Annotated in this window: 43 protein-coding genes (2 of these 43 running past the window's edge); 27 read left to right on the plus strand and 16 right to left on the minus strand. The window is 69.7% G+C overall.

Features of this window, described 5'->3' with window-relative positions:
• Positions 1-400: the beginning of a hypothetical protein gene (locus tag K8638_RS14160; protein WP_223755039.1), read on the minus strand. The gene continues 590 nt to the left of window position 1, outside the view; 400 of the gene's 990 nt are visible here — the first part of the coding sequence; it begins with the start codon at positions 398-400; its stop codon lies off the left edge, out of view.
• Positions 397-1,215 carry a hypothetical protein gene (locus K8638_RS14165; protein WP_223755040.1) on the minus strand — a complete coding sequence of 273 codons (819 nt, stop codon included), beginning with the start codon at positions 1,213-1,215 and terminating at the stop codon, positions 397-399. The genes K8638_RS14160 and K8638_RS14165 overlap by 4 nt, the downstream gene beginning before the upstream one ends.
• A 474-nt stretch (positions 1,216-1,689) precedes the next feature.
• Here K8638_RS14165 and K8638_RS14170 point away from each other — a divergent pair, with 474 nt between their 5' ends.
• The 4 genes from K8638_RS14170 (at position 1,690) to K8638_RS14185 (ending at position 7,202) form a co-directional block, all read left to right on the plus strand.
• Positions 1,690-3,342: a serine/threonine-protein kinase gene (locus K8638_RS14170; RefSeq protein WP_225937275.1), complete on the plus strand. Its 1,653-nt coding sequence runs from the start codon at positions 1,690-1,692 to the stop codon at positions 3,340-3,342.
• A 55-nt stretch (positions 3,343-3,397) separates the two neighbouring features.
• Complete coding sequence (gshB, locus tag K8638_RS14175) at positions 3,398-4,363, plus strand: glutathione synthase (RefSeq protein WP_223755042.1); 966 nt, start codon at positions 3,398-3,400, stop codon at positions 4,361-4,363.
• A 72-nt stretch (positions 4,364-4,435) separates the two neighbouring features.
• Positions 4,436-5,119 carry a nitroreductase family protein gene (locus K8638_RS14180; protein WP_223755043.1) on the plus strand — a complete coding sequence of 228 codons (684 nt, stop codon included), beginning with the start codon at positions 4,436-4,438 and terminating at the stop codon, positions 5,117-5,119.
• 193 nt (positions 5,120-5,312) lie between these two features.
• A complete protein-coding gene (locus tag K8638_RS14185; RefSeq protein ID WP_223755044.1) occupies positions 5,313-7,202 on the plus strand; it encodes a PHB depolymerase family esterase in 1,890 nt (629 codons plus the stop codon).
• A gap of 46 nt (positions 7,203-7,248) precedes the next feature.
• On the opposite strand, the gene K8638_RS14190 is transcribed toward K8638_RS14185, so the two are convergent.
• Together K8638_RS14190 and K8638_RS14195 are read right to left on the minus strand one after the other, a co-directional pair.
• Complete coding sequence (locus tag K8638_RS14190) at positions 7,249-8,496, minus strand: type II toxin-antitoxin system HipA family toxin (RefSeq protein WP_223755045.1); 1,248 nt, start codon at positions 8,494-8,496, stop codon at positions 7,249-7,251.
• Complete coding sequence (locus K8638_RS14195) at positions 8,483-8,824, minus strand: helix-turn-helix domain-containing protein (RefSeq protein WP_223755046.1); 342 nt, start codon at positions 8,822-8,824, stop codon at positions 8,483-8,485. The genes K8638_RS14190 and K8638_RS14195 overlap by 14 nt, the downstream gene beginning before the upstream one ends.
• Positions 8,825-8,988: 164 nt before the next feature.
• Here K8638_RS14195 and K8638_RS14200 point away from each other — a divergent pair, with 164 nt between their 5' ends.
• Positions 8,989-9,783 carry a tRNA1(Val) (adenine(37)-N6)-methyltransferase gene (locus K8638_RS14200; protein ID WP_223755047.1) on the plus strand — a complete coding sequence of 265 codons (795 nt, stop codon included), beginning with the start codon at positions 8,989-8,991 and terminating at the stop codon, positions 9,781-9,783.
• A 1-nt stretch (position 9,784) separates the two neighbouring features.
• Here K8638_RS14200 and K8638_RS14205 read toward each other — a convergent pair whose 3' ends face one another.
• Positions 9,785-10,717 (minus strand): hypothetical protein, encoded by a 933-nt coding sequence (locus tag K8638_RS14205; RefSeq protein WP_223755048.1) that lies wholly within the window; start codon positions 10,715-10,717, stop codon positions 9,785-9,787.
• Between the two features lie 222 nt (positions 10,718-10,939).
• Here K8638_RS14205 and K8638_RS14210 point away from each other — a divergent pair, with 222 nt between their 5' ends.
• Positions 10,940-11,446 (plus strand): DoxX family protein, encoded by a 507-nt coding sequence (locus K8638_RS14210; RefSeq protein ID WP_223755049.1) that lies wholly within the window; start codon positions 10,940-10,942, stop codon positions 11,444-11,446.
• Between the two features lie 142 nt (positions 11,447-11,588).
• A complete protein-coding gene (locus K8638_RS14215; protein ID WP_223755050.1) occupies positions 11,589-13,532 on the plus strand; it encodes a CapA family protein in 1,944 nt (647 codons plus the stop codon).
• A 7-nt stretch (positions 13,533-13,539) separates the two neighbouring features.
• On the opposite strand, the gene K8638_RS14220 is transcribed toward K8638_RS14215, so the two are convergent.
• A complete protein-coding gene (locus K8638_RS14220; RefSeq protein ID WP_223755051.1) occupies positions 13,540-14,757 on the minus strand; it encodes a DUF4325 domain-containing protein in 1,218 nt (405 codons plus the stop codon).
• Positions 14,758-15,058: 301 nt separating this feature from the next.
• On the opposite strand from K8638_RS14220, the gene K8638_RS14225 reads away from it, so the two are divergent.
• From K8638_RS14225 to K8638_RS14250, 6 genes are all read left to right on the plus strand, one after another.
• Positions 15,059-15,901, plus strand: a complete 843-nt coding sequence (locus K8638_RS14225; protein ID WP_223755052.1) for a hypothetical protein — start codon at positions 15,059-15,061, stop codon at positions 15,899-15,901.
• Positions 15,902-16,170: 269 nt separating this feature from the next.
• Complete coding sequence (locus tag K8638_RS14230) at positions 16,171-17,409, plus strand: MFS transporter (protein ID WP_223755053.1); 1,239 nt, start codon at positions 16,171-16,173, stop codon at positions 17,407-17,409.
• A 231-nt stretch (positions 17,410-17,640) separates the two neighbouring features.
• Positions 17,641-18,789: a peptidyl-prolyl cis-trans isomerase gene (locus K8638_RS14235; RefSeq protein WP_223755054.1), complete on the plus strand. Its 1,149-nt coding sequence runs from the start codon at positions 17,641-17,643 to the stop codon at positions 18,787-18,789.
• Positions 18,790-18,815: 26 nt separating this feature from the next.
• A complete protein-coding gene (locus K8638_RS14240) occupies positions 18,816-23,303 on the plus strand; it encodes an Ig-like domain-containing protein (protein WP_223755055.1) in 4,488 nt (1,495 codons plus the stop codon).
• Complete coding sequence (locus K8638_RS14245; protein ID WP_223755056.1) at positions 23,300-23,860, plus strand: hypothetical protein; 561 nt, start codon at positions 23,300-23,302, stop codon at positions 23,858-23,860. The genes K8638_RS14240 and K8638_RS14245 overlap by 4 nt, the downstream gene beginning before the upstream one ends.
• 21 nt (positions 23,861-23,881) lie before the next feature.
• On the plus strand, positions 23,882-27,787 hold the full coding sequence (locus K8638_RS14250) for a hypothetical protein (protein WP_223755057.1): 3,906 nt from the start codon (positions 23,882-23,884) through the stop codon (positions 27,785-27,787).
• A gap of 34 nt (positions 27,788-27,821) precedes the next feature.
• Here the strand turns inward: K8638_RS14250 and K8638_RS14255 are convergent, their stop codons facing one another.
• A complete protein-coding gene (locus tag K8638_RS14255; RefSeq protein WP_223755058.1) occupies positions 27,822-28,943 on the minus strand; it encodes an MBL fold metallo-hydrolase in 1,122 nt (373 codons plus the stop codon).
• Positions 28,940-31,021 carry a hypothetical protein gene (locus K8638_RS14260; RefSeq protein WP_223755059.1) on the minus strand — a complete coding sequence of 694 codons (2,082 nt, stop codon included), beginning with the start codon at positions 31,019-31,021 and terminating at the stop codon, positions 28,940-28,942. The genes K8638_RS14255 and K8638_RS14260 overlap by 4 nt, the downstream gene beginning before the upstream one ends.
• 205 nt (positions 31,022-31,226) lie before the next feature.
• Here K8638_RS14260 and K8638_RS14265 point away from each other — a divergent pair, with 205 nt between their 5' ends.
• A complete protein-coding gene (locus K8638_RS14265) occupies positions 31,227-32,237 on the plus strand; it encodes an alpha/beta fold hydrolase (protein WP_223755060.1) in 1,011 nt (336 codons plus the stop codon).
• A gap of 146 nt (positions 32,238-32,383) precedes the next feature.
• On the plus strand, positions 32,384-34,051 hold the full coding sequence (locus K8638_RS14270; protein WP_223755061.1) for a hypothetical protein: 1,668 nt from the start codon (positions 32,384-32,386) through the stop codon (positions 34,049-34,051).
• Between the two features lie 32 nt (positions 34,052-34,083).
• Here K8638_RS14270 and K8638_RS14275 read toward each other — a convergent pair whose 3' ends face one another.
• The gene (locus tag K8638_RS14275; protein ID WP_223755062.1) at positions 34,084-34,830 is read right to left on the minus strand and encodes a M23 family metallopeptidase; all 747 of its coding nucleotides are present in this window, start codon (positions 34,828-34,830) and stop codon (positions 34,084-34,086) included.
• A 336-nt stretch (positions 34,831-35,166) separates the two neighbouring features.
• On the opposite strand from K8638_RS14275, the gene K8638_RS14280 reads away from it, so the two are divergent.
• Complete coding sequence (locus K8638_RS14280; protein ID WP_223755063.1) at positions 35,167-35,457, plus strand: hypothetical protein; 291 nt, start codon at positions 35,167-35,169, stop codon at positions 35,455-35,457.
• Between the two features lie 151 nt (positions 35,458-35,608).
• Here the strand turns inward: K8638_RS14280 and K8638_RS14285 are convergent, their stop codons facing one another.
• The 5 genes from K8638_RS14285 to K8638_RS14305 all read right to left on the minus strand — a co-directional run bounded on the left by K8638_RS14285 (position 35,609) and on the right by K8638_RS14305 (position 44,057).
• Positions 35,609-37,132: a pitrilysin family protein gene (locus tag K8638_RS14285; protein WP_223755064.1), complete on the minus strand. Its 1,524-nt coding sequence runs from the start codon at positions 37,130-37,132 to the stop codon at positions 35,609-35,611.
• Entirely contained in the window at positions 37,132-38,538 is a 1,407-nt protein-coding gene (locus K8638_RS14290; protein WP_223755065.1) for a pitrilysin family protein, read from the minus strand. The genes K8638_RS14285 and K8638_RS14290 overlap by 1 nt, the downstream gene beginning before the upstream one ends.
• 85 nt (positions 38,539-38,623) lie before the next feature.
• On the minus strand, positions 38,624-42,001 hold the full coding sequence (locus K8638_RS14295) for an ATP-binding protein (protein ID WP_223755066.1): 3,378 nt from the start codon (positions 41,999-42,001) through the stop codon (positions 38,624-38,626).
• Positions 41,998-42,624, minus strand: coding sequence for a DUF4194 domain-containing protein (locus K8638_RS14300; protein ID WP_223755067.1), 627 nt, complete (start codon positions 42,622-42,624; stop codon positions 41,998-42,000). Before K8638_RS14300 ends, K8638_RS14295 begins: the two co-directional genes overlap by 4 nt.
• On the minus strand, positions 42,621-44,057 hold the full coding sequence (locus tag K8638_RS14305) for a DUF3375 domain-containing protein (protein WP_223755068.1): 1,437 nt from the start codon (positions 44,055-44,057) through the stop codon (positions 42,621-42,623). Before K8638_RS14305 ends, K8638_RS14300 begins: the two co-directional genes overlap by 4 nt.
• A 284-nt stretch (positions 44,058-44,341) precedes the next feature.
• Here K8638_RS14305 and K8638_RS14310 point away from each other — a divergent pair, with 284 nt between their 5' ends.
• From K8638_RS14310 to K8638_RS14335, 6 genes are all read left to right on the plus strand, one after another.
• A complete protein-coding gene (locus K8638_RS14310) occupies positions 44,342-45,121 on the plus strand; it encodes a DUF4190 domain-containing protein (RefSeq protein WP_223755069.1) in 780 nt (259 codons plus the stop codon).
• Between the two features lie 142 nt (positions 45,122-45,263).
• The gene (locus tag K8638_RS14315) at positions 45,264-46,052 is read left to right on the plus strand and encodes an outer membrane beta-barrel protein (protein ID WP_223755070.1); all 789 of its coding nucleotides are present in this window, start codon (positions 45,264-45,266) and stop codon (positions 46,050-46,052) included.
• 127 nt (positions 46,053-46,179) lie between these two features.
• Positions 46,180-48,885, plus strand: a complete 2,706-nt coding sequence (locus K8638_RS14320; RefSeq protein WP_223755071.1) for an alkaline phosphatase D family protein — start codon at positions 46,180-46,182, stop codon at positions 48,883-48,885.
• 236 nt (positions 48,886-49,121) lie between these two features.
• A complete protein-coding gene (locus tag K8638_RS14325) occupies positions 49,122-49,640 on the plus strand; it encodes a secretin and TonB N-terminal domain-containing protein (protein ID WP_223755072.1) in 519 nt (172 codons plus the stop codon).
• 176 nt (positions 49,641-49,816) lie between these two features.
• On the plus strand, positions 49,817-50,299 hold the full coding sequence (locus K8638_RS14330; protein WP_223755073.1) for a DUF2267 domain-containing protein: 483 nt from the start codon (positions 49,817-49,819) through the stop codon (positions 50,297-50,299).
• Positions 50,300-50,353: 54 nt separating this feature from the next.
• The gene (locus tag K8638_RS14335; protein WP_223755074.1) at positions 50,354-50,788 is read left to right on the plus strand and encodes a CBS domain-containing protein; all 435 of its coding nucleotides are present in this window, start codon (positions 50,354-50,356) and stop codon (positions 50,786-50,788) included.
• Positions 50,789-50,853: 65 nt separating this feature from the next.
• On the opposite strand, the gene K8638_RS44860 is transcribed toward K8638_RS14335, so the two are convergent.
• Together K8638_RS44860 and dnaA are read right to left on the minus strand one after the other, a co-directional pair.
• Positions 50,854-52,737, minus strand: a complete 1,884-nt coding sequence (locus tag K8638_RS44860) for a HEAT repeat domain-containing protein (RefSeq protein WP_370643977.1) — start codon at positions 52,735-52,737, stop codon at positions 50,854-50,856.
• Between the two features lie 118 nt (positions 52,738-52,855).
• Positions 52,856-54,208 (minus strand): chromosomal replication initiator protein DnaA, encoded by a 1,353-nt coding sequence (gene dnaA / locus K8638_RS14345; RefSeq protein ID WP_223755075.1) that lies wholly within the window; start codon positions 54,206-54,208, stop codon positions 52,856-52,858.
• 409 nt (positions 54,209-54,617) lie between these two features.
• Between dnaA and K8638_RS14350 the strand changes: the two genes are divergently transcribed.
• The 5 genes from K8638_RS14350 to K8638_RS14365 all read left to right on the plus strand — a co-directional run.
• Positions 54,618-55,847: a hypothetical protein gene (locus K8638_RS14350; protein ID WP_223755076.1), complete on the plus strand. Its 1,230-nt coding sequence runs from the start codon at positions 54,618-54,620 to the stop codon at positions 55,845-55,847.
• A gap of 348 nt (positions 55,848-56,195) precedes the next feature.
• A complete protein-coding gene (locus K8638_RS14355) occupies positions 56,196-56,855 on the plus strand; it encodes a TIGR02269 family lipoprotein (RefSeq protein WP_255662678.1) in 660 nt (219 codons plus the stop codon).
• On the plus strand, positions 56,852-57,058 hold the full coding sequence (locus tag K8638_RS45190; RefSeq protein ID WP_370643979.1) for a DUF2380 domain-containing protein: 207 nt from the start codon (positions 56,852-56,854) through the stop codon (positions 57,056-57,058). Before K8638_RS14355 ends, K8638_RS45190 begins: the two co-directional genes overlap by 4 nt.
• Positions 57,059-57,114: 56 nt before the next feature.
• Positions 57,115-57,666 carry a winged helix-turn-helix domain-containing protein gene (locus tag K8638_RS14360; RefSeq protein WP_223755077.1) on the plus strand — a complete coding sequence of 184 codons (552 nt, stop codon included), beginning with the start codon at positions 57,115-57,117 and terminating at the stop codon, positions 57,664-57,666.
• Positions 57,630-57,671, plus strand: partial view of a transposase gene (locus K8638_RS14365; RefSeq protein ID WP_223755078.1) — the start only. 489 nt of this gene lie beyond the right edge of the window; only the first 42 of its 531 coding nucleotides appear in the window; its start codon is at positions 57,630-57,632; its stop codon lies off the right edge, out of view. Before K8638_RS14360 ends, K8638_RS14365 begins: the two co-directional genes overlap by 37 nt.

Here is a 57,671-nt window from a genome sequence, read left to right on the forward strand (position 1 = left end):
CGGCCCCGCAGCCCACGCGGCCACACGTGCCCTGACGGCATCGCTCACCCGGCTGGCACGTCACGCCCAGGCACGCGAGCTCCACGCAGGCGTCCTGCTCGCAGACCTGTCCCGCGCCACAGGCCACGCCCGGGCAGGTGGTGGCGAGACACCGGCCCTCCACGCACGTCTGGCCTCCAGGGCATGCCACGCTCGCGCACAGGTCCGGCGCCACCAGCGGCGGTGTCTCCTCGCAGGCGGCCGCGAGGAGCAGCACGCCCAGCAGCGCGGCGAGGAAGGGCAGCCGTGAAACACATATAAAGGAAGGGGCCCGCGGGGACGTGCCGCTCACCCGTGCGCTCTCGCCGTCCATGCCCGTGCGCCTCCTGTCCTGGCTCCCCACGCCGGCACCCACGCTCATGGCAGCCGCTCCGTGCGGTCCGCCGGAGGCAGCGCCAGCGGCTCCGGCTGGCTCAGCACCAGCCCCAGCACCACGCCCGCCGCGGCCAGGCCCACTCCGCCCACCACGAAGGGCCACGGAGAGCGGCGTCCCTCCTCCCCGGAGGACTCCTCCACCACGGCGGGACGGGCCGCCTCGCGAGCCGAGGCCACCGCCGGTGGTGGCGGCTCCCTGGCATCGAAGCGCAGCGGCGCGCGCATGCTGCCCTGCTGGAAGAGGACGGCGCCACCGGCATCACGCGCCACCGCATACGCCTCCACCGCGCGCTCCGGAGCCGCCTTCACCGCCACCGGCCCGGGAGGCACCCCCACCGCCGCGGTGAAGCCGGCCGCGCCCGGCTGCCGCACCGCGACCAGCAGCTCCACCGCCACCGGCCGGGGCTGCTCCAGCGTGGCCACCACCCGCCCGTCCTCCGCGCGACTCACCGTCAGCACGGCACGCTGGCCCTGGAGCGCCTTGCGCGCCGCCTCGAACGGGGCGCGAATCTTCGGCCCCAGCGAGGACGGCACCCGCGCGTCCGGGTCCAGCACCAGCAGCACCTCGAAGGCCGCCTGGGCCGCCTGGGGCTGCCCCATGAAGGCCTGGGACAGCGCCAGCCCCTCCCATGCCCGAAGCCGCTCCTCGCGCGTCCCAGGGGCAGCCAGGGCCTCCTGGAAGGCCGCCGCCGCGGCGTCGAACTCCAGCGCGTCGAAGGCCTGCTCGGCGCGAGTCAGCGGCGGCTCCGCGCCCCAGGCGGAAGCCGCGCACAGCCAGGACAGGAAGAAGAGGGCGCGCACCGGCTCGGAACTCTACAGCCCTGTTACGCCGTCTCCACAGCGTTGCCGTCCCCAGCGGGTGCCGGCTTCTTCTATAGGTACATAGAGGTGTTGATCTAACGGTGGTAGAAGCAGGGAGCGCGGAGTTGGGGACAAGTCAGCAAGCCCGCGGGATGACTCGGGAATTCGCTACCTGCTACATGTGGGTAAATTGGAGGTTTCCCCCGGGCTCCCACAGGTGTTGATCCACGGCCCGGTTTCTCCACAACCCCACCCCCGCTGTCCACAGCCCATCCACAGGTTTCGGGTGAATGCGGGGGCCACGGGGGGTGAAGGCGGATACTCACGGGACGTCCGCCCCGCACAAGCCTGTTATCGTCCGTGCCGGCGACGGTCCCCCGGAGCGGGGCGCGGGCGGAGGATTTCCCCATCGACTTCTATCGGGGCGAGCGCATCGGGAAGTACGAGGTCGTCACCCAGCTCTCCGTGGGTGGCATGGCCGAATTGTTCCTCGGCTTCACCTCGGGGCCGGGAGGCTTCCGAAAGTACGTCGTCATCAAGCGCATCCTCCCGGACGTGCGCGACAACGCGCAGTTCGAGCGCATGTTCCTGGACGAGGCGCGCATCACCGCGGCCTTCAACCACCCCAACATCGCCCAGGTGTTCGACCTGGGGCAGGAGGACGACGGCCTCTACCTGGCCATGGAGTTCATCGCCGGGCAGAACCTGAATCAAATCACGAGCGCCTGCCTGCGCCGCAAGCAGCAGATTCCCATCGGCTTCACGCTGTCGGTGGCGCGCGACATCTGCATGGCGCTGCACTACGCGCACACCTTCACGTCGCCCTCGGGCGAGCCCAGCCCCGTCATCCACCGGGACGTCGCGCAGAAGAACGTCATGGTGACGTACGACGGCGTGGTGAAGCTGCTGGACTTCGGCATCGCCAAGGCGAAGGGCAGCCTGGAGCGCACCAGCGCGGGCACGGTGAAGGGCACCACCGGGTACATGTCCCCCGAGCAGGTGCGCGGCGAGAAGCTGGACGGCCGCAGTGACTTGTTCTCGGTGGGGGTGATGATGCACGAGCTCATCACCGGGGCGCGCCTGTTCGCGGGCAAGAACGAGCGCGACGAGATGGTGAAGATTCTGGAGGCGCCCATCCCCTGGCCGTCGCACGTGTCGCCGCACGTGCCGGAGGACGTGTCCAAGGTGGTGATGCAGGCGCTGGAGCGCAGCCGGGAGAAGCGCTTCGCCAGCGGCCGGGACATGGCGCGAGCCATCGAAGCGGCGGCGAGCCGGCTGCTGATGGACGCGGACCACCGGACCCAGCTCATGAAGGAGCTGTTCGCCGAGCGCATGGCGGCCACCCGCGCGCTGCTGGAGAGCGCGGAGGGCACCGCGAACAGCTCCATGGTGGACAAGGCGAAGAAGGCGCTGCGCGGCGATGAGGGGCCGTACCTCCCCGAGCGGGTGGACGACTCCACGCCGCAGGGCGGAGTGGCGGCGGTGCCGCGCAAGCCGTCGCGCCGGACGCCGGCGGCGGGGAAGCGGCCCGGGGTGGCGGACACGGCGGAGACGGACAGCGCGCCTTCCAGGCTGTCCAACGCGCTGTGGGGGCTGCTGCTGCTGTCCATCCTGGTGGGCGGAGGCTACGCGGCGTGGCGCCTGGCCGTGGTGCTGAACGCGACGGTGGAGCCCGTGCCGGAGGAGGACCCGGGCAAGCTGCGGGCCATGACGGGCCCTCGGCTCCCCGAGTTCCGCGAGCCGGGGACGCCGGTGCCGGATGCGGGCACCGCGGACGTGGAGGCGGGCACGGCGGTGCCGGATGCGAGCACGGCGGTCGTCCGGGCGAAGGCGGAGACGCCCCAGTCCACGCGGGAGAGCAGGAACCGGGTGGGGACGAAGAGGGAGCGGGCCTCCGAGCCTTCGGCGCGAGGCGAGGGGAAGCTCACCATCGTGGTGAAGGCGGAGAACGCGGACGTGTACGAGGGCGACAACAAGCTGGGACGGACGCCCCTGGTCAACAAGGTGATGCCCGCCGGCACGCACACGCTGTACATCGTGGGCTCGGACGGAAAGAGGCGGCCGCTGAAGGATGTACGAATCCGTGCGGGCCAGACGACCCGGTTCGTTCTGGAGGCGCTTCCCTGAGCGCATCCCGTCGCGCTCCGTTATCCTCGCGGCCCCAACCTTTCCCCCGGATTGCATGGCCGCGCTCACCATTGGCTTCCTGATGGACCCGCTCGAGATGGTGCGGGTGAACCACGACTCCACGTTCGAGCTGATGCGGGAGGCCCAGCGGCGTGGCCACCGGGTGCGCTACTTCGAGCAGGGCTGGCTGCGCTTCAACGGTACCCAGACGGAGGCGCGCATGCGCCACGTCACCGTGCGTCCCGAGCAGGGGCGGCACTTCGACATCCTCGACGAGGGCGTGCACCCCCTGTCCTCGCTGGACGTGCTCTTCATGCGCAAGGACCCGCCGGTGGACGTGGACTTCCTCCATGCCACGCAGCTGGTGGAGCTGTGCGGTGACAGGCCGCCCGCGTTCATCAACGACCCCGCGGGCATCCGCGGCGCCAACGAGAAGCTCTTCGCGCTGCGCTACCCGGACCTGATGCCGGACACGCGCATCTCCCGCGATGTGCCGATGCTGATGGACTACATCGCCCACAACCCCCGGGGCACCATCCTCAAGCCCGTGGATGGCTTTGGCGGGAGGGGCGTGCTCTTCGCGACGCCCACGGACCGGAACACGCGCTCGGCGGTGGAGCTGCTCACGCGGGAAGGCCGCGAGGCCATCATCGCGCAGGCGTACGTCCCTGAGAGCCGCCTGGGGGACAAGCGCATCATCCTCGTGGATGGCGAGCCGATGGGCGCGGTGCTCCGCGTGCCGCCCGAGGACGACCACCGGGGCAACATGGCCGCGGGAGGGGCACCCCAGAAGGCCGTGCTCACGCCGCGCGACCGGGAAATCTGCGAGCGGCTGAAGCCCGAGCTGCTCCGGCGCGGGCTGCTGCTGGTGGGCATCGACGTGCTCGGGGACTACCTCACCGAGGTGAACGTCACGAGCCCCACGGGCATCTACGAAGCCAACCAGCTGGACGGCGTGTGCATCGAGGCGAAGGTGCTGGACCTGGCGGAGCGGCTGGCGGCCGAGCGCAACGCCCGGTAGGCGCGAGGGGCTTCACGGCGCCGCGGCCGGGAGGGAGAGTCCCGGCCTCCCCTGTGAGCCCCGGAGCCCGCCATGGCCTCGAACGAGTACCCCTTCGTCCCCCTGCGGTGGACCCGCATGTCCCCCGCCGAGTCGCTGGAGCGCGCGAAGACGTTCCGCGAGTCCATGGCGTCGCGGCGCTCGGTGCGTGACTTCTCTCCGGAGCCCATTCCGGACGGGGTGCTGGAGGACGCGATTGCCTGCGCGGCGGGCGCGCCGAGCGGGGCCAACCAGCAGCCGTGGACCTTCGTCGTGGTGACGGACCCGGCGCTGAAGGCGAAGCTGCGCGAGGCGGCCGAGGCCGAGGAGCGCGAGTCCTATGCGCGCCGCATGAGCGAGGAGTGGCTGGAGGCGCTCGCGCCCCTGGGCACGGACTGGCACAAGCCGCACTTCACGGACGCGCCGGCCATCATCGTCGTCTTCGAGCAGGTATACGGCGTGAAGCCGCTGCCGGAAGGCGGCGTGAAGAAGGTGAAGCACTACTACGTGCAGGAGTCGGTGGGCATCGCGGTGGGGTTCCTCATCGCGGCGCTGACGCAGGCGGGGCTGGCGACGCTGACGCACACGCCCTCGCCCATGGGCTTTTTGCGCGAGGTGCTGGGCCGTCCGGAGAACGAGCGCGCCTTCGCCGTGCTGCCGGTGGGCTACCCCGCCCCGGGCGCCCGGGTGCCGGACATCGGCAAGAAGCCCCTGCACGAAGTGCTGGTCCGGCGCTAGCTGAATCGTGGTTCAACTTTCATCCATTCCATCGACGCGGTGCGCCATGGGTCCACAGGGCCTCAGTGGATTGAATGGTGGTTCATGTTTCATGCGGTTGGCGACGCATCGCGCCTTGAATGGGTGAGAGGCGCGGGAGTCTGGTGTTGCACCGTGGCCGCCGTTTTCCCCCCCAGGCGGCCAGGGAGGCACCATGTACACGCAGCATCCCCGCCGTTCGTGGTTGTGGTCGCGGTTCTCCGGAGCGAGCCTCACGGCGCTCCTGCTCGCAGGCGTCACGGGATGTGACCCGAGCGAGGAGGGCCCCGAGCTAGAGCCCGCGCCGGAAGTCAGCGAGGTGGAGAGCGCCCTCACGCAGGTGACGGGCTTCGGCAGCAATCCTGGCAACCTGCTGATGTACCGCCATGTCCCGTCGGGGATGCCGGCCAATGCGCCGCTCGTGGTGGTGCTGCACGGCTGCATGCAGACGGCGGCGGCCATGGAGGGAAGCGGCTGGACGGCGGCGGCCAACCTCTACAAGTTCTACGCCCTCTATCCGCAGCAGCAGAGCTCCAACAACGGCGCGACCTGCTTCAACTGGTTCGAGCCCGGTGACTCCACCCGGGGACAGGGCGAGGCGCTCTCCATCAAGCAGATGGTGGACTCGATGAAGGCGACGTACTCCATCGACCCGTCGCGGGTGTACGTCGCGGGCTTCTCGGCGGGTGGGTACATGGTGCCGGCGCTGCTCGCGGCGTACCCGGAGGTCTTCTCCGCGGGCTCCATCAACTCGGGAGGCCCGTACGGGTGCGCCGCCAACTCGACCGCCGGCTTCAGTTGCATGAGCCCGGGCGTGGACAAGACTCCGGCCGCCTGGGGTGATGCCGTGCGCTCCGCCTGGTCCAGCGCGGGCTACTCGGGCCCGCGCCCGCCCGTCTCCATCTGGCACGGCACCAGTGACTACACGGTGAAGCCGATGAACATGACCGAGGCGATGGAGCAGTGGACCAACGTCCATGGCATCGACCAGACGGCGGACACCACGGAGACGGTGGGCGGCTTCCCGCACAAGGTGTACCGCGACAGCGCGGGCACGGCGCTCGTGGAGACGTGGGAAATCACCAACATGGGCCATGCCGTGGGCATCGACCCGCAGTACAGCTTCCCGGGTAGCACCACCGCGTGCGGCGCCACCGGCTCGTACCTCAGCGATGTGAATCTCTGCGCCGTCTACTACCAGGCACAGTTCTTCGGGCTCACGGGCCCCGTCACGCCGGGTGACACCACGCCGCCCACGGTGAACGTGACGGCTCCGGCCAACGGCGCCACGGTGAGCGGCACCGCCACCGTCACCGCGAGCGCCTCGGACGACGTGGGCGTCGCGCGGGTGGAGTTCCTGGTGGACGGCAGCGTCGTGTCCACGGACACGGCGGCGCCGTACGAGTTCGCGTGGAACAGCACCACGGTCTCGAATGGCTCGCACACGCTGGGGGCCCGCGCGTACGACGCGGCGGGGAACAAGGCAACGGACAGCGACACCACGGTGACTGTGAGCAACAGCGGCACGCCGGCGCCCGTGACGGCCAGCTTCACCAGCGTGACGGCGGATGACGGCTACATCAAGGCGAACGCGGACGGCAGCTCGGCGGCGGTGGGCACGCTCACGGGCCTGGCGCTCGGGCGTGGGACGGACGCGAAGTACAACCGCTCGTTCCTGTCCTTCGACACGTCCAGCATCCCGGACACCGCGACCATCACCCGGGCGTACCTCACGGTGAGCTACTCGTCGGGCTCGGGTGACCCGTGGGCGAGCCCCGCGGGCAATACGCTGGTCATCGACGTGAAGAACGGCACGTTCAACGCGGCCTCCACCGAGACGGCGGACTTCAGCGCCGCCGCCACCGCGAGCGCCGTGGCGGACATCGCGAAGTTCACCACGGGCACGAAGGCCTCGGCGGACTTCAGCGGCGCCGGGCTGTCCGCCATCAACCTGACGGGCAAGACGCAGCTCCGGCTGCGCTTCGCCAGCAACCAGACGGCCACCGCGTACGTCTTCATCAGGGACGGGGCCAGCGCCACGCTGACGGTGGTGTACACGCCGTGACGTGAGTGAGGGGACGGCGGTTCGGCCCGCCGTCCCTTTCCGGCACTCAAGGCCTGGAGTCGTACTCGAAGCCCTCGTAGTCGAACGCCCGCTCGATGGCGTTCAGGTCGGCCTCCGTGCCGCCGCAGGCCTTCACGGTCTCACGCCAGCGGGCGGATACGGTGGCCTTCATCTTGTCGATGATGTGGGTGGCGTCTTCCCTCGACAGGCGGAAGCGGCCGCACTCGCTCAAGAGGTTCCGGCGGTTGGCGCGACGCTGCTGCACGCTGCCCACTTCCATCGCGAGGTCTCGCTCGGTGCTGACCTGCGGCATCGGCGTGAGGTCGTAGGCGGGCGAGAGGTTCCATTCCGTCCCCGCGGCGATGAGCGCATGGTTCCGGGGATGGTCGTCGATGTTCGAGATGAGCGCGTTGAACACCATGCGTGAGAACAGCTCGCGCAGGTCCGCATCCGGATTCGCCACCCAGCGCTTCAGCTCATCCGCCAGCAGCACGTAGGACCACTTCGAGCGGTCTTGCGGATGCTCGTCGGCGCGGAGCACCGTCAGCGCGCTGACCATGCGTTGTCGCAGGTAGCCTTCGTCGGCGCGTCTCCGGTCGAACCGCCGCACCAGGAGGACGCTCCGGCCCGCGACGGAGACGACCTTGCCGTAGGCGGACCGCAGCCCACACTCCCGGGCGAGCCTCAACATGCCGCCCTCGACGGCCGCGTTGTTCCAGCGGTCACCGCGGGACGGAAACTTGGCGACCCACAGGTCCTCCCCGTCCTCGATGACGTTCTTGGGCCGGGCGCCTCCCATGGAGGTGCCCGGGTTGACCGGCTCGCTCACCGCGTCCGCGAACGGTGGCAGGCCCTGCTCGATTCGGCCGGCGGCCTCCAGCAGGAGGTCCAGGTGGGGCAGCGTGTTGTACGGAGGGATGGGCGCGGGCGGCGTGGGGCTCTCGCCGAAGGACAGCGCTCCTGCCCGGTCTTCGGGTGAGTTCAGGAGGTAGTCGACTTCGGTGGGGTCCACACGTCCCAGCTGACGCTCGATGATTCGACGTCCCCATGCATCCGGTGAGGAATCCCGCAGCGCGCCACAGATGCCGCCGAGCCGGGTCGTCTCGACGATGCCCGGGCGCAGGGGCAGCTCGAACTTCTCCAGCTCGACGGCGCGGGGATTGGCCAGGTAGCTCTTCCCGTAGACGAAGCGCCCCACGCCACCCTGCTGCACGATGCGCCCGCAGGTGACGACCTCCATGGACCTGGGGAGCTGGATGTAGACGTAGCAACCGGCGCTGTCAGAAGTCGGCATCGAGGTCCGCCTTGGAGTGCACGCGCTTGGGGTAGCGCGCCCGCTCCAGTGTCTTGCCCTCCTCGTCCCGGTCCGGTGAGGCGAGGTTGTCGAACTCGCGTTCGAGCCCCAGCGCCCAGAGGACCGTGAAGTAGGCGCTGAGCGCGGTGGTGGGGCTTCCCTCCTCGATGCGCTTGAGCGTGCCAAGGGCCAGGCCCGTCTTCTTCGCCAGGTCCACCTGCCTCAGGCCGCGGCGGATCCGCGCCTGCGCGATGTTCTGGCCCAGGCGAGCGACGGCGCGCACCACGGCGGCCGGGGTGGTCTCAGGCGTGAGGTTCTGGCGCGGCATCGTTCAATCTATTGGCTCTAGAGGCTTCCAAGTAGCAGTCTATTTCATCATGTAGCACTGTCCATCCATCTATTGGTGCATGACGTGGATAAGAGCCAATAGATTGAAATATTCCTTCAGCCCGTCGGAGGGCTCTCGCGGAAGATGAACGCGGGCCGATACGCATGTCTGAACCCACCCCTCCCGGGCCTGGCCCGGACGAGACGCTCGACTCCATCGGCACGGCGGGAGTCCGGGTGCTCCAGCGACGGAGCGGCTATCGCTTCACGCTGGACGCGGTGCTGCTCGCCCACTTCGCGGCGACGGAGGGCACGAGCACACGGGGGCTGATGCTGGAGCTGGGCGCGGGCAGTGGTGTGGTGTCCTTCCTGCTCGTGAAGCAGTTCGGCCTGGGTCCGGTGGATGCGCTGGAACTGCAGCCCGCCGTGTACGCGCGGCTGGAGCGCGCCGTGGCGCTCAACGCATGCGAAGGCCGCGTGAAGACACTGCTGGGAGACCTGCGGCGCATCCGTGAGGTGGTGCCCGGAGGCCAGTACGCGCACGTGGTGTCCAACCCACCGTTCCGCGTGGCGAGCGCGGGGGTGCGCAGTCCGGACGACGAGCGCGCCGTGTCCAAGTCGGAGGTGGCGTGCGACGCGAAGGACGTGGTGGCGGCGGCGCGCTACGCGCTGATGCCTGGGGGCCTCGTGAGCCTCGTGTACCCGGCCGCGCGGGTGGCGGAGGTGATGGGACTGCTCACCCAGGCGAAGCTGTACCCCTCGGTGCTGCGCTTCGTGCACTCACGCGTGGATGCTCCGGCCACGCGCTTCCTGGTGCATGCGGTGAGAGACCGGGACCGTGGGCTCGCCGTGCGTGCGCCGCTCATCGTCCACGGCGAGGGTCCGGGTGGCTACTCCGCGGAGGTGGCCGCGCTGATGGATGCGCCAGTCGCCGAGAGGCTCCCTCCGGGAGAAGAGTGAGCTACGGAGCGCTCCCCAGTGCCTTCGTATTCGTCACCTGAATCCCACCGCCCTCCGACACGGTGACGAACATCTCGCTGCGCGCGGGTACCTCCAGCGTGGCCCGCCGCCGGGTCTTCCCAATCGTGAAGACGACCTCCAGGTCATGCGCTCCGGGCTTCACGTCGGTGAGGACCACGCTCGTCGTGTTGCTCGCGCCCCGGCGCGTTCCGTCGAGAGACACCGTGCACGGCTTCTGGCAGCGCACGTTGAGGTGTGACTCCACCTTCCTGCCCGCCTCCGCCCGGGCCTTCTCCGCGGCGCTCACGCTCCTGTGGTTCGTGAGCTTTACGTTCCCCTTCGAGTCACCGTAGAGGGTGGCCTCCGTGCCCGCGGGTATCTCCACGTAGCCGAGGAAGAGCCGCTGGTTGAGGAGCCCGCCGTGGGCCTCCACGCGCCGCCTTCCGGGCTCCACGTCCTTGAACTCCCACGTCCGGTCGTCCCGGCGCAGGCCCCGGCGGCCGTCGAGCAGCACGGTGCAGTCCTCCGGGCAGCGCACGATGGCCACGCTCTTCTCCCCCGCCCCGGTCTCCGTCCGCGACTTCGCGCCCTCCCCTTCCGCCCACTCCGGCGTGCCGGGAGGAGGCGTGCTCCTCCGCTCCACCACGATGCGCTTGTTGCCGCCGAGGAAGACGCTCGCCTCGGCCACATCGGGGATGTCGGCGAAGCCAGCGACGAACGGGCGGCCCAGCACGCCCGTGGCCTCCACCCGCCGCGAGCCCGGGGCGATGCCCTTGAACTCCCAGGTGGAGTCCGTCACCCGCAGTCCCCGCTTTCCATCGAGCACCACCGTGCACTTCTCCGTGCAGCGCACGCGCACGGTGACGCCGTCCTCCGCCACGGCCGGAGAGGACAGCAACAACACCAGGGATGGCAGGAGCCCGCGCGGGAACATGGCGGCACCGAGTCTCGCGCCACGCTGGCACCCAGGTCGAGCCACCCGGTGCACCCGGCCCGGAACGGCCCCGGGCCTCGGGCCGGAGGAGGGACGACGCGCCGCCGGCACGCCTGCCGGCCGAGTAGGGGCGGCATGACTCAAGGTGCCATGAGGAGGAGCCGGCCCCAACGTACCCAGGTTTCCGATGGGCCTCAGGGCCCCCATGCAGGAGGAGAGGGAATGAACGTGGCGATGCTGACCGAGCAACCGAGCATCCTCAAGGCGGCGGCCCTGGTGCCTCCGCGTCTGGCACTCGGGTCGTCGATGGTGGTGCACGGCGTGAGCAAGCTGCGCAAGGAGGGCGCGGAGCAGGCCGCGGGCTTCTTCGAGCAGATTGGCCTCAAGCCGGCCAGGCCGCTGGTGCTGGCCACGGGGCTGACGGAGCTGCTCGCGGGTGTGAGCTCCATCCTGGGCTTCGCCACCCGGCCCGCGGCGCTGGGCGTGCTCATCACCCAGGCCTTCGCCATCGCCAAGGTTCACGCTTCCAAGGGCTTCGACAGCTCGAAGGGTGGTTTCGAGTTCAACCTCGCGCTGGCGTCCATCGCCCTCGGGCTGCTGCTGCGCGGGCCCGGGCAGATTTCCGTCCACAGCGCCCTGGAGCGCAAGGCGAAGCGCAAGGAGCTGAGGCGCCTCCGGCTGCTGCCTCGTCAGCGCCGCCGCTCCGTGTTGCTGGACCTGCTGGGCTGACGCTTCACGCGCGCTCGCTGCACGCTGCCACACACCCCGTCACCCTGGCCGAGGGTGTGTGTGTCGCCTGCCCGGCTCCTGGTGGGGCGAGCGCATGCCAATCGCCCCCGGACGCCCGCGAGGCCCGTAATATGCGCGGGCCATGCCTTCGTCCGTCTTCCTCATGCTGGCGCTCGCCACCACGCCGGGTGCTCCCCCGGCGCGTGAGCCCGCCCACGACTTCTCCACAACCCAGGCCCGCTCCGCCGAGCTGCTCTCCACGGCAGGCACCGCGTCCGTGAAGGCCGCGGTCGGCGGTGACGCGCGCTCACGGCCCGCCGAGCTGCTGTCCACCGCGGGCACCGCGTCCGTGCGAGCCGTGGTCCGGGAGGAGGATGCCGGCTCCAGGCCCACGGCCGCCGACGCCACCGTCGCGGGCAATGGGTCCGTGAAGGCCGTGGCCGAGGACCTCGCGCGGGCCCGCATCGCCAGTGCCGCGGTGCTCGCGGGCGATGGGTCCGTGAAGGCCGCGGTCCGGGAGGATGCGCGCACCGGGCCCACCATCGTCCCTGTCGCCGCGCCGGAGTCCCCTTCGTCCGGGGCCTCCGGTGGAATGAACGTTCCTTCCACGTCCGCCGCCGCCGAGCCGGGGTCCCCCTCGTCCGGGGCCGCCCCTGGAACGAACGTTCCTTCCATCTCCGACCTCGGCCAGGCCGCTGCGCAGGCGGGTGCCGGGGCCCTGCGCGCCGCCGCCATGGCCCTGCGCTCGGACTCCACCGCTCCCGCCGTGGCCGACGCGGACGCGAGCTACACCCGTGGCCTCGAGGCCCTCAAGGCGAAGGACACCCGCACCGCCATCACCGAGCTGTCGGCCTGTGTGGAGGCCGCCCCGTCGCGCGTGGACTGCCGCTGGGAGCTGGGCTGGGCGTATCAGGTGGAGGGCCGCTGGACGGACGCCCTCACCCAGTGGACCGAGGTGAAGAAGCTCGCACCGGACCACCCGGACCTGGAGACGGCGCTGGCCCAGGCCCGTGGCCAGGCCTCCCTCCAGGAGAAGCTCGCGCGCGGGCCCCAGGCCAGCAACCGCCCTCCCCCGCCTCCGGGTGCGAAGGTGCGCATCCGCGCGGTGGGTGACGTCATGCTCGGCACCACCGTGCCGGAGGGGCACCTGCCCCCGGACGGCGCCGCAAGCGTCATCGCCGGCGTGCGCCCGCTGCTGGAGGACGCGGACCTCACCTTCGTCAACCTCGAGGGTCCGCTGTGCGACGGCGGCAAGACGACCAAGTGCCGCTCGAAGGGGAACTGCTACGCGTTCCGCTCGCCCACGTCGTACGGGCAGGTGCTCAAGGACGCCGGTGTGGACGTGGCGTCCACGGCGAACAACCACTCGGGCGACTTCGGCGAGGTGTGCCGCCGCGAGACGGAGGCCACGCTCGACGCGCTGGGCATCCCCTGGAGCGGCCCTCCTGGCTCCATCGCCACCGTGGAGCGCAACGGCCTGCGCATCGGCGTGGTGGCCTTCCACACGTCGCCCTCGTGCAACCACCTCAACAACCTGGCCACGGCCACGGCATTGGTGGGCGCGGCGGCGGCGGAGCATGACCTCGTCGTCGTCTCCTTCCACGGCGGCGCCGAGGGCAGCAAGGCGCTCCACGTTCCGCAAGGACGCGAGATGTTCTTCGGCGAGGACCGCGGAGATTTGCGCACCTTCGCCCGCGCGGTGGTGGACGCGGGCGCGCACCTGGTGCTCGGCCACGGCCCGCACGTGGCGCGAGGCATGGAGTTCTACAAGGGCCGGCTCATCGCCTACTCCATGGGCAACTTCGCCACCTACGGCCGCTTCACCCTCACGGGTGCGCAGGGGCTGGGCATGGTGCTGGAGGTGGAACTCGACGGTGAGGGCCGCTTCAACTCGGGCCGCATCCTCCCCACGAGGCAAATCGAGAAGGGCATCGCCGTGCCGGACCCGAGCGGCGCCGTCATCAAGCTCGTGCGCGGACTCACCGCCGAGGACTTCCCCGACACGGGCGCGCGCATCTCCGAGGACGGCACCGTGAAGCCCGCGGGCCAGGGCCCCGTCTCCGCCGTCACCGGCGGCGCGCGGTAGTACCCAATCAGGTGCTCTCCTCCGCCTCGCGGGCGTAGCGGGCCACGATGCGAATCATGTCCTTCACGCGTGGCTCCCTGGCTTGAACGTAGATGAGCTCTCTCGAGCGGTTTCCGAGCTGACGGAAGGCCGCGTAGAAGAGGGTGTGGACGAAAGAATGGGTGATGAGGCGGACCTCTGAAAGCTTGATGCACACGGGTCGTCCCGCCGTGACTTCAGGCAGGAGCAGTTCGTCCCGGATACGGCGGGCCTGGGACTTGTCCTCCACGAGCCCCGCGGCCGCGGGTGTTATCTCCACCTGCCGTGCATCGGGTGGAGGTGGTGTCCACTGCACGGGCTGAGACTTGCGGTTATCGAGGTCCGCCGCGAGCAACGCCTCGGTCTGGGCCCAGACCTTCTGCGCCTGCGAGGGCCGGAAGGAGACCGCAACGAGGGTGCCCCGCCACGGTGTGGCGAGTTGCGCGACCTCCTCTTCCTCGGGCCGGGTACTTCGGACCTGCCCGGAACCGGAGAGAAGGACGAACTGACCGCCGGTGTTTATCGCCGCGCTTCGCACATAGAACAGGCCAATGCCCGCATTGTCCTGAGTGGCCGACGCCCCACTGACACGCCACTGGATGGCGGCGTTGAGTGCCTGGGTGTCCGTCAGGTCCATTCCGTGCTTGCGCCGTATGTCGCTCGGCACGCCATTCCCCGTATCCACCACCGCGAGGCTGACCCGATCCGATTGTGGGAAGTAGCTGCAGCAGACAAAGGCGCCTGACTCGCTGTTCGAGTGCTCGTGGACGTTGTTGAGGATCTCCCCCACGCACTTCAGGACGACCGCTCGTTGATTATCGTCCTGCAGGCGCAGGATGGGGGTCAGGCGTCTGAACAGCTCGGGGCGTTCTTCCTGGCTCGTGATGCGGGTGGGAGGCAGGTAGTCCTCCTGCGGAATACCGGCCGAGGGCCGCCCCGCCAGAGCGGACAGCAGGCCGGTGCGCCACAGATAGGGAGATTTGAGGGAGTCATCGATGTGCAGCGTGACTCCCCGACTCCGTAGATGGGTTGACCATGCCGCGAGGCAGGCGAGTGCGGCGGGCTCTGCATGGGTGACAGGACGCTCGGACCTGATGCGGAGGTGCGAATGGGACTCCTCCCACCTCCAGGTACCACCAATGGGTCCCTCGCCTGCCAGGCTGAGAAGGAGCGACTCAGGAATGACAATGTCGGCGGCGGTAGACATGGGCGGATATTGACACGCCGGACCAACGTGATTACGAACACCTTGGCTTCAGATGCACCCATCGTAAGCACTGGGGCCACCAATCTGGCGAACCGCGCTCCACGGGAGCAAAACCGTTCTCCAGAATGATGCCGCTACGAAGGCATCCAGCTTATTCCGGGGCGAGCAGGTAACTGCTCGCCCCTTTATTTTGGGCAGAGCCATGCAATGGAACGAGGACCGCGTCCGGAAGTTGCTCCAGCGTGCCGAGCCGTACTTGCGCTCCTCTCGGGAGGGTGTCCTGGGAGCGAGGCTCGGCTTGATGTTGCGGCAGCTCGATGGCGAGTTCCATTCGCGTGTGTTGGGGGATGCCTCGCTGAGGTTGCTGCTGGCCCGGTTTCCCGACCTCGGGCATGTGGCTGGAGACACTGTCAGCAAGGACTTCCGCTTCTTCTTCAATGGAGCCGCTCCGCTTCTTCCCGGCGGAGAAGGCACCCGGACTCCCTCGGCCGAAGCCAACGCACGCATGGGACCGGCCGAGGCTGACCCTGTCTTCTGGGGTGCGTTGACGCACGGAAGCTCCACGGAAGCGGTGTACGTCGACCTGCACACCCAGCATGTGGTCAGCGCCGCGCTCTCACCCGAGGGTCAACCCGGCGCTCCCGTCTCTGAAGAACCCGAGAGATACCTCCGGGTCGCGGTGATACCCGAGGAGCACGTGCGAGATGAGGCACATGCGCTTGTCGAGAAGGCGGGTTCGGAGGAGACGCGGGAATCCCTCAGCCGTGCCCTGGCGAGGGGGGTCGACTCCTTCGAAAGCGCCATCAAGGGCAGCTCCTTGGAGGAGCAGTGGCGTCAAGCCTTCCACCGCTGTGTCGTGGCGCATGCGCACTCATGGCTCGCCGCGCACGGTCTACAGCCGGGCCGCTTCTTCCGGGTGAAGGCCAGCGCCCCCGTGCGTAAGCCTCCTCAGCAGAACATGATGCGGCAGCCGCGCACGGCCCTGCTTACGGGAAGCCAGTTGCGACGGCTCATCCTCGAAGCCGTGCGGCGGATGCCCGAGGAGGACCTGCTCAACCTGCAGATTCCATTGAAGTACCTGGTCGACACCCAGGCCGCTGTGGAGCCCTCTCCGAAGCTTGGAGGTGAGACGCTCCCCCAGTAAGCACTTCGGAACCTTCCCGACCTCCGCGCACCCGCGACCACGGGTGCGCCGTCCGTCCGCACGCGTTTTCCACGTGAGACGCGAGAGCCGTGGCGCGAAGTCGCGAGCGCCGTGTCACATCCGCGTCTCCTGGGACGTCCGTGCGCTGTCACCCATCGCACGGTGAAGCCCGGCTGCTGGCCCTGCCGCCCATCGCGTCATTGCGGCTCAAAGCATGACGCGAGCAGCGAGAGCGCGGAGCCCGGCCGTGCGCTACAAGGACGTCTGCCGTGCGCGCACTTCGACTGCCACGCCTCTCCTCGCTCCGCGCCTTCGACCATCCTGGCTACTTCGCTGTGTGGCTGGGAGCCCTGGTCTCCACCATTGGCACGTGGATGGAGACGGTGGCCATGGGCGTGTACGTCACGCAGGAGACGGGCCGCGCCGAGTGGACGGGTGGCATCGTCGCGCTCACCTATCTGCCATCCGTGGTGCTGTCGCCGCTGGGCGGGGCGCTGGCGGACCGGTTCGACCGGCGCGCGTACGTGGCGCTGGGCACGGTGGTGCAGTTGCTGCTCGCGGGCGTGCTGACGGTGCTGGCCTTCACGCACCAGCTCAGCGTGCCCGTGGTGGGCGTCGTCTCGTTCCTCAACGGCTGCGCGAGCACGCTCATCAACCCGGCCTTCTCCGCGATGCTCGCGGAGCTGGTGCCTCCGCGGGATTTGCACAGCGCCATGAGCCTCAACTCGGCGCAGTACAACCTGGGGCGCATCGCGGGCCCGGCGCTGGCCGCGGTGGTGCTGGGAGTGGGTGGGCCGTCCTGGGCGCTGCTCGTCAACACGCTGTCCTTCGTCGCGGTGCTGGTGGCGCTGTCGCGGGTGCAGATGCCTCCGCGCGAGACGGCGAAGGGCTCGCGGGGACTGTGGAAGGAGATTGCCCACGGCTTCTCGGTGGCGCGTGGGGACGCGGACATCTCGTTGATGCTGTGGAGCACGCTGCTCGTGGCGGCGCTGGTGGCGCCCTTCATCGGCCTGGTGCCGGTGTTCGCCATCCGCGAGTTCGGCCAGGGCGCCGCCGCGACGTCGCTGCTCGTCACCTGCCAGGGCGCGGGCGCGGTGACGGCGGCGCTGGTGGTGGGCACGCTCGTGGACTCGCTGGGGCAGCGGCGGCTGCTGGGCTACCTGTCGCTCTCCATCGGCGCGGTGTCGGCGCTCTACTGGCTGTCCCCGACGCTGCCGGTGGCGGCGGTGGGCATGTTCGTGCTCGGCGCCAACTACATGATGCTGATGAGCGGCACGCACACGTACTGCCAGTCGCGCGTGCCGCGTGAGCTGCAGGCGCGGGTGAGCAGCCTCTACAGCATGGTGCTCGGCGGCGGTTACGCGGCCGGCGTGTGGGGCCTGGGCGCGCTGGCGGACCGCGTGGGCCTGCGCTTCGTCACCGTGAGCGCCAGCGTCCTGTTCCTCGCGCTGGTGCTGACGCTGCGCCTGCTGCGGCCGAGCCGGTTCGAGGGCACGGAAGCGTTGTAGTCATCGGATGTCCGGGGTGGGGACCCTCATGAGGTCCCACCGCGGCGAGTGGACTCCCAGGACACAGCGCACCGGCGGTGTTGCCTGACAGGCAACACGCCGGCGCGAGCGTGGAGCCCTGCTCCCTCGGGAAAGGCCGGGCCGGCGGCCCGGGCCGCCGTGGGCCCGGTCCTTGCTCAGGGCCGGGCTCGCGGCTCGCGGCCCTGTTCCTGCCCGCGCCCCCCGGTGACCATGGAAGCCACATCTTCGCGTCCTCGTTCTCGACCTCCTGCTCTCCGGTGGTGGCTCGCCGCCGGCCTGCTCCCCATCGCCCTGGGTGGCTTCGCGGCCCTCTCCGCCTCGGGTGAACGGATGGACCTGCCGGAGGAGGAAGAGGTCGCCTTCGTCAACGACAAGCCCGTCTCGCTGGAGCGGTTCAACCGGCTCCTCGCCTTCACCGCCGCGCGGGTGACGACGGCGGACGGCCGCATCCCGGACGCGGATGCGCTCCTGCTCAAGAACGCCATCGTCGAGAAGCTCATCGACGAGGCCGTCACGGACGCCGCCGCGAAGGAGCAGGGCCTCGAGGTGGAAGAGAAGGAAATCGACGCGGCCTATGAGGCCTTCGCCCAGTCCTTCCCCACGAGCGAGGCCTTCAAGCAGTACCTGGAGCGCACCCCGGACGGCAGCACGGCCATCCGCGGTGACATCCGCCAGCGCCTGCTGCGCGAGCGGCTGGCGAAGCAGGACGCGGCCGGGACGGTCTCCTACGACGAGGTGAAGCGCTACTACGAGAGCCACCCCGGTGCGTTCCACCAGCCCCAGCGGGTGAGCGCGAGCGAGGTGCTCGTGCTCCACGCCGACGACGCCTACGCCCGGGCCAAGGAGCTGCGGGAGAAGGTGCTCCAGGGCTCCATCGCCTTCGCGGACGCCGCCCGAAAGTTCTCGGAAGGCCCCACCCGCGACCTGGGCGGCGCCCGGGTGGACCTGACCGAGGCCACGCTGGAGGCCCACGTCTGGAAGGCGCTCGTGGAGCTCGAGCCCGGTCAGCTCACCGAGGTCCTCGAGACGAAGGAGGGCTACAGCTTCCTGCTCGTGCATGAGGTCCTGCCCGAGCTGGACCTGAAGTTCGAGGAGGTCCAGCCCGAAATCCAGGCCCGGCTGGAGCGGCTGTACGCGGATGCCCGGCTTCAGGGCCTGCTCCCGGAGCTGCGCTCCAAGGCCTTCATCAAGAACCTCTTCGCCGAGCGCTACGCGGACCTGCTCAAGGACCTGCTGAAGCCCGGCACTGCCTCCGAGCACGCCTCGTTCAGCCTCCCGTCCACCTCGTCCGCGCCGGAGCCCGTCCCGGCCGGCCCCGAGGCCACCGCCACCTCCCAGCAGAGCCGTCCGCGCCCATGAGTCCCGCATCCACCTGGAGAGTCATCTTGAAGCGCATCCCCTGGATGGCAGGCCTCTTCCTGCTCCTGGCCGCCTCCGCCAGCCGGGCCGGCGAATTCGCCGGAGACCAGCTGGTCAAGACCTCGGCGTCGTATTTCGAGTTCTCGGAGGACGGCTACCTCTGGCCCTTCAACGTCACCTGCAGCCAGACGAGCTTCGAGCCCGCGTCGCCGGTGCAGATTGCCCCGGGCTCCGGAGACCCCGGCGCGCCGACGTCGAACCCGTTCACCTTCGCCACGTGCCCCATCTTCGACTCGAACGGAGATGGCCAGGCCGAGTTCCATTTCAGCCTGAGGTTCAACTCCCTGAGGGACCTGGGCCGGAAGACCATCGTCTGCAACGGCACGCACGTGGACCCCGCCTACTGCTGGAGCGCGGTCTCCCCACCGTGCAACGTCGTCTGCGACCTGTCGAGGGTGAGCAACTTCCGCAGCCCCGCCGTCTTCCGCATCAACGTCGTCAACTCGCCGCCCAACGCGAGCCCGAGTCACACGCCCACGCCCGCGTGGAACGCCACCGTCACGCTGCGCGCCAACTCGACGGACCCGGATGGCGGAGGGCTGAACCACGCGTGGCGCATCGTCAGCAAACCGCCCATGTCCACCGCCACGCTGGCGAACGCGAACACCGCCAACGCCACCATCACCTTCACGAGCGACCGTGACATCGGCAGCTACCAGTTCGCGGTGGACATCTCCGACAACGAGGGCGAGCTCAAGACCTTCACCCACTCCTTCAGCGTCCCCAACGTCCCGCCGAACATCACCGTCGCCGGAGCCACGGAGCTTGACGCCAACACGCCCATCAACCTCACGGCGTCCCCCACCACGGACGTGGACGGTGGTGCGCTGACCTTCACGTGGGACATCCTGGAAGCGCCTCCCCGCTCGGGTCTCGCGCCAACGACCGGCTACGCCACCACGCCGGGCATCAACATCCCCACCACCGGCCTGCACGTGGGCACCTGGCGCTTCCGCGTCACCGCGCGTGACAACGAGGGCGACACCGACTCGGAGACCGTCACCGTCACGGTGCGCAACCTGAAGCCGCGCATCGCGCTCACGGGCCCCACGGAAATCGACGTGGGCCAGACGCTCCAGGCGGCCACGTCCGTCCTCACGGATGACGACGGCGGAAACCTCACCTTCAAGTGGGAGCTGTTCCAGGCGCCCCAGTCCGCGGGCGTGGCCCCGCTCACCGTGCTGTCTTCCATCGCCTCCGTCAGCCGTCCCACCACGGCCAGCTCCGCCGGCACGTGGATTGTCCGGCTCACCGTCACCGATGACGAGGGTGAGTCCGTGCACGAGGACCGCTCCATCGTCGTGGATGACGTGCCCACCGCGAGCATCACCGGGCTGTCCGTGGCCCACCTGCTGGAGTTCCCCCTGGTGCTGGACGGGCGCGGCTCCAACGACCCCGACTCGCCGTGCCCCACCCAGGCCCACCGCTGCCACGTGACGGATGGGAGCCCCGTCCGGAACATCTCGCCGGGCATCGTCCAGTACACCTGGTACGTGGTGGACATCCCCCCGGAGGCCTGGGGCGCGTACACCACGGGCCGCGTGGATGAGGTCTTCTTCGTCCCCGCGAACCAGTCCACGCTGTCTCTGGACTGGGCGGACATGGAGCCGGGCCAGTGGCAGTTCGAGCTGGAGGTGCAGGACGGCGAAGGCAACGTCGCGCGCACCCGGCACACCGTCACCGTCGTCCCGCCGCAGACGCCGCCCACCGCCGTGGTCAGCGGGTCCGCCTGGTACCTCGTCAACCTCGCCGGGGTGCTGCCCGGCGCCATCGTGGTGGATGGCTCCGCCAGCTTCGACCTCGACAACCTGACGACGGGCACTCCCGGCTCGGGCCTGGGGATTACGCAGTACGCGTGGTCCGCGGTGCCGCCCGCCGGGTGCACCGCGCCTTCGCTGCCGAGCGCCCCCTCGGCCAGCGTCCTCACCCTCTACGCCGCGGGCGCCACCGTGCCTCCGGCCTGCCAGGGCTTCTGGCGCATCCGCCTCACCGTCACGGATGACGACTCCTCCCCGCTGACGCACTTCGCGGAGACGGGGGTGACCATCGGCAACTGCGTCTCCGGCGTCTGCGTGGATGCACCCACCACGCTCACGCCCGCCATCGTCCAGTCCTTCGACGGCGCGGACATCGACATCTACTACCACATCGATTCGACGCTCTACGAACACCCGGTGTTCAGCCTCGGCATGTACACGTTGCTGGAGGTCCTCCCCACCGGAAGCGGCACGCCCGTCTACACCGCGATGGAGCTGAGCATTCCTCCGATGAGCAAGGGCCTGCCCCTGGTCTTCAACTGGAACGGGTACACGCACGCGGGGACCCGGCCACCCACCGGCCGCTATGACGTGCGCGTGACGCTGCTCGACTTCGCGCTCGCGCCCACTGCCTTCTCGGGCTTCCAGCCCCAGGCCATCCAGACGGAGGTGGTCACCCTCCAACTCGCCAGCAGCGCGCCGCACCTCGAGCGCTCGAGCGTGGTGGCGGGCACGGGCTCCGTCACGTTCGACTACCGCGTGGATGGCGCCATCTCCATCGACAGCCTGCAATGGCGGGTGCGCAACGGGGCGGGCAGCGTGGTGACGAGCGGCAACACGCCGAGCCCCGCCGCCCTGGGTGCCTTCTCGTGGAACGGCCGGGTGGGCGCGACGCCCCAGGCTCCGGGCCGCTACGAGATGGAGCTGGAGGCGTTCCGGAGCGGCCGCTCGCTGGGCGTGTCCCCGCGTGTCCCCTTCTACCTCTACGAGCTGGGCCTGGAGGTCCCCGGCCACGCGATTCCCGCGACCGGCCTGCCCGTCGCGGTCAACTCGGATGATGACGATGCGAACGGCGTCGATGACTCGGCGCAGTCGCCCGCGCCCGCCGGGGAGAACGACCTCGTGGCCGTCACGCTGCGCTTCCAGCCCCGAGTGGACGGACAGCTCACCCTGAGCTCGGACGGTGCGGCCCTCTTCAAGGTCTGGACGAGCTCGGCCAAGACGCAGCAGCTCGTGCTGCCGAAGACGTTCAACCTCCCCGCGGAGGCCGTGCCCGCCCAGGTCTACATCGAGGGCCTCCTTCCCGGCGCGCCGCAGCTCCGGGTGGAGTACCAGCCGCCCACGGGCGCCGCGCTGCCTCGCAAGGAGCTGAAGCTCAACCTCTGGCACCTGGCGACCCTGAAGGACGCCAACAACGACTTCCGCATCACGGGAGCCGACGCGCCGACCTCCTTCGTCCGGGTGGGTCTGTGGGACGGTGCCTTCCGGCTGGCGGCGGACGGCTTCGGCCTGGTGGACACCCTCTACAACGAGTCCGACCAGGTGCGGCTGGCGGCCTCCGGCAACCCGGAGAACTTCATCGGCCGCGACTCGCGCCGCTTCTACTACCAGCTCACCGACGCGGCGCGGAACACGAACGCCGGCACGGTGGAGGAGTACGCCCTGGAGTGGTTCACCACGGAGGCGGACGGCGTCACGAACCAGGACTACCCGGCCACGAACCGGACCCTCACGCTCACGGAGACAGGGCCGAACACGGGCGTGTTCGTGTCCCAGGCGGTGATGGTGGTGGCGGACCCGGTGGACCGGGACGTCGCCACCAACACGGGGCTCACGGCCCACCCGGGCGCCGCGGCCTACGACGCGGCGGAGCACCGGGTCCGCCAGGTGAAGAACCCGGACGGCCGCGTGGTGGCGAGGTACCAGCCCGTGGACCCCGCGACTCCGGCCAGCCTGCTCAAGACGCCGCTCTTCCAGCGGTCCGTCGAGGAGCGCCGCGCGATGACCGTCCGGGTCTTCAACTTCCAGGACCCCACCAACCTGGGCATCGCGGCCATTCCCGCGGCGACGGTGAACCAGGTCACGCAGCTCATCCAGGAGCGGTACATCCCCCTGGGGATTCGCGTGGAAATCATTCACAACCCGGTGACGGATGTCATCAGTTTGCCGGCCGGCAGCGCGGTGAACCTCAACAACGTCGCCGGCTTCACGGGAAGCATCGGAACGCTCGCGCCCTCGGCGGACCAACAGGCGCTCATCAACCTGGCTCGCGGCGTGGACCCGGCCGGGCCCGCCAACGCGGACACCCTCTACCTCCTCTTCGTGGGCAACTTCACGTCGGGTGACCGGGGCCAGTCCTTCCCGGATGGGTGGATTCCCGCGGGCTCCGCCGCCAGGAACTTCGTCTTCGCCGCGGGGCGGGCCCCTTCGCTCGACTACACGGGCGCGCACGAGGTGGGCCACATGCTCACCAATGCCACGCTGACCCATGCCCAGGCCGCTGGCACGGAGGCGGGCTGGGCCGGCGGTGGGCACTACGGCGGCGCTCATGACGTGTTCAACCTGATGCGGAACGGGACCATCAGCAGCGTCCCGCTCCAGCACTCGAATACCAAGCGGCTGTGGGACGACACCGCCGTGCACACCGTCCAGCAGATTACCCGCGCGCGCTCGACGCGCTTCCTGAGGAACCCATGACTCGCCGCCTCCTTGCTGTCCTGGCGCTCACCCTCTCCACCGTGGCGGGCGCCCAGTCCAACGCCGTGAAGCTCGGCCGTGACTTCGCCACCGACGATGCCCACGCGCGGCTCATCGCCTTCAACCGCTTCGAGGAGGAGGTGGCGCCGGAGGCGCGGGCCTCCGCTCTCTCGGACCTCTGGGAGTCCGTGGAAGGAAGGCCCGAGGCGGAGGCCGTGCGCGCCACCGTGCTCGCCTACCTGATATCGCGGCCCGCGGAGAAGATGCCGTGGGACGCGCGCCTGGGCCGCCACGTGGCCGAGGCGGGCAAGGCCCCGAGCCCGGGGCTGCGGCGGCTGGCGCTGAACACCTTCACGCGCCGCGGGCCCCAGCTCGCGAAGGAAGAGACGCTCTCCTTCCTGGACGACTCGGATGACGCCGTCCGCGAGCTGGCCATCACCGAGGTGTCACGCTGGTCGGACGGCAAGAGCGTCCTGCGGGACTACGTGACGAAGCACTCCCGGTCCTCGAAGCACAAGGGCTCCGTCGCGCGGGCCCGGTTCCTCCTCGACAAGTAGTCTCCTGAAAGGACTTCCTCCGTGAGTCTCTCGTTTCCTCCGCACCGCCGCCGCGCGGTACGGCGCCCCCTTGCCCTGCTCGCGGGCCTTGCCCTCGTCTGGAGTCAGACCTCCCTGGGCGGTGGCGCGGCCGACGCCGGCGCGCCCCATCCCGTCACCGGAGGCTTCCTCATCCCCTTCGGCGTCGGAGTCGACGAGCTGAACGGGCGCGTGCTGGTGGCGGACACCGCCAACCGGCGCATCAAGTACACGGACATCTCCACCCTCGCGGGGGGCAGCCCCACCTGGTCCGAGGCCGGCTTCGTGGCGGACCCCACCCAGGAGCAGGCCCTCAACCAGCCCCAGGGCGTGGCCGCGGACGCGCAGGGCAACCTCTACGCGCTGGACAGCGTTGGCGGCGAGGTGGAGCTGTACCGGTGGAACGCCGGCACCTCCAGCTACACGTATGACCCGGCCTTCGCGTCCACCACGCGCAACGTCGTGGCGGGGCTGACCATCACCCAGCCGAAGGACATCACCGTGGGGCCCATGGGCCGGGTGTACCTGCTCGACTCGGGCAACAGGCGCATCCTCGTGGCGGATGGCCCGGATGACACGAGCTGGGACGTCGCCCTGTCGGACCCCACGTGGTTCGGCCCCAGCGGCTTCGACGTGGGGCCGGATGGCACCTTCTACGTGGCGGACACGGGCAACAACCAGGTCATCAAGATTCCCCCGGTGGGCGCGCCCCTGCGCTTCGGCTCGTTCGGTACGGGCACGTCGCAGTTCCGCAGCCCGCGCGACGTCGCCGTGGCGCCGGACGGGATGATGTGGGTGGCCGACACGCAGAACCACCGCGTCACCGTCTTCCGCGCGGACGGCAGCTACGACTCGACGCTGGGCACCGCGCCGCTCTTCACCTCGCCGCAGAAGCTGGAGATTGACGGGCTGGGGCGCGTGTTCGTCATCGACTCGGACGCCGCGCGGCTCGTGGCCTTCCTGGGCTCGGGCGGGCCGGTGCCGTTCGACCTGTACGTGAGCGACTTCCTGGGGGACACCGGCACGGAGCCCACCGGGGCCTCCCTCACCCTGTCCTCTCCGGACATCCTCGTGCGGCACCGGCCGGATGTGAACCTGGCCACCGCGGCGCAGCACGGGCTGGGGTACTACGCCTTCCAGCAGCCGCGCCACGGCGTCAACAACTACGTCTACGTGATGGTGCGCAACCGCGGCGCCTCGCCCGCCACCAACTCCGCCGTCCGGCTGTACTGGGGCGACCCGGCGACGCCGCTCGTGTTCCCCGGTGACTGGAGCGAGGGCGGCTTCTTCGAGAGCTACTCCAGCCCCACCGTCAACGTGCCCGGCAACATCGCCTCCGTGCCCGCCGTGCCCGGTGCCACGGCGGCGGGCCATGGCGTCACCGTGGTGGGCCCCATCCTCTTCCGGCCGCCCCCGCCCGAGGACGCCGCCGCGAGTGATGGCCGCTTCGTGCTGATGGCGCGGGCGTCCAACCTCTATGACCGGCTGACGCCCGCCACGGGACTGGACGAGGTGCGGAAGAACAACAACCTCGCGCTCCGCCCCATCGAGGTCTCCCGGGGCCCGTTCCCCGACGGCGTCCAGGACACGCTCGTCCTCCGGGTGGACTTCCCGGACATCACCGGCAGCGCGGACGAGGCCACCGTCGCCACGCGCATCGACGCGCTGACGCAGTGGATCAACGAGGTCAGCTACAACCTGGCCACGCTGCGCCCCGTATTCACCGCGCCCCTGCCGCTGACGCGCACCAGCTCCCAGTACTACACCGGCGAGCAGACGCCGCTGGTGGAGCTGGCCACGGACGCGCTGGACGGGCTGCTGGCCCGCGAGCCCGGCGCGCTGGATGGCCCCACCGCGGACACCGCGGATGACATCGACCGGGTCATCCTCGTGGTGAACGACCCGGGCTTCACGCGGGACTGGGCCACGACGGGCAGCTGGCCGTACACCGTCGGGGGCACCACCCGCTGGCTCTCCGTCTCCATCCAGGGGCCCTCCAACTCCCTGGCGCAGTACGCGCACGGCTACTCGCACCAGTTCGGCCTCGTGGACCTGTTCGCCCACGAGAACGTGGAGTTCCCCATCGCCGAGCCCGCCAACCGCTGGGACAACATGGCGCTGCCGTTCGAGGGGGCTCACCCGCTCGTGTGGTCCAAGCAGCACGCCGCGTGGGTGACGAGCAGCGGCGGGCAGATTCTCTTCATCCCCCGTCCGCCTGGGAGCTCGCCCCGCACGGGCCAGCCGGCCATTCCCGTCAGCTTCCAGAGCACGCTGGTGGCGGGGCAGTACGGCGCCATCGCCATCGGCCTCACGCCCGGCGTGTCGTCCTTCGAGGACGAGACGCACTTCTACTGGGTGGAGGCGCGCACGCCGACGCTGGCGAACCGGGACCAGACGGTGCCGGGCAAGGGCGTGCTCGTCTACTACGCGAACAAGGCCATTCCCCAGGGCCAGGTGCCCGTCGTCATCCGGGACCGCACTCCCGCCACCACGGTGGGCGACGCGGCGCTGGGCGTGGGTGACACGGACTCGCCCCCCGGCACGGGCATCACCGTGCGCGTGGCCGCCGAGCGCCCGTCCAACGGCGGTTATGACGTCACCGTCGATTACACGCCCCCCGTCGACTACAACGTCCGCATCCGGGTGGGGGACCCCGCGTGGACCAGCCCGGACATCTGGGTGGACAACCAGGAGGACGGGGGCGGCTACAACACCACGCAGGTGGACGAGCAGCCCATCGCCGAGCAGGACAACCGCATCTACGCCCGCGTCTACAACGACGGCCCGGCGGACGCGTACGACACCGAGGTGCGCTTCCTGCTGTCCGCGCCGTACCACACCGTGGGCGGAGAGGGCTCGTTCGACCTGTACAAAATCGTCTACATCCCGGTGATTCCCGCGGGTGAGTACCGGGACGTCTACGTGGTGTGGAAGCCCACGGGCGTGGACGACCCGCACAACTGCGTGAAGGTGCAGCTGCGCCGGATGAGCTCGGACACCAACACCCACGACAACGACGCCCAGGAGAACCTCTGGGTGAAGGAGTCCAGCCACGCCAGCCCGTATGACGTGGTGGACTTCGGCTTCCAGTTCAGGAACGCGGGCGAGAAGGAGCAGCTCGTGTACTTCCGCTACGAGGGCCTGCCCTCGCACTGGACGCAGGACTTCGGGCCGAAGAAGGCCGTGGTGGCCCCGGGCGAGCTGCTGGAGGGGCGTCTCAAGTTCCAGCCCGACGAGAAGGACGAGGACTGCGTCGCGCACGACGCCCACGTCACCGCGTGGACTCCGCGCGGGGACACGCTCGTGCGGCTGGGGGGGGCCACCGTGCGTGTGCCGCTCCGGCGCCGCACCACCGTGTTCATGGAGACGGTGGTGGACAAGGTCTCCTGCAAGGAGTTCCCCGCGTATCACCAGGAGCCGGACGACAAGCGCAGGGTCTACTTCTACCATCCGGAGAAGGCGCCCGAGGTCTGTGCCCTCATCTACGTGAAGGGCTATACGAAGCCCGCGCGGCCCAACGAGAAGTTCCTCGTGCGCTACGCGGACACCGAGGGGAACCCCGTCTACCAGACGGTGATGACCAACAGCTCCGGCGAGTTCGAGGACTACCGCCTCACCGTGGAGGGAGGCCTGTGGTCCGCCACGGCCATCTACCCGGGCGACGGGAAGTGCAGCGGCTCCGCGCGGACGCGGGCCGTGCTCGAGGTTCCGCTCGACTATACGGGCGACCAGGACCAGGACGGGCTGCCGGACAAGGAGGAGGTCCAGGGCGACGCGGATGGGGACGGCCTGCCCAACACGCTGGATTCGGACAGCGACGGGGACGGAATCCCGGATGGCAAGGAGCCGCCCGGCGATGACGACCAGGACGGCGTGGACAACGTCGTGGACAGGGACAACAAGGGGTAGCGCGGGAGACGCGAGCGGGCCGAGCCATCCGGAGTCAAACCCCGGATGGCTCAGGCACCACCTCGACGGCCGCATCCCCGCGCCAGCGTCCGGCGAGCTGACCCTTGTCGTCGAAGGCGAAGCACCACACGGCGTCGAGCGGGTCCACGGGAGGAGCAACCCTGTACGACCTTGGCGCGCCGGGCGGTGTCCGGAGCGAGCTGATGGAGAGTGTCGCGCCCGGCGCCTTGTCTTTCACGTGAGGGCGCTTGGTCAGGTGGAGCCGGGGCTCGGCGGCGAGGAGCTGGTCGGCTCCATCACCCGGGTCCATTCGTGGCAGGTCCGACCTCTCGAACGGGGTACAGACCCAGAGGCGCTCTACCGTCCCAGGGGCTCCGAGAAGGCCAGGGTGCAGTGCCTCCCGCGAGCCATGATGTGGCACCTTCAATCCCGTATGCCGGGCGAGCCCGGGGTGACGGGTGTCCACGGAAGCCCACCCGCTCTGGAGCACCGTTCCTCGCGGGTTCTTCCAGGGAAGGTCCGCGCCCAGGAGCAGCCGTGTCGCGCCCCACGTCACTTCGAGCACGGCGCTGAGCTCATTCGCCTGCTCTTTCGGAAGCGTGCCGAGCAGTGCGCTGATTTCCGAGCTCGTCGGGGCGAGACACCGGACCGTCGCGGGGCCTGGAATGAGGACCTCGCCGTCCCTCAAGGGAACGAGCCGCGTCGCCCCGGTCGTGACGAGGCGCTGCATCGCGTTCAGAGCGGAGATGACGGTGCGAGAGGCGATGTCCTTGTTGGTCACCCCCGACGAGAGGAGGTCTCCGACACGCCGGGCCAGGTCCTGCTCGGGAGGTGGATTGCCTGTCACCGCCACAACGGGTGGCCGGAGTACGTCGAGCAACTCGCCAAGGCCGGCGGCATGGTCGTCATGCGGGTGCGTGAGCACGGCGGCGAGGAGTGGTTCTCCTGGTGAGCACCAGCGCGAGATGATGCGCTCTTGCGGAAGGGCGGTGCCGACCTTGCACGCATCAATCGTGAGCCAGCCCTGTCCTGGAAGGGCAAGCGCGAGCGCCTCGGCCCCATGCCCGGTCGTCCCACCCGGGCCGCAGACGAACAGGTACAAACACCCCGCCGGAAGTGGCGAGCCGAGCTGGTCGAGTCGGGCTGCTGGAATCATGCCGACGGAGCTCCGCTCGTGCCGAGCCACTGGCGCACGTAGCGGAGTGAGTCGAGCTCTTCTTCCACGGTGGGTCTTCCGGAATCGAGGGGGCGGGAAGGCCAGTGGAACAGCCTTCTCAATCCGCCCTGGTATTCCGCGAGGATGACAAACGCGTCGACTTGCGGTGAGCGTCCGCGCGCGGCCTTGCGCCAGTCGGAGTGTGAGAGCTCGATGCCCTGGAGTTCCCTGGCCTCTTGCTGCTCGGGTGACTCGGCGTAGACAAGCTCGATACCCGCCTCATCTACCCGGCGCAGACGCCCTGGATGCCATGCCACCAGCGCGCGGCCGTCCTCTTCTTCCGGAACGAAGGCGGGCAGTCTCCAGCGGTCCTCTGGAGGAATGGAGGCCGGGTAGACCGACTCTCCGAGCTCCAGGACTTCCACCGCATCGGCTACACGCGCGGCCAGGGCGCGGAGCACGTTGCTGGTGGACACCACCTCGGTGGGAATGAGTCCGAGCACCTCTTGTGCCCGCTCGACCTCACCCACCCCGAGCCACGCCTCGACCACCCAGCGGTGGAGCGAGTGCGCGAACCGGGCATCACGACTCACCTGGACCTCGTTCGGGTCGAGCGTCACGAGCGCCCGGCGGAATGCGTCTTCGGCATCACGGAACCGGGTTCGGTGGATGAGGAACGTGCAGAAGCGGGCATGCCACCAGACGTTGTGTGGACGCTCGGTGATGGCCCGCTCGTAGTGTATTTCGACTTCCTCGGGCTGTAGGGCGGCACGGTCCAGGTTCCAGGCGTAGTAGTGGTGCGCATAGTCGTCGCGCTCGAATTTCTCCCAGCAACGCCGGTACACCATTGCCGCGTCCTCGAAGCGCTCCTGCTCCCGGCTGAGCGCTCGCCCGAGGTCCCAGTAGAACTCGGGTGCTGGCAGGTCCAGCGTGGTGAGCTGCTCACGCGTGTATCCGCCGGTGTGCGCCCGGTGGTGCATCTTCTCGAGCCACGGAATCACCTTCTGTGGCTCGAGAAGCTCTGGTGTCAGGGCACCATCCATCTGCGCCCAGGTCTGCTCGAAGCGCGCGTGGGTGTCGAGGTCGGCCCTGCTCAGTCTCTCGTCCTGCGCACCCTCCGCGAGGAGCGCACGTCGGACGGGTTCACTCAGTCGGACCCTGCCGTCGTTCGTCTCGTACCCCAGTCCCACGCGAACGAGGTCCGCGACGTCCGTGAGCGCGGGAACGGCGCTCAGGAGCTTGTCCCATGGGAGTGCGAACCTGGCGAACGCTGCCCGGCGAAGCGCAGGCGCATGTGCGTGCCGCGCCAGCAGTGGACGCAGTCTCCTGATGAGGGGTTCAAGCTGGGTGTGTTCCTGACTGACGAGTGAGCGCAGCAGTCGGGCGACGTCGGCGGGCGAGTCACCCAGCGAGGCGAGCGCGACACCCAGTCGCAACTGAGGCGGCGTGGGCCTGCAGCCCGCGAGTCCATCACGAATGTGGCGGAAGTCATCCCGGAGGCTGTTCCAGGGCGCGTCGTCTTCCAGGGCCCGAGCGTCGAGCTCAGGGACGGCGAGGTTGAGTTCATGCTGGGCACGGTGACCCAGGTCGCGGAGCACGTCCCGCCGATGCGAACCCGCCAGTACGAGCACGCGCAGGAAGGGTACGGACCGGAGTGCGAGTCCAAGCTGGCGGATGAGGCTCGCGGCCCGGTCCGAGAGGGTCTGTTCGACGGAGCCAGGTTCTTCCCACGAGGGGTGCATCCGCAGCACGAGAATCCGGTCGCGCTCCTGGAGCCGCTCGAGGCTGGAGGTGAGGGACTCCACCGTTGAGTCGGAGAGAAGCTCCAGGGAAGCCTTGCCCTCACGCGCGAGAATCGCGAGCTGGAGCCGGGCATGCGCGACAGCGTCCGGAGACGTCAGCGGCGCCGCTCGGACCACGGCGAGCTGGTTCGGAAATCGTGCCTGGAGTGCTTCGAGGACCACGTCTCGCCCAGCACCCTGCCCACCGTACAGCCAGACGAAGCTTCCCCGTGGCATGAGGAACTCGGCCGCCTGCTCGGCCTTCCGTCGCATGGGTCTGGTATCGACGAGCGCCATCGGTTCATTGATAGCACGCGGGAGACGGCCGCGGCTGATTGGGGTGACCTGACAAGGAGGGCTCGCCAGGAGTTTCGTGCAACCTCTTCCCGGCATCGTTCACCGGTGGATGCGCGCCTCTGAGTCCCATGTCTGAACCCCCTGCGGTCCACGTCTCCTCGCGCTACACACGGTGGCCACCCTCTCCGCCCAAGGAGCGAGCCCCGTGTCCATTCGTCCCCCCATCCTGGCCCTCTCCGCCCTGCTTGCCTCCGCGCCGGTGCTCGCGCAGTCCGTGCAGGAGCGCCGCGCGGCCGAGCCGCTCGGCATCGCCATGGAGGGCTTCCCCTCCCCGTACCCCGTGCGGTTCCTGCCCGTCACGCTGGAGGGGCAGGACCTCCGCATGGCCTACATGGACGTGAAGCCCACGGGCCGCGCCAATGGCCGCACGGTGGTGCTCCTCCACGGAAAGAACTTCTTCGGTGCGTACTGGCAGAGCACCATCCGCGCCCTCTCCGGAGCGGGCTACCGCGTCGTCGTGCCGGACCAGGTGGGCTTCGGCCGCTCCTCCAAGCCGGACATCCACTACAGCTTCCACACGCTCGCCTCGCTGACGAAGCAGCTGCTGGATTCGCTCGGCATCCAGGAGACGGCGGTGGTGGGGCACTCCATGGGGGGCATGCTCGCCACGCGCTTCGCGCTCATGTACCCGGAGGCCACCACGCACCTCGTGCTGGAGAACCCCATCGGCCTGGAGGACTACCGCGAGAAGGTGCCCTGGCAGTCCACCGAGGCGTACTACCGCGAGCAGCTCAAGGCCACCGAGGAGGGCACTCGCAAGTACCACCAGACGTACTACGTGAAGTGGAAGCCCGAGTACGACGTCTGGGTCCAGCTCTTCGCCCGGCAGCTCCCGAGCGGCGAGTATCCGCGCCTCGCCTGGGTGTCCGCCGCCACGTCGCAGATGATCTACGAGCAGCCCGTCGTCCACGAGTTTCCCCGCGTGAAGCCGCGCACCCTGCTCGTCCTCGGCCAGGAGGACCGCACCTTCATCGGCCGGGGCAAGGTGCCGCCCGAGGTGGCGGCGACGCTCGGCCAGTACCCCCAACTCGGCAAGGCCGTCGCGAAGGCCATCCCCAATGCCACGCTGGTGGAGCTGCCCGGCATCGGCCACATCCCCCACTTCGAGGCGCCGGAGAAGTTCCACTCCGAGCTGCTCGGCTTCCTCGGAAAGTGAACTCCGCCCTGCCCCCGGGGCTGTGGGCAACTTGGGGATGGTGCCCACTCCCGGGGTGAAGGTGGCCCGCTGCTCCCGTCTCAGGCGCCCGGAGTAGAATCTCCCGGTCCGGGGCCGGGAGCCCTGGCTCCTATCAGGGGGGCATCATGAAGAAGCTGCTCGGACCGATGCTGTACGTGGCGGACTCGCAGTCCACGGACACGTGGGCCTTCTCCGTCAACCTGTACCTCGCCGGCACGGACCCCACGAAGCCCCCGCCGCTCCGGCCCGTCTTCCTCGACATGAGCGGGGCGGAGCTTCCCGGCGCCGTCGAGCCGCAAGCCGAGGTGGCCGCCGACTTCTCCGGCCTGAAGAGCCCGGCGGCCGGTGTGCTGTGGAAGTGGCGCGTGTCCCTGCGGCGGGAGGCCGCCCCGAAGCGCGTGGCCTACCGCTTCGTCCCCACCGACGGCGCCGCCCCGCTCCAGGGCGTGGACGACGTGACGGACGTCCTCATTCCGGAGCGGGGAGGCCTGCCGCGCGCGGCCTTCTTCTCCTGCAACGGTGGCGGCAGCGCGGATGCGTGGAACGCGGTGTCCAAGATGGGCCGTCCCTTCGGCTGCTGGGACGACATGAAGGAGCAGCACGAGGACCCCGCGGGCGGCTTCCACCTGCTTATTGGCGGTGGAGACCAGGTGTACGCGGACTCCATCTGGTACGCGTCCAAGGAGCTGGTGGAGTTCCGCAAGCTGCCGCGGGAGGAGAAGCTCGTCTGCGAGCTACCCGCCGGCTTCCACGACGAGATGGTGGCCCGCTACGTGGAGCTGTACTGCGAGCGCTGGGGCGGCGCCTCGGGCATCGCCCCCATGCTGGCGCGCGTGCCCGGCCTCTTCACCTGGGACGACCACGACATCTTCGACGGCTGGGGCTCGCACGAGAAGCTCCAGGCCAGCCCCTGGTACCGCACCCTCTACAGCGCGGCGGCGTTGGCCTTCGAGGCCTTCCAGCTCGGTGGGCTGAGGACGGCGGACAAGACGCCTCGCGAGCGCAAGCCCGGGGAGACCCACTACCTCCAGACGGTGCGCTTCATGGGGAGCGAGTGCGACCTGGACGTGGTGGCGCTGGATTTGCGCAGTGGCCGCACCACCCGCGTGCGCTCCAGCGGGAAGGTCGAGTACTCGGTGATGAGCGACGCGCAGTGGGCGGGCCTGGACGCGTGGCGCCGCGAGCACCGGGAGCGCCCGGAGATGGGCAAGAAGCACCGGCACGTCGTCGTCGTGTCCTCGGTGCCGCTGGTGCACCTGCGCTTCGGTCAGGCCGCCGAGGGCGTCGGGGGTTTGATTGAGCTTCGCGACGACATGCTGGACCAGTGGGAGTCCCACGTGCATCGCGGTGAGCGCTCGCGGCTCATCATGGACCTCTTCCGGCTGGCGAAGGACTCGTGCTGCGCGGTGACGGTGGTGTCGGGCGACGTGCACGTGGGCGCGCGGGGCCTCATCCGCTCGCGCAACCCGGAGCACCTCCCCCACGGGCTGACGGAGGCGACCATCGAGCAGGTGACGTCCTCCGCCATCGTCCACCCGCCCCCCGGCCTGCTCGAGTTCCTGGGCATGCGCATGCTGGCCGCGGAGGGTGTGGAGGACCTGCCGTCCTTCGTGCAGACGGAGATGCTGCCCGTGGGCAGCGACCGCTACCTGCGCGAGCGCAACTGGCTGTCCCTGTGCGTGAAGCGGCCGGGCAGCGCCACCACCTCCCGTCCCAAGCTGTGGCTGCGCTGGGAGGCCGAGCGCACCCCCGTCTCCATGCAGGTGGTGGTGGAGCCTCCGCCCCTCCTGTAGGCCCGTGGTCCTGGAGACGGTGAAGCGGGTGTCTACAGGTACGGCTGGAGGATTTCCTGGGAGTAGGAGCGCCCGTAGCCGTCCAGGGAGATGGGCCGGCCGATGGCGACCGTGTCTCGCGTCTCGAACAGGTCCGCCGAGAAGTCGGTGGACCTCGTGGTGGACCGGGAAGAGGTGCTGGACTTCGCGGGCTCGTGCGTCACGTCACGCTGGGCACCCTGGAGCGCCTTCAGCGGGTCGATGAGGTTGCGGGTGTTGTAGCCCCCATTCGCGCTCTTCCAGAGCTCGACGTGGACGTGGTCGGCGTTGCTGCCCTTCCAGTCCGCCACGCGGGCGACCGTGTCCCCCGCCTTGACCTTGTCTCCGACCTTCACCTTGGCGGGGTCCACATGCCGGAAGACCCAGACCTTGCCGTCCTTGCCCTGGACCTTCACCGTGCCGCCGAAGACCTGCCCGGTGCTCTTCTTCGAGTGCGTCACCTGGATGACCTTGCCGTCCTGGGGCGCGCGGACCTTCGTGCCCGGCCTGGCGAACCAATCCAGGCCCCCATGGACGTAGCCGCCCTTGCCGTTCGGCACGCCTTCCCGGCCGTCCGGGATGTTGTAGCCGGAGCGCTTCGGCAGCGGCTTGTCGAGCGGAGACACCAGCTTGGGGGACTTGCCCTCCGACTTGGGGCCCTTGCCCGTGCCGTTCGTCTTCGGGCCCTTGCCCTCGTGGCTTTCGGTCCGGGTTCCAGACGTCTTCGTGCTGTGCGAGTGGCCGGCGTGGGAGACCTTCATGGTGGATGACCTCAGTGGGTGGGGACTATGTGGGGGCCGTGAGCCTTACTGTCTACATTGTCGGATTCACGCTCCATGAGTTGCTTATAGGCGCACATTTCGTGCGAATTTCTTCCATGTAGGACCTTGAGGAATGACGGGGGCTTCCGCCGGGAGGGGTGGCCTCACCCTGCCAGGGAGGCGAGGGGCCGATGCTCCCAGGGGTGGCATCCGGGCATGCGGGGGCCCGCACCGTCGCGGGAACCTTGGTGCGCCACGCGCGCGCTCCGACATTGAGCCTCGTAGCGGTACGCCGGCGTGGGGAGCCTCCCCGCGCCCTTCGACGAGGAGCGCGACATGCCCAACCGGAAGTATGACCCCCTGAAGGGTGGCAAGGAGAACCCCACCAAGCCGCCGTACGCGAAGGACCGGGTGGAGGGCGGGCTGGAGGCGGATGACACCCTGCCGCTCTACTCCGCGGACTCCATCCGCGACACGCGTGAGCAGAAGTTCGCCCTGGACAGTGACGCGCCCGCGGGCGGCGACGTGCCCGACATCCGCAGCCCCATCGACGAGGCGGACGAGCTGGAGCGCGAGCGCCAGGGCCGCGAGAAGGCGGCCAGGCGGCAGGCGGGTGAAAGCGACTAGCAAGAGCGGAGGCCGCACCGGTGCTCCGGTGACGGCGCCGTGCCTCGCGGCGAGCGCGCCCGCGGCCAATGGCGGCTGCGCCGGCGCTTCCGCCCGTGAAGACCTCCACGCCGGGGCCCGCGCGAACACGCGGACCCCGGCGTGGTGATGACTACCGCGCCGCGCTCGGGGCCGGCGCCGCGTCCGGCTCCACCGGCGTCAGCTTGCCCAGGTTGAGCGCGCCCACCTGCTCCTGGATGGTGGCGGGGTCGCCCACGAGCACGAGCTGCATCGCGGCCGGGTTCAGGTACAGCTCGGCCACGCGCTGCACCTCGGCGGCGGTGGCGTTGCGCAGCCCTTCCACCGTGCGCTTGAGCTCATCCAGCGGCCGGCGCTGGAAGTAGATGGACGCGGCGCTGGAGCCCAGGCCCTCCACCGTCTCGAAGCCGGCGGGGATGGCGCGGATGAGGCCCTCGCGCGCGGCCTCCAGCTCCTTCTCGGTAATCGGCCGCTGCTGGAGGCCGGACAGCTCGCCCATGACCTCGGTGAGGGAGGGCCCCGTCACGTCCTGGCGCACGGCGGTGAACGAGATGAGCGGCCCCACTCCCAGGCGCGTGTCCAGGAAGGCGTACGCGCCGTAGCTGTAGCCCTTGGCCTCGCGCAGGTTCATGTTGAGGCGGCTGCCGAAGAAGCCGCCGAACACGGTGGTGGCCAGGTTCAGCGCGTGCTCGTCCGGGTGCCCCGAGGCGAGCCCCGGACGGCCCACCAGGACGACGGTCTGCGGCAGCTCCGGCTTGGGCACCACGCGCACCAGCTCGCGCGGCGGCGCGGCGGGAGTGGGCGGCGCGGGCGGCGGCGCCGCGTTGCCCTTCCAGGCGCCCAGGTGCTTCTTCGCCAGCGCCACCGCCTCGTCCAGGGTGATGTCCCCGGTGAGGATGAGCGCGGCGGCGCGCGGGCCGGAGTGGCGCTGGTAGAAGCCCTTCGCGTCCGCCAGCGACAGCGCCTGCACCGTCTGAGGCAGGCCGTCCGACATGTGGCCGTACGGGTGCTCCTCGCTGAAGATGGCGGAGAGGCCCGCGAGCTGCGCGAGCACGTAGGGCGAGCCGAGCTGCCTCGCCAGGTCCGCGAGCTGCTGCTTCTTGCGCCGCTCGAAGGCCTTCGGGTCGAAGGTGGGCCGCAGCACCATGTCCGCCAGCAGCGCGAGCGCCGGGTCCACGTTGCCCTTCAGCACGCGCACGCCCACCTGCGCGCCATCCGGATTCACGTCCACCGAGGGGGACACGCCCAGGTCGGCGAAGGCATTGTCCAGCGCCACCGTGTCCCGCTTGCCCGCGCCCTCCAGCAGCATCTGGTAGGACAGCTCGGCCAGGCCCTCCCTGCCCTTCGGGTCCTGCGAGCTGCCGGAGGCGAAGGCGACGCCGGCGAAGACGAGCGGCAATTCCTTTCGCGTGCTGACCAGCACGGTGAGGCCGTTGTCCAGCGTGGCGCGCTCGAAGGTGGGCAGCACCAGCTCCGGCGGCTCGCCGGGCCTGGGCGGCGTGGCGCGGAAGGCCTCGGGGCCTGTCGCGGCGGGAGGCTGCGTCTCGGCCGCGGTCTTCCCCAGCTCGGGCGTCTCCGGGCTGGGCGGGGGCGGCTGCGGGGTGCTGGCGCAGGCGGCCAGCGTGGTGACGAGCAGGGCGGTGAGGAGGCGGCGCATCAGTGGCGCTCCTTCGTTTCGGTGGGGGCCTGCCGGCGGGCCGGCGGCACGGCGTGGAGGATGACTCGCGCGTTGGCGGGCAGCGTGTCGCGCGCGAACTGCTTCACGGACTCGGGCGTCACCTTCTCGTAGCGCGCCAGGTCCTTCGCGATGAAGTCCGGCTCGCCGGCGAAGTGGTTGTAGCTCTGGAGGACATCCGCCTTGCCGCCGAAGCCGCCCACGGCCTGGAGGCCGGCGAGCATGCGCGTGTCGTAGCGCGTGCGGGCGCGGGCAATCTCCTCCGGGGTGACGCCCTTCTTGCGCACCTCCTCGAGGACGGCGTCCACCTCCTTCTGCAAGGCGTCCGTGCTCACGCCGGGGCGGGCCACCACCTCGATGGAGAAGACGGACTGGCCGCCCTGGCTCTGCTGGGTGGCGCTGACGCTCTGGGCGAGCTGCTTGTCCAGCACCAGCCGGCGGTAGAGGCGGCTGGCCTTGCCGGTGGCGAGCGCGGTGGCCAGCACGTCCGCGGTGGCATCCCCCTCCTGGAGGTACGCGGGCGTGTGCCACTGCATGGTCAGCAGCGGCAGCTGGGCCACGCGCTCCTCCTCGCGGATGACGACGGGCGCGGTGAGCTTCACGGGCGTCACCTTGGGGAGCGCGGGCTTGGGCGAGCCAGGCAGCGTGCCGAAGTACTTCTCCACCAGGGCCTTCGTCTTCGCGACGTCGAAGTCACCGACGATGGTGAGCGTCGCGTTGGACGGCGCGTACCACTTGCGGAAGAAGTCCTTCACGTCGTCCAGGGTGGCGGCGTTCAGGTCCTCCATCGAGCCGATGACGTCCCCGTGGTACGGGTGCGGCAGCGGGAAGAGGGCCTGCCAGGCCTTCTCGCGGGCCAGCCCGTAGGGGGCGGTCTCCACGCCCTGGCGGCGCTCGTTCTTCACCACCTCGCGCTGCGTGTCGAGCTTCTCCAGCGTGAGGGCGTCCAGCAGGAAGCCCATGCGGTCGCTCTCCAGCCACAGCGCGGTCTCCAGGTGGTTGCTGGGGACCGTCTCGAAGTAGTTGGTGCGGTCGAAGCTGGTGGTGCCGTTGAGGTCCGTCCCACCAATCTGCTCGAGCAGGGAGATGTGGACGTCATCCGCCACGTTCTTCGAGCCCTGGAACATCATGTGCTCGAAGAGGTGGGCGAAGCCGGTGCGGCCGGGCTGCTCGTGGTACGCGCCGACGTGGTACCAGATGTTGACCGCCACGATTGGCAGCTTCCGGTCGACGGAGAGGATGACCTCCAGCCCATTGGGCAGGGTGTATTTCTCGTAGGGAATGGCGAGCGCTTCGCGGCCGGGCGCGGGCGGCTTCGCCTCCTGGGGGGACTGGGCGAGCGCCGGCAGCCCGAGCACGACAAGGGCTGCGGCGACGAGGGCCTTCATTCGATACAAGGTGCCTCCGGGGCTCGATGCCAAGGACTCACGTCAGCGCTTAGCACGCACCCCGGGCCCCCTGGGTAGGGGAATGTCAGTGGCCGCGGGCCTCACGTTCGGCGCGGTACGCGTCGATGGTGAGGTTGCGAACCTTGGAGCTGCGCCCCTCCTCGTTGTGGACGAAGCCCACGCTGGCCACGTACGGCTCGATGACGCGTATCTTCTGCAACGGCGTGACGATGAGCAGCTGCAGGTTGAGCCGCCGGAACAACTCCAGGCCATAGGCCGCGGACTCGTCCGAGCCCCGGCCGAAGGCCTCGTCGATGACGACGAAGCGGAAGGAGCGCGAGCGCGTCTCGCCCCACTCCAGCCCGAACTGGTAGGCGAGGCTCGCGGCCAGCACCGTGTACGCGAGCTTCTCCTTCTGTCCGCCGGACTTGCCGCCCGAGTCCGTGTAGTGCTCGTGCTCCCGGTCGTCCTCGCGCCAGCGCTCGGACGCGGAGAAGCTGAACCAGTTGCGCACGTCCGTCACCCGCCGCGTCCACCGCGCGTCCGCCTCCGCGCTGCCCTCGCGCCCGCGGAAGCGCTCGATGATGCGCTTCACCTCCAGGAACTTCTTCTCCGAGTACGCGTCGTCCTCGGCTCCCGTCAGCGGCCCCTCCGTGCACGCGCGCAGCTCCGCCTGGAAGTCGCGCACGTCCGCGTCGGTGCTGGGTGAGGCCTCCAGGACGATGTACGTGCCGGGGTTGTAGTCGATGGCCCGCAGCGAGCGGTTGATGGTGTCGATGCGCTCGCGGATGTCCTGGCGCTCGCGGAGGAGCTGGCCCTGGAAGTTCACCACCTCGCGGATGGTGTTCTCCGTGAGCAGGCTCTTGAAGCGCGTCTCGAAGCGCGGCAGGTCGTCGGTGCGCAGCGCCTTCAGCATGGCGGCGTACTCGCCCGCGGCGTCCAGGCTCGCGTCCACCTCCTGCGTCTCCAGCGGGAAGTCCGCGCGGTAGGTCTGCATGGCGCGGATGATGGCCTCGCGCCCACGCTCCATCCGCTTGCCCTCGGCGTCGATGCGCCGCTGCACGTCCTCGCGCACCTGCCGCTCGCGCTCGTCGAGCGTGTCGGCCTCCAGCGCGGCGCCACCGGCGGCCTCGGTGACGAGGGCCTCCACGCGCGGGTAGCACGCGCGCAGCTCCTCGGTGGCGTCGCGCTGGGCCTGCTCGTGCGCGGCGAGCGCCTTGCGCGCCGTCTCCTCCTGCACCTCCAGGCGGGCCTGGCGCTTCTCCACCTCCTTCAGCTTCGCCTCGGCGCGCTCCAGGGCACGCTCCTGCTTCACGAGCTGCCCCTCCAGCGTGTGCAGCACGTCGGAGGCGGACTCCAGCTCGCGGAGCTGCTCCTCCAGGCGCTGGAGGTCCGCGGCGACGGGCTTCCAGTCCAGCTCGCGGAAGGAGTCGAACACGGCGAGCTGGCTGAGCAGCTCCCTTCGGCCTTGCAGCGCCTTGCGTTTCGCCTCCAGCGCCTGGGCACGGGAGGTGGCCTCGTCGAGGCGCGTCTCCAGCGAGCGGGCCTCGGACTCCAGCGCGGCGCGCTTCTGCTCGTTCGTCCAGCCGAGCACGTAGCGGGAGCGGTCATCCAGCCGGAAGCGGTCATCCTTCTCGTGCTGCTCTCCACCCCGCTTGAGCTGGCCCGAGCGGGTGAGGGCCTGCCGCTCGCGCCGGAACTGCTCCAGCGTGTCGCAGCAGGCGTAGTCGAAGCGCCGCGCCAGCTCCGCCTCCAGCCACCGGTACATGCTGGAGTCCGGCTTGATGGCCAGCTTGCGCAACAGCGAGTGGGGCTGGAGCGCCGGCACGCGCGCCGTGCCCTCCTCCTTCACCCGGTAGTAGACGAGCCGCCCGTCCAGGTGCGTCCGCTCCACCCACTGCGCCACCTTGGGGTAGCAGGCGTCCGACACCAGCAGCGACGTGCCGAAGCCGTGCAGCACGCGCTCGATGGCGCCCTCCCAGTCCCGCTCCTCCTCGCGCACCTGCAGCAGCTCACCGGCGAAGGGCAGCGCGTCCGCGTCCAGCCCCAGCTCGGCGCACATGCGCTCGCGCAGCGCCAGCATGCGCGACGGGAGGTTGGAGCGGCGCCGGCGCAGCGACTGGAGCTCGGCCTCCACCTCGGAGTGCTTGTGCCCCAGCGCGCGCAGCTCCACGCCTACGTCGGTGAGCGCGCCGTGCGTGCGGGCCTGCTCCCCTTCCGCCTCCGTGAGCAGGCCCTGGATGGCCCGCGTGTTGGCGAGGAAGACCTCCGCGTCCGAGGCCGAGGGCAGCCCCACCGCGGCGGCGAGCTGCGCGTACCGCTCGGACTTCTGGAAGCGTGCCTCCCGCTGCCGCCGCCGCTGCGCGAGGTCCGCCTTCACCGTCTCCAGGCGCTGGCCCCCGTTGGCGGCGATGGCCTGCTTGAGCCTGTCCCGCTCCGTGCCCTGGCGGCGCCGCTCCTCCACCAGCTCCGCGGCTTCCACCTTCGCCTGCTCGCGCTCCGTGCTCCAGGCCGCGAGCTGCGCCTGGACGAGCCGCGCCTTCTGCCCGGCGAACCACGGCCGCAGCGCCTCGCGGCAGCGGCGCAGGGTGGCCACCTCGGCCGCCAGGGCCTCGTGCTTCTCGCAGTCGCGGACCAGGGGCTCCAGCTGCGCCATCTGCTTCTTGGCCTTCAGCACCGCCTCGTGCGCGCGGTGCAGGTCATCGAAGTGGCCGATGAGCGCCGCGAGCCGGGACTCCACGGCGGACGGCTGGAGCATGTGCTGGCGCACGAAGTCGGTGAGGTTGCCCACCGCCTTCATCGACACCGTCTGGAGGAAGAGGTCCAGCGCCTGCTCGTCCTTGATGCCGAAGCGCCTGCGGAACGCCGCCGCATAGGGCGGGAAGGTCTCATGCACCTCGCGCGTCACGCCCTTGAGCCGCTTCTTCAGCGCGGAGATGTCCGAGCCGAAGCCCGCGAAGTGCTCGGAGATGGAGAGCCGCTCGTCCGCGACGGCGTAGAGACGCGCCGGCTGGCCCTCGGACTCGCGCATCCAGAAGACCTGGGCCAGGGTGACGTGCTGGTCGTACGCCTCGTTGTAGAAGTGGCCGAGGATGACCGAGTAGCTCGTCCCGTCGCGCAGGAAGACGGGCCGGGAGCCATGCTCGCCGCGCTCGGACTTGTACTGGCCGAGCACGTAGGAGCGCAGGGTGCGCTCGCGGGACTCCGCGCCCGCCGCCTTGTTGTAGGCCAGCTTCTGCGGCGGGACGAGCAGCGTCACCACGCCGTCCACCATCGTCGACTTGCCCGAGCCGATGTCGCCGGTGAGCAGCCCGTTGTCGCCGCCCAGCCCCAGGTGCCAGACGCGCTGGTGGAAGGTGCCCCAGTTGTAGGCTTCGAAGCGGTGCAGCCGGAACCCGGCGCGCGCGTCGGGCGCGGCGAAGTCCATCAGGTCCGCCTGGGAAAAAGGGGTGGCCGTGCTCATGGGGTGACTCCGTTCTCGTCCGCGAGGCCGGCGAGGAGGTGGGCGCGGTAGTCCGCGAGCTTCTGCTGGAAGGTGTCGAGCCACTGCGCGTCGACGAAGGCCTTGAGGATGCGGCGCACCTCGTAGGCCTCGTCACCGCCGCGCAGCTTGCGGAGGAAGCCCAGCTCCACCACCTTGGCGAGGTCCGCTTCCAGCCGGTCCATCATCCGCGCCTCGTTCGTCCCCTCCGGGAGGAACAGGCGCACCAGCTCGAGAATCTCCTCGCGCCGCAGCACGAGCCGGCCACCACCCGCCGTGGCCTCCGTCTCCGCGAGCTTCTTGCGCAGCAGCGCGAGCAGCAGGCTCACCCCGTAGCCGAGCTGCCGGCGCGCCACGAGGCGCGGCACGTCCGCACCGCCCTCGGTGGTGGGCTGCTGGCGCAGCCAGGCGTAGCCCTCGTGCTCGTCGAGCACGAGCTGCAAGGCAAGCACCGCCACGTGCTCACGCACGCGCGCCTGCTGGTTGAGGAGCCCCTGCCACAGCGCGGGCGCGTCCTCCTGGTAGACGACGCCCTTCATCAGGGCGACGAGCACGAGGGACAGGGAGTCGCGGGCTTCGGATGAACGGGGAGGGTTGGGAGTCATCGGTGGAAGAGCACCAGGGGAAGGGTGATGCGGCGCGCGAGCCCCCGTGCATCCGTCCACGTCAGGCTCTGCGTCCGCGAGTCCTCGAACAGGGCGCGCCGGTCGTCGGCGGCAAGGTCGAGGTACGCCACCAGCTCGGCGAGGCCGTACTGGAGCGGGGTCTCCGTCAGGACTTCCGCGAGCGAGACGTGCTCGCGGGTCTGGAGCGCATGGCGGATGTTCTCCCGCAGCCGCTCCTTGTCGATGTGTGTCTGTGCGAAGAGGGCATCGGCGGGCACGTCCTCGTTGGCCTCCAGCACCTCGGCCGCGGACATCCGCAGGCGTGGAGGCGGTGAGAACAGGGGCCGCTCCAGGGGCAGCTCCACGGAGGGGGACGGCTCGTCGATTTCCATGAAGGCGCGCCCGGGCGGCTGGTTCCGCACCGCGAGCGCGTGCTGCTCCACTCCGCGCAGCAGCTGCATGATGCGGCGGTTCTCCAGCCACGCCCGGTCGTCCAGGTAGCGCCGGAGCTGCTCGGAGAGCCGCGCCACGGTGCGCTGCGTGTGCTCGCCCGTCTCCAGCCAGTCGAAGTGGATGCGCAACAGGCGCGGGTCCGGCTGGAGCGCCTTCACGGCGGGCAGCGTGAAGACGCGCTCGAGCTTGTTCGTCAGCTCCTCCTGCCGGGCAGGCGACATGAGGAAGTCCCAGAAGGCGCGGAAGCTGCGCCCCTGGTCCGAGCCGCTGATGACGTCATGCTCGCCCAGCACCTGCTCCAGCAGCTCGCCCTGCGTGCCTTCCCACGTGGCGATGCGCTCGCGCACCGCGCGGTCCAGCTCGTGGAAGCGGTGCTCCAGCTCGCGGAAGTCGGACAGGAGCCCGAGCGCGGTGTCCGCCATCTGCTGGAAGCGGTCCTTGAGGGAGGCCTCGTCCATCAGCTCCAGGTTGCCGGCGCGGACGTGCGCGATTTCCGCCTCGATTTCGGCCTTCCGCCGCTCCAGCTCCGCGAGCCGTGCGTGCGGGTCGGCCTCGGTGCCCTCCGTCATCTGCTCCAGCAGGTTGAACACGGTGCGCAGCCGCGACTCCGTGCCCACGAAAGAACGCTCGGTGAGCTGCGACAGCCAGCGGATGGCGCGCTCCGCCGAGGGCGTGAGGTCGAAGTGGGGCTCGTCGGTATCCGGCGGGTAGAACTTGCGCAGCCAGCCGCGCCCGTCCTCCGCCCAGTCATCGAGGTACGCCGCGGCGGTGCGCGGGAAGGACTCCGCCCCGAGCTTCTCGCGCAGCGTGTGCAGGTGGTCCTCCAGCTTCAGCACCAGCTCCCGCTGGGGCAGGGCCCGCGCGTTCGCTTCCAGGAAGCCCTGGTGCAGGAAGCTGGCGATGAGCGGCGCGTGGTCCGCGGCGAGCAACCGCCATGCGGGGTGCTTCTGGCGCAGAGCTTCCAGGGAGGTGAAGTCCATTGCGGATCAATCCATACAACCCGGGACTGACATCGAGATGCGGTCCACCTGGGAGGGTGACTTCCCGTCGGGAGCAGGCAGGCAGGCGCGGGTGCGGGACACATGTCCGCGCGGCCCTACCCGTCCCACGAGCAGGCAAGCGCAGTCTGTGATTCAACGCGGTGCCGATACGTGGATGAGTGAAACATGTGTCGGGCGCACGGCTGGCGCCGGGTGTGGCGCGGGCCGCGAGGGTGCTCGATTGCAGGGCACGTTCGCGGTGGGGGCCGTGCGAGACTGGACCCATGTCCGCCGATGTCCCTCCCAGCGCCCTGGCCCGCTGCGCCACCCACCCCGACGAGCTCGCGGGTGCGACGTGTCAGCGCTGCGGTGTCTTCGTCTGCGGCGCGTGCACGACATGGGTGATGGGCGCGCTGTACTGCCCCGCGTGCGCGGCCCGGCCGGAGGTGAACTACCTGGAGGCCTTCCGCCTCACGCTCTGGGGGAAGCGGGATTCCGGGGCATGGCTCGTGGCCGGCTGCACGCTCCTGGTCGCGCTGGCCGCGGTGGTGGAGCTCCTGGAGGGCCGGGTGCTCTCGTCCCTGGAGCTGCTGGCCACCACCGCCGTGGGGGTCTGCTTCTTCCTGGGCGCCCGGTGGGCCCGCATCGCGCTGCTCCTGGTGCCTGTCTACTGGGCGCTCCAGGGCGTGATTGGGCGAGGAGTTCACCTGGCCATCGGATTCGGTCTCCTCTTCCTCGGTGCGCTGCAGCTCTTCCTGGACACGCGCAACCGGCTCTTCTTCCGCGTGGACGTCTCCGAGCGAGCCCTGCGCCATCTCTGGGACCTCCGGGTCAACAACCCGCTGGCGCGGCAGGCCGTCTCATTTGGCGTCAGCGCGTTCTTCGTGCCGCTGTTCGCCCCCATCGCCATCGTCTGCGGCTTCATCGCGCTGCGCCGCGTGGACTTGAAGGCGCGGCCTCCCATCGGCCGGCGCGGCCAGGCCATCGCGGGCATCGTGCTGGGGCTGGGCGCCCTGGTGCTGTGGGCGCTGTTCGGCATCCCCTTCGTCATCGTGCGTGGGTGAGCTGCCACCCACCGTGTCGCGGCGGCTCCAGCAGGCGCGTAATTTCCAAAAATGAATATCCAGAGCAGGCTGCCGTCGTGAGGCGCGTCCATCACCACGACGGTGTGGAGCAGCTTCACCCATCCCGCAGGTCCATTCCGATATGACCCACAGCACTCTCTGGAAGCTCGCTGCTCTGTCGCTCTCCCTGTCCGCTCCGGCCGCCCTGGCCGAGGGTGGGGCCCTCCGCATGCAGGATGACCGCGGCTACGAAGACGACGCGCCGGCGGAGGCTGACCGCGGCTACGAGGAAGACGGGCGGGCGGCGAAGGACGGCGGCTTTGCCCTCGGTTTCCGCACCGGCTTTGGCATGCCCTTCGGCAAGTTCAGCGACACGGGGGACAGCGATAGCGGGAAGGTGAGCGACATGGTCACGGGCGGCATCCCGCTGCAGGTCGACGCGGGGTACTTCATCAACTCCCGCCTCTACGTGGGCGCTTCCTTCCAGTACGGGCTGGGGTTCCTCTCCGAGGACATTGAGTGCCCGGATGAGGCGAGCTGCAGCGTGAGCCAGCTCCGCTTCGGCGTCAACGTGGCCTACCACTTCAACGCGACCGAGAAGATCGACCCCTGGCTGGGCCTGGGCATCGGTTATGAGTCCGTCGACCTGAGCATCTCCGCGTCCGAAGGGGATGCATCCGCCACCGCCAGCACCTCCATCCGCGGCTTCGAGTTCGCGTCCGTCCAGGGCGGGTTCGACTACCGCGTGAACAAGACGTTCTCCGTGGGCCCCTTCGTCACCTTCACCGCGGGGCAGTACTCGACCGTCAGCACCCGCATCGAGGCGGAGGGGGGCGGCCTCGACATCGATGAGGAGGAGTCGGAGGACATCGAGGAGAAGGCCTTCCACTCCTGGCTCTACGGCGGCGTGCGGATGCAGCTCCGCTTCTAGTCCCGAGGGGAAGAATCCCGCCGGTCTCCGTTGAGAGAGGGCCACTCCCTCTTTCAACGGCCGGCTCATGTACTCAACGACGAATCTCCACCTCGGCGCCCCCCCGCGAGCTCTCTCGAGGGGCCGCGTGCTGGCGGCGGCGCTGCTGTCCCTGGGAGCCGGAGGAATCCTCTCCCCCGGTTCCGCCCTGGCGGGCATCGCCTGCCCGCCGCAAGCGCGCTACCAGCCGGCCCTGCTCATGCCGGCCACCGCTGGTGGCACCAACGTGGCGGGCGACAGGTTTGGAGGCGCCGTCGCGTGGGGAGACTTCAACCGCGACGGGTATCAGGACCTCGTTGTCGGCGCCCCCGAGGACGAGGTGGGCACGGTGCGCTCGGGGGCGGTGTTCATCTTCCCGGGCTCGTCCACGGGAGTGGGGACGGGCACCGTGTTGACGCAGTCCGCGGGCGGCGGGAGCAACGAGCCGGGAGACCGGTTCGGCTACGCGCTGGCCACCGGCGACTTCAACAACGACGGCTATGACGACCTGGTGGTGGGCGCGCCCTTCGAGAACCGCGGGGCCACCGACGACGGCGTCATCTACGTCTTCCACGGCTCGGCGACCGGGCTCCACGGGGGCACCTTCAAGGACCAGGAGGTCCTCGGCGGCGTCATGGAGTCGAGCGACCAGCTCGGCTACGCGCTGGCGGCGGGGGACTTCAACCACGACGGTTATGACGACGTGGCCGCCTCCGCTCCCAACGAGGACGGCTCGGGCGTGGTCTTCATCCTCCGAGGCTCCGGCGCCGGGCTCCAGGCGTGGTCCATCAAGAGTCAGAGCCATGGCGGTGGGAGCAACACGGCCGGGGACCGCTTCGGCCACGCGCTGGCGGCGGGGGACCACAACGGCGACGGGTACGACGACCTCTTCATCGGCGTCCCCTACGAGGACATGGAGCAGGAGGGCATCACGGACAGCGGCGTGGTGTTCCTCTTCAGGGGGAGCGGCACCGGCCTCAACACGGGCGGCTGGTTCTCGCAGACCGAGGCCGGTGGAGGCGATGAGCCGGGGGACCACTTCGGCGCCGCGCTGGCGCTGGGTGACTTCAACAAGGACGGCAAGGCCGACCTCGTGGTGGGCGCGCCCGACGAGGCTCCCGGCGGCTTCCCTCGTGGCGGCAGCATCTTCGTCTTTCCCGGCACGGCGGGCAGCCTCTCGGGGTACTGGCGCTCGCAGGAGAACAGCGGCGGAGACCCGGTCGAGTTGTCGGATGGCTTCGGCAGGGCCCTGGCGGCCGGAGACGTGGACGCGGATGGCTACGACGACCTGGTGGTGGGCGCTCCCAACGAGTCGCCCACGGGCGGCGTCAACTCCGGGGCCGTCTTCCTCTACGCGGGCACGCCGGCGAATCTGAAGACGGGCCGCCGTCTGACGCAGCAGGAGCTGGGGTCGGCCAACGAGCCGGGGGACGGCTTCGGCACCGCGCTCGCCATCGGGGACTCCAATGGCGACGGCAGGGGCGACGTGGCGGTGGGCGTGCCCGGCGAGGCGCCCTACTCCGACCCGGCGTCGGGCATGGTGGGCGTGTACCGGGGCCTCGTGCCGGGGCTGGCGCTGGGGCCGGTGCTGGCATCGGTGACGGACACCTCGGTGAAGGTCTGGGCCCGGGGCCATTCCGCGCGCACCTTCCGGGTCCAGTACAAGCCGGCGTCGAGCAACGTCTGGCTCACCAGCGCCGAGGCCCTCTTCGACGTGAACAAGGACTTCACCGCCGTGGTGACGCTCACCGGGCTCGCGGCGAACACGGCCTATGACTACCGGCCGGTGGTGGACTGCGACGCGGATTCCCAGTCGCAGGCCACGGTGGGGACGCTGAGGACGCCGGGCACGGCGGGCACGTTCCGCTTCGCCTTCGGCGCGGACGTGTCCGCCGGATGGATTTACGAGCCGAACCCGGCGAAGAGCGCCCAGGTCGAGATATTCGACAGGGTTTCGGAGAAGAACCCCGACTTCATGCTGCTCATCGGCGACCTGATGTACGCGGACGCGGGCGAGGACGCCACGACGTACGAGCAGTTCCTGGCCAGGTACCGCCAGAACTGGGCCCAGGCCTCCTTCCGCTCGCTGCTGCGGCAGAGCCCGATGTTCATGATGTGGGACGACCACGAAATCCTGAACGACTGGGACAATGGCAAGACGGGCAGGTACGTCCCGGCGCGCGCCGCGTATGACGTCTACGTCGCCAGCCAGACGCCGGCGCCGAGGACGGCCGGCGAGCTGTACTACTCGTTCCGGGTGGGGCAGGCGGACTTCTACGTGCTCGACACGCGCAGCTTCCGGACCCAGAACACGCCCACCAATGACGTGGGCGAGACGATGCTGGGGGCGGCGCAGAAGGCGGACCTGAAGGCCTGGCTCTCCGCCTCCACGGCGAAGTTCAAGTTCCTGGTGTCCTCCGTCCCGTGGAACGACTTCGCCGTGACGAACAGCGATGCCTGGGAGGGCTTCAAGGCCGAGCGCGCGGAGATCTTCAACCACATCAAGAACAACAACATCCGGGGGGTGGTGCTGCTGTCGGGAGACCAGCACTGGTCGGGCGTGTTCAAGCTGAGCGCCATCGCGCCGTACAACCTCTACGAGTTCATGCCGACCCCGGTGGCCACGTCCCACCTCGATGCGTCCACCTCGGAGGACCCGCAGGTGCTCTTCCGGCACGACGCGACGCCCGTGTACGCCGTGTTCGACGTGAACACCACCGTGAGCCCGGCCACGCTGACGGTGCGCTACTACGACGTCAACAACGCGGTGGTCTACGGCCCGATGACCCTCACCGAGAACAGCATCTCCCCCTGAGCAGCCTCGTCAGGAGTCAGGACGAAGAAGAAGGGCATGGCCACCGCTCGGACGCGGGTGGCCATGCCCCTGGGACAGCGGATGCTCGCGAGGGTGGCTGGCGCTCCGGGTGGGAGGACGCATACCGGGTGGCGCCTGGCTGCTCGGCAGGGAGGGGCTGACGGTCGCCAGACGGGCGTGTGTCGGCGCGGGGCCCGCCGGCGCTATCCTCCGTGTGAACCACCGGAGGTGCTCCCATGTCCCGAATCCGAGCCGCCATGCTCGCGCTGGCGCTTCTGGGTGCACCGGCCCTCGCCGCGTCGCCGAAGGGTGAGGACCGGCGCGTCACCGTGGACGTCGTCCGCGCGGACATCCACGACGTGCTGAGGATGCTCGCGGACATGCGGCGGCTGAACCTCGTGGTGGATGAAGAGGTGAAGGGCACGGTGACGCTGCGCCTGCGCAACGTGCCCTGGCGGCAGGCGCTGGAGACGGTGCTCGCCTCGCAGGGCCTGGGCCGTGAGCAGCAGGGCGAGGTCATGCGGGTGGCGCCGCTGCGCAAGCTCAAGGACGAGGCGGACCTGCGCGTGAAGCTGAAGCAGGCGCGCGAGCAGGAGGCCCCGCTGCGCACGTACTTCGTGCCGGTCAACTACGCGCGCGCGGCGGACCTGGTGCCGCATGTGCAGGCCCAGCTCTCCCCGCGCGGCCGCGTGAGCGTGGACGCTCGCACCAACACGCTCATCATCACGGACGTGGAGCCGGTCGCCCTGCCCTGAGCGCGCCTCCCCTCCTCTCGCCGGGACGAAAGTCCGCTACCCCGCCGCGGAGAAGGCGCGCCCACGGCTCGCCCTCTGGCTCGTTACCCCGGCGCGCAGGGGTGGCGCGGTGCCCGCGGCCCGCGCGGTGCCCACGCTCACGAGTGGACCCGAGAGAGAAATGAGGGAGGTCGATCATGGCCAATGAGCGCGAGGCACAGGAGCAGGCGGGTGAGCGGAAGGGTGCCAGCCCGGAGGTGCGCGCGCAGCGGAGCGAGTCCCGTGCGTCGCAGACCTACACATTCTTCCTGAGAGACCTGGAGGCGAAGACAGGTGTCGGCCGCGAGCGCGCGGAGCAGATAGCGCAGTCCGTGCTGTGCGCGCTGGAGCAGCGCTTGATGGATACGGAGGCGAAGCACCTGGAAGCCCAGCTCCCGCGCAAGGTGCTCGACCTGCTGCAGCGGTGCCCGCGCCATGAGGGGGCGGCCGTACGCAAGCTCCATCTGGAGCAGTTCCTCGCGATGGTGTCCGAGGACCTCGACATCACGCCGAACGAGGCCGAGCGGTTCTGCCGCGCCGTCTTCGCCACGGTGCGTGAGCACATCTCCGAGGGAGAGACCGAGGACGTCATCGGCCAGCTCCCCAACGACCTGCGCGCGCTGTGGGCACGCGAGGCCTGAGTCCCCCGGCCACCGAAGCCAGCAGCCGAGCCAACCGAAGGAAGGAGCCGCGACATGAAGAAGGTCATCGAAGTGATGACGAAGGACGTGGAGACCATCAGCCCCAACGACTCGCTGAAGGATGCCGCCGAGAAGATGCGGGCACTGAACGTGGGCCCGCTGCCGGTGTGTGATGGCGACAGGCTGAAGGGCATCATCACCGACCGCGACATCGTGGTGCGGGCGATATCCAAGGGCCTGGACCCGAACAACACCCGCGTATCCCAGGCGATGACGGACGACATCGACTACGTCTACGAGAACGACGACATCGAGAAGGTCGAGCTGATGATGAAGGAGAACCAGATTCGCCGCGTCCTGGTGGTCAATCAGGACAAGAAGCTGGTGGGCATCATCTCGCTGGGCGACCTCGCCGAGGCGCTGGGCACGAAGGAGGCCGGCAGCACGCTGGAGTCCATCTCCGAGCCGTCACACCCCTCCACCCACTGACGCCGGCGCCAGACGCGTGAAGCAGACAGGGCCCGGGTCCGCGGAGAGGAGACCCGGGCCTCGCCCTACCCCGCCAGCAGCGAGGACGCCAGGCGCCGCACCTTCTCGGACGCGTCGTTGTCGGCCACGTCGCGCAGCAGCGCCACGGCCAGCTCGTCCACGGACTTCAGGCCGCCGAGCATCCGCACCACCTCGAGGCGCACCTGGTCGCTCTGCTCCGCGCGCAGCACCGTCGCGACCGCCCGCATGTGCGGGCCCGCCACGCGCTGGGAAATCACGGTCACCGCCCGGGCCCGGACGCGGGGGCTCGGGTCACCCTGCATCACCTGGTCCAGCAGCGCATCCACCTCCGCGCCCGGAATCCCGCCGAGCGCCGTCGTGGCCGCCCCTCGCACCGAGGGCTCCGGATGCAGGAGCGCGGACCTCACGTAGACGAGCCCTCTCGGCGAGCCGGCGTTGGTCAGCGTCCGCAGGCACACCCCCGTGTCCATCGTTCGCGCCTGGCAACGCCTGAGTACCGCGTCCAGCAGCGACTGGCTGCGTCCCGGCTCCAGGAGCTCCAGCTCCTTCAACACGGCGCCCACCGCCAGCGCCGCCGTGTTCCTCACGTTCGTGTTCCGGGTGCCGTCCACCGTCCGGCCCAGCGCCTCGGCCAGCTCCGCGGTGGGCCGCTCCACCCGGCCCGCCACCGTCGCGGCGTGTGCCAGCGTCTCCGGCCTCACCCGTGTCTCCTCCAGCACCGACGCCAGTGCTCGCAGTGACTCCGGAGTGCCCGCGCTCCCCAGCGCCTCCACCACCTGCTCCGCCAGCGCCGGACTCACTTCACCCTTCCGCACCCTCTGCGCCGCGCGGTCCGCCTCCGCGGGCTCCAGCCGGAACAGCGCCGCCAGCCGCGCTTTCGCCTCGTCCCGCGCCTTCGGCGCCGTCTTCCAGGACAGCAGCTTCAGCAGCTCGGCGGGCTTCGCGCTCCCCACGAGCTGCCGGTCCGTCGAGGACGCATCCGCCCCGGCCGGCTCCCGCGCCGACAGCCGCTCCGCCCTCAGCGTTGCTCGCGCCGTCTGGAAGTCGTTCAGTGACACGGATTGGCGGTCCACTCCGACGCTCGTCAAGGCCACCCGCGTCTCCGCGCGCACGGGCGGCAGTCCGGTTCCGCCTCCTCCGCTCTCCACCACGTCCGAGCCCGCTGCTTCCTTCACGTGCCCGTCCTCGAAGAGCGTGACGGCGAGGTAGCCGTGCAGGCGGGGAGTCACGTTCGAGGACGCGACGCGCAGGTAGCGCCGCTTCGTCTTCATGTACGTGTTCACGCTGCCGCCCGCGCGGTACTCCGACTCGAAGTCGCCGGTGGTGTCCGTCTCCTCGGTGCTCCACTGCGTGCCGTGCTCCGCCACGAACTGGGTGGAGGCCAGCAACGAGCGGACGAAGCGCCGCGCCGTCGCGTCCTGCGCCGGGTCGAAGTGCACCGCCACCACCCGGCCCCGGGAGTCCTGCGCTACGTACACCGGCCGCTCGAACATGGCCTGGAGCCCCTGCCGGGCGGCGGCGCTCAGCACCGGCTTCTCGCCCGTTTCAACCTCCAGCCGCGTGGGGACCACCTGTCCGAGGAAGAGGTGCTGTCCGCCCTCGGCTCCCAGGTACGTGAGGCCCAGCTCGCCGCTCCAGCCCGTGTGGAGGAGCGCGCGCTCCTGCTCCGAGTCCTCCGCGGTCCGGGTGTCCAGGTCGAAGGTGTAGCGGTAGCGCCGGCCCGGCGTGAGCACCCGCCCCACCCCCTTCACTCCCTGGCGGATGGCCGGGGCTGGAGGCTCCTGGACCTGTGTGGAAGGGGGCTCCGTCGCCACGACGTCTGGAGTCGGGGGAGGCACGGCCTCACGCGTCCAGGGACCCGCAAGCCACACGCCCACCCCGGCCAGGATGGCGAGCAGCAACAGCAGGCTTTTCAGGCGAGGGGGCACGACACCCTGAATACGAGTGCTCGGCTCATTCCTGGTCGTCCTTGACCCACTGCGGGGTGACGGAATGAGTAGGGCGCACCGGTTCCAGGGTGCGACTTTGTGCGTCAGACCCGGTGCGTCAGTTCCCGCCGAGCTTCAGCTCCAGCTCGGCCAGCTCGCGCTGCACGGTGGCGTCCGAGTCACGGAGCCCCTCCACCTTGCGCACGGCGGAGATGACGGTGGAGTGGTCCTTGCCGAAGCGCGCGCCAATCTCCGGGAAGGAGCTCTTGGTCAGCTTGCGGCTGAGGTACATGGCCACCTGGCGCGCATGGGCCAGCGCCTTGTGACGCCGGTCCTCCTTCAGCGCCTCCACCGTCACCTTGTAGAAGCGGGCCACCTCGCGCTGGATGGCCTCGATGTCCACCGCGCGGTGCGCCGGCAGGATGTCCCGCAGCACCTCCGAGGCGAACTCCTCCGTCACCTGCTGGCGCGTCAGGCTGTGCACCGCGGACAGCTTCACCAGCGCGCCTTCCAGCTCGCGCACGTTCTTCTGGATGTGCTTCGCGATGAAGTGCGCCACCGGGTCGGGCAGGTCCAGCCCCTCGGCCACGGCCTTCTTCTGGAGGATGGCCACCCGCGTCTCGTAGCTGGGCTCGCGGATGTCCGTCAGCAGGCCCATGGTGAAGCGGCTGCGCAGCCGCTCCTCCAGGCCGGGAATCTCCGCTGGCACCGTGTCGCTGGTGAGGACGATGGCCTTGTTCATCTCGTACAGCGTGTTGAAGGTGTAGAAGAACTCCTTCTGCGTCTCCTCGCGCTTGCCGAGGAACTGGATGTCGTCGATGAGGAGCACGTCGCACTCCTCGCGGAACTTCCGCCGGAAGTCCGCCATGCGGTGCTCGCGCACGCTCTCCACGTACTCGTTGGTGAACTGCTCGCTGGACAGGAACACCACGCGCTGGGACGGGTCCCTCTCCCAGATGTGGTTGCCCACGGCCTGGAGCAGGTGCGTCTTGCCGAGGCCGGTGCCGCCGTAGATGTAGAGCGGGTTGTAGGCGTGGCCCGGCTTGTCGGCCACGGCCTGGGCGGCGGCGGCCGGGAGCTGGTTGCTGTCCGCCACCACGAAGGTGTCGAAGGTGAAGCGCGAGTTGAGCCGGGCCGGCCGGGCCGAGCTCGCCTTGACTGTCGGTGTGGGTGGGAACTGGGGGTCGGGCTCCAGACCCTCCACCACCTCATAGGCGATGGAGGAAAGCCCCTCGCCCTGCCTCGCGAGCTGCGCGTCCAGCAGCGGGCGGTAGTGATCATCCACCCAGTCGCGGAAGAAGCGGTCGGGAACGCCCATGACGAGGGCGCCGTCGCGGATCTCCAGCGGGCGCATCCGCTCCAGCCACCTCAGCGCGTAGTCGAACTTCTCCCGGCGGATGTCTTCGAGCATCCGAGCCCAGATAATTCGAGCACTTGGAGCGGGGGAAGCGGCGTGGGCAAGGGCGTTCACGTATGTCTCGACCGTGCAAAACGGGGGGCCTGCGAGCGTTCGGCCGTGCTAACAGACGCTCTCCGGTCGATCAAGGAACCGGCCGAAAGCAGCGGATCTCCTCGTGCTTTTCCGGACGTGGCTGATCGGCAACAGGCATGCCGACCCGGCACGGTTGTGGCGCCCCCGTCCCCTCCCCCCAAGCGCTGGGGGCGGATCATTTCCGGGTTGACTCACAGTGTGATTCGCAAAGGCGTGGGGCTTTGCATGCGCCCAGCGCCCGATGGCGAGGGATTCGCGGGTGCGGTGGCCGGGCGCGGGTGAGCGGGACCCGCATCAGGGAGGGGCGCTCCCTGGCATTACCCGGGGTGTGCTTCGGGTGGAACGAGGAGATTGAGACGTGGCGCGCCGAGCGGGTAGGAGGGCGCACATGGACACGGAAGAACTGCAGCAACTGGCGGTGGAGTTGGTGAACGGATACCGGACTCTGGAGGACCTGCCGGAGGAGGTGAGGAAGCTCGCCGGTAAGGCGGACACGGCCATGAAGGCCGCGCACAAGCTGTTCGCCCTCGTGCCGGCGGACCAGGAGCATGGGGACCTCTCTCCCCATTCGGTCGGCGCGCGCCGTGCCGCCGCCGCGTGGTTCTCGGGCGACCTCAAGGCGGCGGAGAAGGTCTTCACCGCCGCCGCCTGGAAGGAGCTGGACGAGAAGGAGCGGCTGCGGATGTACGACCCGCTCTTGAACCACGCCACCCTGGAGGCCGAAGAGCAGCTCGAAGAGGTGGCCGAGTGGGTGCTGAAGCTGGCTCCGGCGCACCCGCTCGCTGTCAAGGTGAAGGCGGTGATGATCATCCGGTCGGGGCGCCCGCGTGCCGCGGTGCCCCTGCTCGAGCAGGTGCTGAAGGTGAATCCCGAGTACGCGAGCGGTTGGTACAACCTCGCGTGCGCGTGGAGCCTGGCGGGAGAGAAGGCTCCGATGCTCGAGGCGCTGAAGAAGGCCATCCAGTACGGCGCGGAGTCGCTCTCCGACTATCGCGCGGAGGCCTGGTCGGACTCAGACTTCGAGCGCTGGAGGGAGGATGCGGACTTCAAGGGCCTCGTGCGGCCGATGCCGGAGGCCCCGGGCGCGGAGGAACTGCAGTCCCTCTATGAGGGGGACCGGTTCGACGCGCTCCTGGTCAAGGCGGCGGCGTTGATGGAGAAGAACCCCAAGCACGCCGCGACCTACGCCACCCTCGCGCGCCAGGGGACCGAGGCGGTGGTGGGAGACCTCGAGGAGCACGGCGACGCCAATGCCGAGGACTATGGGCTCGGTGGGGTCGATGCGTACCAGTCGCTCGATGACGCGCTCTCGGAGATCGAGGATGACGGCGGAAAGAGGGCCGTGAAGCGCTTCGTGGCGGTCCTCGAGAAGTTGAAGGGGGCGAAGAAGAAGGGCGCGAAGCCCGCGGCCGCGAAGAAGAAGGGCGCGGTGCCTGCCGCGGTGAAGAAGGGTGCGAAGCTCGCGGCGGTGAAGAAGAGCGCGAAGCCGGCGGCGGTGAAGAAGGGCGCGAAGCCGGCAGCCGCGAAGAAGGGCGCGGCTGCGAAGAAGAGCGCGAAGCCGGCAGCCGCGAAGAAGGGCGCGAAGTCGGCGGTGAAGAAGGGCGCGAAGCGCCGGTAGGCATCAGTGGGCCCGTGCGCTGGTGGGCAACCTCCAGCGCACTTGCCGCCCGACGCGCACGGCCCTGGAGGTGGTGGCCTGGCTGCGGGCGCTGGCCTTCAACCTCCTGGCCTGCTTCAGAGCGCGTCTGCCTCCGGAAGGGCGCCACCTCGTGGAGTGGGCACGCGCGTGCGAACTGCTTCGCGACAGCCTCGTTCATGGACGAAGGCAGCAGGCGCGCCTCACACCAGCATGAGGGCTCGCCGGACCTCCCTCCGCAGCTGGCCGCCACAGTCCTCGATGTGCACGGCGCCCCGGCCGCGCGGCGAAGCCTTGCCGCACCGCGCCTCTCTCTCACGAGGCCGCCTCATGAAATCGCTGACACCCGAGATCGCATCAGGCCTGACTCATGGGGCGGGGACGACAGGCGCTGCCGACCCGCCCATTGTCGTTTCTGCGGCAGGCCCGCAATGCCAGACGGCCACGAAAGACTTCGTGATACGTGTGGATTGCATGAAAATATGGATGCTGTTGTTGTGGGGGATGTTGGCCACGTCGTGCGCTTCAACGAACCTCCCCCAGCAACGCTGGGAGACAGCGGAAGCGGACACTGCGGAGTGTGACGACCCCGGCGCTGACCGATGCACCATGTTCCTCTGCGGAGTGGGGGCGTGCGGCCTCTACTACTGCGAGGACGTGAACCCGGCCCGCATCGTCCGCGCGCAAGCCGTGGCGCCCATCCGGCCGCCGATGCCTCAACCAGTGCCGCTCCCGACCCAGGCCAACCCCCAGCGCTATTGGGGCGGCATGCAAGGGCTCCCTGGGGACGCGCTGCCCGTCTTCATCATCCCCTGGCATGAGACAGAGGAGAAGTACGCAGCGCGGATGCGAAAGGAGATGGAGGACCAGCCCAAGCGCACCTGGGTCAAGCACCATGTGTTTCCCCGGGCCTTCAAGGACTGGTTCAAGGCCAGGGGAGTCAATATCCACATGACTGGACGCTGGTCATTGACAAGCAGGTCCACTTGAAGATTCACCGAGGCGAGGCGGGCGGACCTTGGAATGCAGAGTGGTACGTGTACATCCTCAACAACCCGAACGCGCATCCCCAGGCAATCCACCTCTTCGCGATGCAGCTGATTATCCGATACGAGCTCTCTGGGCCTGTCGTGCCGTACCACAGCAAGAAAGCCATCCCCCTGTTTCCCAACATCGAAGAGGACATCCACTAACCCCCTTCAGGGAAGTTGAGTAAGTCCCGACGGGTTACGTCATGGAGGGGGCGTCCATGGCGTGGCAGCCGAAGCACTGGACGGCGCAGCAGCTGGAGGAGCGGCGGCTTGCGGCCGGACGACTCCTGCGACGGGGGCACCTGTCGCAGGCGGAGGTGGCGCGCCGCGTGGGCGTCAGCGAGGCATCCGTCAGTCGTTGGGCGCGGCGGCTGCATGAGGCGGGCGGCAGCTCCCGCGGGTTGAAGGCAAGGCCGCGCACGGGCCGTCCGTCGAAGTTGAGCTCGGAGGAATGGCAGCAGGTGGCGGGGCTGGTGCGGGCAGGAGCGCGCACCTGCGGGTTTCCTACCGAGCGCTGGACGCTCACGCGAGTGGCGCACCTCATCCACCGCACGTTCGGAGTGCGCTATCACACCAACTACCTGGCCGAGCGCCTTCACAGGCTGGGTTTGAGTCCGCAGCAGCCCCGCACGCTCGCCAAGGAGCGTGACGATGCGTTGGTGGAGGCGTGGCTGAAGCGCGACTGGCCGCGCATCAAAAGGGGGCTCGAAGAAGCGGGCGGGCCATTGCCTTCGTGGACGAGACGGGTAGTTCGTTTCGGGCCCGCGTAGCCTCT

Origin of the sequence: Myxococcus sp. RHSTA-1-4 (assembly GCF_020037125.1) — a bacterium.
GTDB lineage: Bacteria > Myxococcota > Myxococcia > Myxococcales > Myxococcaceae > Myxococcus.

What these genes read in the sequence shown, in the direction of transcription:
- K8638_RS14290 (WP_223755065.1), bottom strand. Translation starts at nt 38,538, where the DNA reads ATGAAGGCCCTCGTCGCCGCAGCCCTTGTCGTGCTCGGGCTGCCGGCG.
- K8638_RS14270 (WP_223755061.1), top strand. Translation starts at nt 32,384, where the DNA reads ATGAAGAAGCTGCTCGGACCGATGCTGTACGTGGCGGACTCGCAGTCC.
- K8638_RS14325 (WP_223755072.1), top strand. Translation starts at nt 49,122, where the DNA reads ATGTCCCGAATCCGAGCCGCCATGCTCGCGCTGGCGCTTCTGGGTGCA.
- K8638_RS14200 (WP_223755047.1), top strand. Translation starts at nt 8,989, where the DNA reads ATGTCTGAACCCACCCCTCCCGGGCCTGGCCCGGACGAGACGCTCGAC.
- K8638_RS14190 (WP_223755045.1), bottom strand. Translation starts at nt 8,496, where the DNA reads ATGCCGACTTCTGACAGCGCCGGTTGCTACGTCTACATCCAGCTCCCC.
- K8638_RS14255 (WP_223755058.1), bottom strand. Translation starts at nt 28,943, where the DNA reads ATGATTCCAGCAGCCCGACTCGACCAGCTCGGCTCGCCACTTCCGGCG.
- K8638_RS14285 (WP_223755064.1), bottom strand. Translation starts at nt 37,132, where the DNA reads ATGCGCCGCCTCCTCACCGCCCTGCTCGTCACCACGCTGGCCGCCTGC.
- K8638_RS14335 (WP_223755074.1), top strand. Translation starts at nt 50,354, where the DNA reads ATGAAGAAGGTCATCGAAGTGATGACGAAGGACGTGGAGACCATCAGC.
- K8638_RS14220 (WP_223755051.1), bottom strand. Translation starts at nt 14,757, where the DNA reads ATGTCTACCGCCGCCGACATTGTCATTCCTGAGTCGCTCCTTCTCAGC.
- K8638_RS14360 (WP_223755077.1), top strand. Translation starts at nt 57,115, where the DNA reads ATGGCGTGGCAGCCGAAGCACTGGACGGCGCAGCAGCTGGAGGAGCGG.
- K8638_RS14310 (WP_223755069.1), top strand. Translation starts at nt 44,342, where the DNA reads ATGTCCGCCGATGTCCCTCCCAGCGCCCTGGCCCGCTGCGCCACCCAC.
- K8638_RS14315 (WP_223755070.1), top strand. Translation starts at nt 45,264, where the DNA reads ATGACCCACAGCACTCTCTGGAAGCTCGCTGCTCTGTCGCTCTCCCTG.
- K8638_RS14235 (WP_223755054.1), top strand. Translation starts at nt 17,641, where the DNA reads ATGGAAGCCACATCTTCGCGTCCTCGTTCTCGACCTCCTGCTCTCCGG.
- K8638_RS14295 (WP_223755066.1), bottom strand. Translation starts at nt 42,001, where the DNA reads ATGAGCACGGCCACCCCTTTTTCCCAGGCGGACCTGATGGACTTCGCC.
- K8638_RS14215 (WP_223755050.1), top strand. Translation starts at nt 11,589, where the DNA reads ATGCCTTCGTCCGTCTTCCTCATGCTGGCGCTCGCCACCACGCCGGGT.
- K8638_RS14185 (WP_223755044.1), top strand. Translation starts at nt 5,313, where the DNA reads ATGTACACGCAGCATCCCCGCCGTTCGTGGTTGTGGTCGCGGTTCTCC.
- K8638_RS14195 (WP_223755046.1), bottom strand. Translation starts at nt 8,824, where the DNA reads ATGCCGCGCCAGAACCTCACGCCTGAGACCACCCCGGCCGCCGTGGTG.
- K8638_RS14170 (WP_225937275.1), top strand. Translation starts at nt 1,690, where the DNA reads ATGGCCGAATTGTTCCTCGGCTTCACCTCGGGGCCGGGAGGCTTCCGA.
- K8638_RS14275 (WP_223755062.1), bottom strand. Translation starts at nt 34,830, where the DNA reads ATGAAGGTCTCCCACGCCGGCCACTCGCACAGCACGAAGACGTCTGGA.
- K8638_RS14180 (WP_223755043.1), top strand. Translation starts at nt 4,436, where the DNA reads ATGGCCTCGAACGAGTACCCCTTCGTCCCCCTGCGGTGGACCCGCATG.
- K8638_RS14210 (WP_223755049.1), top strand. Translation starts at nt 10,940, where the DNA reads ATGAACGTGGCGATGCTGACCGAGCAACCGAGCATCCTCAAGGCGGCG.
- gshB (WP_223755042.1), top strand. Translation starts at nt 3,398, where the DNA reads ATGGCCGCGCTCACCATTGGCTTCCTGATGGACCCGCTCGAGATGGTG.
- K8638_RS14350 (WP_223755076.1), top strand. Translation starts at nt 54,618, where the DNA reads ATGGACACGGAAGAACTGCAGCAACTGGCGGTGGAGTTGGTGAACGGA.
- K8638_RS14245 (WP_223755056.1), top strand. Translation starts at nt 23,300, where the DNA reads ATGACTCGCCGCCTCCTTGCTGTCCTGGCGCTCACCCTCTCCACCGTG.
- K8638_RS14355 (WP_255662678.1), top strand. Translation starts at nt 56,196, where the DNA reads ATGAAATCGCTGACACCCGAGATCGCATCAGGCCTGACTCATGGGGCG.
- K8638_RS14330 (WP_223755073.1), top strand. Translation starts at nt 49,817, where the DNA reads ATGGCCAATGAGCGCGAGGCACAGGAGCAGGCGGGTGAGCGGAAGGGT.
- K8638_RS14280 (WP_223755063.1), top strand. Translation starts at nt 35,167, where the DNA reads ATGCCCAACCGGAAGTATGACCCCCTGAAGGGTGGCAAGGAGAACCCC.
- K8638_RS14300 (WP_223755067.1), bottom strand. Translation starts at nt 42,624, where the DNA reads ATGACTCCCAACCCTCCCCGTTCATCCGAAGCCCGCGACTCCCTGTCC.
- K8638_RS14260 (WP_223755059.1), bottom strand. Translation starts at nt 31,021, where the DNA reads ATGGCGCTCGTCGATACCAGACCCATGCGACGGAAGGCCGAGCAGGCG.
- K8638_RS14225 (WP_223755052.1), top strand. Translation starts at nt 15,059, where the DNA reads ATGTTGCGGCAGCTCGATGGCGAGTTCCATTCGCGTGTGTTGGGGGAT.
- K8638_RS14305 (WP_223755068.1), bottom strand. Translation starts at nt 44,057, where the DNA reads ATGGACTTCACCTCCCTGGAAGCTCTGCGCCAGAAGCACCCCGCATGG.
- K8638_RS14205 (WP_223755048.1), bottom strand. Translation starts at nt 10,717, where the DNA reads ATGTTCCCGCGCGGGCTCCTGCCATCCCTGGTGTTGTTGCTGTCCTCT.